The following is a 43,470-nucleotide window of genomic DNA, read 5'->3' as shown; positions in this document are numbered from 1 at the left end:
TTCTTCGCACATACAGTTGCGATAGCAGCAGTTAAAGTTGTTTTACCATGGTCAACGTGACCGATTGTGCCCACGTTAACGTGTGGCTTATTACGTTCAAACTTAGCCTTAGCCATGAGATCTTCCTCGTTTACGTCGAACACAATTCTAAGATTGTTCAGTATCGACCTGTCGCCAAAAAAAATGACACTTTAAATACTTGAAAAGCAGACTAATAAGCCTGCTTTCTTTAAAACTTTGTAGAAATTTCTACTAAACTGTATATCTGGAGCTCTTATCGAGATTTGAACTCGAGACCTCTCCCTTACCAAGGGAGTGCTCTACCACTGAGCTATAAGAGCATTTAATACTTCGATGGAGCGGGAGACGAGGGTCGAACTCGCGACATGCAGCTTGGAAGGCTGCCGCTCTACCAACTGAGCTACTCCCGCATATTGGTAAGACACTAGATCGAAGTTTTAAAATTGGTGGTGAGAGAAGGATTCGAACCTTCGAAGCTTACGCGGCAGAGTTACAGTCTGCTCCCTTTGACCGCTCGGGAATCTCACCATTTACACTTACTTCAGTGTTGTTCTTTACTCGACTACTTAAACTCTCTAAGATGGTGCCGGCACACGGATTCGAACTGTGGACCTACTGATTACAAGTCAGTTGCTCTACCAACTGAGCTATGCCGGCGTTTCTTAGTGTTTCGTACGTTTCGTATCGGAACGGTGTGCAGTTTAGCAAAACTTGAAATCCGTGCAAGTGTTTTTTTCAAAAAAAACCCTAAAAACTCATAAAATCAATCCGTTTGATGATAATTCAACCGCTTTGATCACTGCGCGAGCTTTTATTTGGGTTTCATTCCACTCAGAATCAGGATTTGAGTCTGCAACAAGACCCGCACCAGCCTGTACATAAACCTTATTTTCGCGAATAACACAGGTTCTAATTGCGATAGACATGTCCATTTCACCATGCCAGCCTAAATAACCAACAGCACCGCCAAAAATTCCACGTTTTACTGGCTCAACTTCGTCAATAATTTCCATAGCACGAATTTTTGGTGCCCCAGAAAGTGTTCCTGCAGGGAATGTTGCTTTAAAAACATCCAAAGCATCTACGCCTTCCGCAACTTCCCCTTGCACATTAGAAACAATATGCATGACATGTGAATAACGTTCGATCACCATTTGATCAGTGACTTGCACTTTACCGATTTTTGATACACGCCCAATATCATTGCGACCCAAATCAATCAACATTAAGTGCTCTGCGATTTCTTTCTCATCGGAAAGTAAATCTTTTTCCAGCGCTAAATCTTCTTCTTTGGTTTTACCGCGTGGTCGTGTGCCCGCTAATGGGCGCACAGTCGCCACCCCATTTTCTAAACGCGATAAAATTTCTGGTGATGAGCCCACAATATAAAATGGCTTTTCATCACTAAGCGTCTTTCCTTGTACTAAAAACAGATATGGTGAAGGATTAAGATGACGTAATGCACGATATACTTGTAAAGGATCACCATCAAAGTCCGATACCATGCGATGACCAGGAACCACCTGCATCACATCACCCGCACGAATGTACTCTTTAACAGTTTCAATCGATTCTAAGAATTTTTCTTTACCTGTTAATGATTCAAAATGAGGGGCCGTGTGAGGCTTTGCCTGCAAGCTCACCGGTGTGGCAAGTAATGATTCAATTTCATCCAGCTGGCTTTGTGCTTTACTAAAAGCATCCGCATCCTGTGTATCCGCATGTACGATAATAAATAGCGTGTCTTTTAAATTATCAAAAACTACAACTGTTTTAGACAACATGAGCCATAAATCTGGCAATCCAACAGGATCAGCATCAGGAACGTTATTTAAGCGCGGTTCAATATAACGTACCGCGTCATAACCTAGATAGCCCACCAAGCCCCCTGTAAAGTTAGGCAAATCTGGAAGTTCTGCTTTTGATGGCACTTTGAACTGCGATTGAAAGTCACGGATATACTGGAAAGGATCTTGACACTCAAACGATTCGACTTGGCCATCAGTTTTCTGAATTGTTAACTGTCCTTCATTGCAAGAGAATACCGTTGACTCGCCCAGACCAATAATGGAGTAACGCGCCCAGTTTTCACCACCTTCTACAGACTCAAATAAATAGGCTTGTTGATGTTGTTTTAAACGTGCAAATACTGACAATGGAGTGTCAGTATCAGCTAAGCGTTGGCGATAAACTGGAATTAAGTTAAAACCTTGAGATTGAAGCTGTTGAAATTGAGTTGATGTTGTCATGAGGAATTCTCTGTAGTTTTCGATGCATATTGAATGTTCTATAAAGTCTGCGCTGAGAGACGCCATCGAAAAACATTAAAACTATTCATTCCTCTACCCTTCTTTATTTATTACAACTTATTTAGAAATCAACACAGTTAAATCATCAACTACTTGTTGCGGCTTACATAACTGAATATCTTCACCATGATTATAACCATAGCTTACGACAATACAATCAATACCCGCACGGCGCGCTGCCTCTACATCATTCGATGAGTCACCAATCATCAAGGTATTTGCCACATCAGTTCCAAAGGCTTCAACACAATGCAACAAAGGTTTCGGATCTGGTTTTCTCACCTCAAAACGATCTCCACCCACCGTATCCACAAAATAGTGATCCATCTTTAATTCAGCCAATATTTTTCTAGCGGGTAATTCCGGCTTATTCGTGACACACACCATTTTTTTTTGATGAGCTCGACCCCACTCTAAAAATTCGATAATGCCGTGAAATGGACGCGTATCCACGCACGGTTCGGCATTATAAATTTCTAAAAAAGTATCCAATAATTGTTGATGCTCAGAAGGCTCTACACGCCCAGTCAGATGCATTAAAACACTCTGACAGAACAATGAAGTCCCTTTGCCAATCCAATTTCGAACTTGAGATTCTGTGACCAAAGGCAGTTCTAATACATTCAAACTCATATTCATGGCACGATATAGATCAAATGCCGAATCAACCAAAGTTCCATCCAGATCAAAAAGAATTAAGTCACGCTGTTCCAAATTCGCAATATTCATTATTTTAAACCTAACAAAAAAGGCATGCGAAAGCATGCCTTAAAAAATCACATGCAACTTAGTTGAAAATAAACCAGGCAACTAGTGCCACAATCACTAACACCAATAATGCCATTAAGCCAATATTGGCATTTTTTTGAGTTTCCAACTCTTTTTCCGTACAAGCTGCAGGAATATTTACCTCACACGCTTCATGCTTATTGACAGTTGTATTAACATCAACTCCTTCAGGAATTGGGGCTGGTTTAGGAATTCCTACATTTTGAGGCATACCATCTCGAGTAAGCTGAACTGAGCTATCTCGCTCTTTCAGATCAGGCATACCCTGCTCAAGCATTTCAGCTGCTGCTGTCTTCTCTACTGCAACCTTTGAAGAAATTTCAGCTGTTGCGATTGCTTCGCTAGGCTGCTGAACATCTTGTAATGTTTGTGCAGATTGCGCAGGTGCTAAAACTGAAAATTTATGGCTAGCAAATTGCAGAATATCGCCATCTTTAACAATAGTTTCGCCTTCAGCAACTTTTGTATCGTTAATAAACGTGCCATTTGACGAACCTAAGTCTTGAACAGTGAGCACCTGCTCTTTTAGAAACAAAGCAGCATGACGACGTGATACATCTGCAGACTGAATCAAAATATCTGCATCTTGATGACGACCCACCAACATGTCTCGATCGATATCAACTTCTTTACCCGCAAATTCGCCAGTAATTGTTTGTAATTTCCAAGTCATAGTTTCGATCCATTATTCAAGTTTTGACATTTTAACATGGCTGTTTTCGAGATTCACATTGAACGCATGTTATCGAGATGGTCTCAATGTCGTGGTTGTGACCGTATTTTGTGTTCTTTGCACATCTTGTTTTGGCTCAATCGCGACAGGGGTTTCCACCACGACTTGGGCATTGTTTGTATTTGTTGTGGCAACTTGATTGTAAATCACAGGCTTTGGCAGCACTCGCGTTGATTTCACCACAGGATCCTGAGTCACGATGACATTTGGACGTTCAATCACACGCCCTACTGGCTTAGACTGTGCTGTCGGAGCAGTATAACGCTGTACCTGTGGCTCTACTGCTTGAGGCGTTGATGGCACTACGATAGGCTTAACGGGTTGAGGAGTACTTGATACAGGCAACCGCTGTTGGAAGATATCATCAACATTATCCGGTAGCTTCTTAAATGTTCCATCACCATCTAGCGCTAACTGCAAACTGTATAAACGGTCATAGCGTTGCTGTGACAATCTACGAATATCAGCCGTATCTCCTACGATTGTTGGATGAATAAAAACGAGTAGGTTTCGTTTCACATTATTCTTTGCATCTGCTCTAAACAGTCTACCCAAACCAGGAATCGAGCTTAAACCTGGGACGCCTTGACGCGTTAACTTAGTATCATCTGAAATCAGACCACCCAGTACAATTGTTTGACCATTTTCAGCCAAAATCGAGGTTTTTATGGCACGCTTAGTGGTCACCAAGTCTTTCGCCTCACCACTATCTGGCTTCACTGAGGATACTTCTTGTTCTACAGCAAGACGAACTGTTCCACCTTCACCAATTTGCGGAATGACCTTTAATGTAACACCAACATCTTTACGCTCAATTGAAGTATAAGGGTTTGCTGTTCCACCTGTTGTTGTCACAGATCCTGTCTGGAATGGGACATTCTCACCCACAACGATATAAGCTTCCTCGTTATCCATGGTGACAATCGATGGTGTAGACAATAAGTTCGACTTAGTATTGGTCTTTAATGCCTGAATCAGTGCGCCATACAGTTTACGCGATCCATTCGCACCTTCTTTATATTCACCTAAGGCCAATGAAGCACCAGCTCCAATCAAACCAGCACCCGTAGCTACATTACCAAGGAATCCAGAAGCCAATTGACTCAGCCCTACACCCGCTTTATCAAAATTGATTACACCAATACCGCTACTGATGTCACCTAGTGCCCACTGAACACCCAATTGATCTACGTCATTTCCTTCAACTTCAACAATAGCAGCCTCAATGAGAATTTGTTGACGACGCACGTCAAGTTGATGAATAGCAGATTCAATTTCACGCATGAGTTGAGGATCTGCTTTTACCACTAATGCATTTTGTGCACCATCAGCAATAATACTCACGCCATTACTATTAAAACTTGTAATATCTTGTTGATTTTGATTTGAACCACTATTCAAATTAATCGCTGGGGTATTCACACTCCCATTTGAAGACGTATTACTCGAGGTATTATTAATTAATGAGTTACTAGCACTTGAATTGGAGCTTGAACTATTTGAATTACTGGTACTATTCACCGCCTGACCAGATACTAAACCTTGTAAAATTTCAGCCAAATTTTTTGCGCTTGCATACTTAAGCTTAAATACTTTTAGACCGCCTAAGCGATCAGCTGAAGGAACATCAAGCATTTCGATCATTTGACGAATGCGTTTACGAGTACTTGGATCACCCTTGATCAAAATCCTATTAGTACGTGCATCTGCGATAATACGTACTCGAGAACCTGAAATGTCTTTGGCACCACCCGTAGAAGACATTGAATCCAACAAAACTATCAGCTCTTCAGCTTGGCTAGACTGCAAGCTAATAGCCTCAATATCGTTTTGTCCCGTTCCATCTAAATTACGAATAATCGTTTCAAGCTGTGCAATATTATTCGCACGATCTGAGACTATAAGCGCATTTGTACCTTGTACCGCCGCCAAATGCGCAAATTGCGGCATGAGTGGTCTTAACGCGGGTATTAGATCATTGGGGTTAGTATTTTCCAGCCAAATGACACGAGTGACCACTTGATCACCTCGTGCGTTCCGAGAGGCATCAAAAGGCACACCTGAATTTTTTACATTATTGTCAGGGACTAAGCGGATAGTGTTACCCGCAGGTACAGCAACAACGCCATTAACGTTTAACACACCCAAGAACAAATCATAGACTTCAGCTTTGTTTAAAGCCTTATTTGAAATGACCGTCACATTACCCCGAACCCGCGGATCAACTGCGAAGTTTTTTCCCGTGATATCTGCCACTTCATTAATAAATGCAGTTAAATCTGCATCACGCAGGTTAATTTTCCAAGTTTGCGCTTGCGCAGCGGTACTTGCGACAGCCAATACTGGTGCTACTGCGACCATCGCCCAAAGTGACCGATTTCGATTTAAAAAATCCATAACTTGTTATATTTCCTAATACTTTATGCAAATTTACACATTTTAAAATTCTTGTTGGAAGGTCATCACTTGATCACCTCGTTTTACTTCAATGCGAACTTTACCTTCTCGTTTAGCCTGTTCTAGCAGTTGTGCATCGCTTTGTCCTTGACCGACTGACTGCCCATTCAAGGATAAAACGCGATCACCAGGTCTTAATCCCAGTTTGCTTCTCAAAAATGCAGGCGTTCGATCCGTGACTTCATAACCTTGACCACTGTCAGTGTTGACACCCATATTACTTAAGTATTGTTCACGATTTTCTTGAATTTGATTGATTGCCTGACCAATGGCATTTTGAGTGGTCGTTTGACCAGAATTCGGTGTTACGTTAGCAGAATTTTGCTGTGCATCAGGTATCAGTGGCTGATTAAGATTCTCTATTCCAGTAAATCTCAACTCAGTCGTCGCACCACTCGGCTGTTTCAATACCACATGATCCCAATATACTTCTGAAAGCTGATAAGAACTTCCTTCCAAAGTTTGTCCAATGGTATAACGATCAGCAACCTCTCGCACTTTAATCACGGCTGAAGATTGACTACTTGGCGTCGAAACCACAACCCCTTGCAACGTAAGCGCTAAATTAGCATCAGCACCACTCACTTGCGCACCTGTTTCTTGAAACAATGAGAAACTCGATATATTCGGAACAGGAAGTTGCTGCGAACCTAATGCGACTTGCTCAACTTGCATGACTTGCGGTGGTGCAACCACCAACCAAAATAATGAAGCGAGCTTCCACATCATGATTAAAATCAGAATAAATAAAGTAAGTGGAGCAATTCGATCTAAATCTTTTAATGAAATTTGTGAAAACTTATCTTGGAATCCTTTCATTAGAAACCTCCACTCAGCAGTGGCTGTCTCGTACTGACAACAAAGGTATCCAAACCAGCTTTACCATCGTATGAAGGCACATTCATTAATAATCTTTGGGTCACCTGTGCATCCAACATTAATGCAGGATCTAAACTAAGGTTGGCCATTTTTTGCCCGCGCTGATCTTGTACATCAATGAGCAGTTTTCCAGCTTCGTCTGAAAATTGCCCTTTTAAGGATGGCATATTCATTCGTTCTTGTTTTTGGGCAAATGTATAAGTTAGCGTACCACCACCCCATTGCATCTCTCCGTCGGTTTTTGCAAAACCATCGTTTTGTTTGAATTGAAATGCTACATCCTTCAGCTGAATACTATTCTGAGGCCATTGCCAATCCACAAATGTTTTAAGTGTTTCAGGAGCAATATTTCCACTCATATTTTTGATAATTATTTTTTTCCCAAGCCCATAACCCACTACACCATTGAGTTGAGTCTGACCACTATGTATTTCTAAGTTGGCACCAGCCCTTAATAAAATCAGATCGAAAGGACGTGTTTGCCAGATGACAGAACCTGCGAGATTTCCTTTTTGCCAATCTGCTTGACCTTGCCAGATATTGCCACTGACATTTTTTAAAATTTGATTATTTTTATAAAATTTAGCTATGAGCCACGATGCTGGAACTTGTAAAAAAACAAATAATAAAAAAGCGAAGATAGCGACGCTTAACCACACCATTTTTTTTGATTTTTTTATCATTCCATGTATACCAACATCTAAGTCTAATTAACCGCAAAATGTTTGAAAATTTTCTATCTTGGTATTATGCATAATTTTTACACTTCTCCAATTCACTTATAAAAAAACCAAGCAGATTTGCTTGGTTTTTTTAATATTAGTGTCATTACATGACAAATCAGTGAAATTAGATAAGAAAATCTTCTAATTTGGCACCTTTTTCAAGCTCTGCAACCAACCAACGTGGCTTCTTTCCACGCCCTGTCCAAGTCTCCGCAGTATTATTTTTATTACGATAACGAGGCTCTACAGATTTACGCGTGCTTTTCTTACGCTTTTGTGCACCATATTCAATGAATTGCTCTAAAGACATACCCACTGATTCAGCAATTTGAGTAATCTGATGATAAGCATCTTCAATTTCCTGATCTTTCTTAGACTCGATCAAAGCTTGGGCTTCAGCAGTTAACTTTCTTAACTCTTCAACAGATAAATTACTAATATCAGGCATAACATTTACTCCAAAAAATTCAATATCATTATTAGATTTATAAAGCGTCATCTTATTGTTATAAATTATTTTAATCAATCCATCATGTTATTTAATATACATAAATAAAACAAATAATTTAATACATTAATTAACCGAGTCTATTTCTATTATTTTTTCTCTAATATGCTCTGGAATCAAAACCTTTTGCATTGTATTTTTATCCACACAAACTATAACGGCCTCAGCAATTGCCACAATTTCATTCTGTTGCTCACTCCAAACTGTATATTCCATCCTGAAGGCAGAGTTACGCAATTCAACCACTTTAGTTCCAATGCGTAAATAATCAGGATAAAACACTGGTTTAAGATATTTACAATTATTTGAAGCCACAACAGTATTAATATCTAACGCTAAGATTTCTAATTGATTCAAATACTCTATTCGAGCAGTTTCAATATAGCGATAATAAATCACATTATTGACATGTCCAAAAGCATCCATATCACCCCAAGCGACTTTTTGATGGGTAATGACTTTGTACTCATTCATTTGTTTCATTCATCATTCTCATAACTTAAATTGAATAAATTTATTATGGGTCTCAAAGACACTGTTCAATTGCTGAGTTAATACAGCATCGCCTTTTAATACAGATTTAATTCTTAAATAGTTCATTAAAGGGTGATCAGGATATAATTGCAATAATGCCTCAGCATCCTGTTCACGATGAGTCGCAGTATAAATATGCCATTTAGAAAAACTCAAAATCGGTAATCCAGGATATTTCATTTCAAAATGATCAATCTGGTTTTCAAGCATTTCATAATCAGGATTTTGTTTTAACAATTGTTGTTGAAACCATAAATAAAAAATATCCTGATCGAACCGTTCTTCTAATAAAGACAAAGAAAGTTGAGTTTCATCAAAAGCCATCTCAGGAATGCGAGAAATAAGTTTTAACCATAACGATTTAATACCATATGAAGACGATACAATTTGATCACTCATTTGAGCATACCGAATTTGAATAAGCTCTAAATCTGTATTTGAAGCGTTGTCAAAATCATTGAGTAGCTTTAAAAGCCATTTCTTTTTATGTTCCAAATCTAAATGGCCATATTGCGTGGATTTTAAATAATGCCATGGATATTGAATCGCAAATCTACCCCATAGATGATTCAACTTATGCTGATAAGCATCTTCAAGATCTTTTAACCAAGGTGACAGCATATGACCATGTAAAAACTCTAAATGGGTTAAAGCCTGATCTGGAAGCTCTTGAGCTAAATAAATTTCAATACGCTGGAGTTCAGCCAATTCAAAAGCATCTGCAGGACTTTGTTGTAAAACACTCAACGCATCATCAATACGATCTTGCTTCAACCATATACGAGATTGAATAACCTCTCTGAGTAATCCTGAGTTCTCAAACACAGGTTGTAAATATTCTCGCTGTTTTGTGTTGGCCTCCAAAACCCACAAAACTCCTAATTTTTCATACGTATGAAGCCTTGAAAAGTCTGTCACCTGTTGAATTTTACGCTGCTCTCGTGATCTCATCTTTCCAACCCAAAACCATAAAAGATGAAGAGATAAAGCAATGAATAGAAGAAAAAATGAAACAAACCAGAGGTTCGTTTGAATCTGAATACCGTGCCAAAGCATGTAAATATAACCTGGCCCTTCTTGATAACTCAGCACACTTAACACGGCTAATATCATTAAACCAACTAATGCATAAACTATAAAAATATGTTTCATGATTAGCCCTCTAAAATTGCTTTACTGTTCAATTTAGGGACAGGTAAAAGTTGTGCTTGTTTGAGATGTTTCACTTTATTTTTTATTTTGATTGCCGCAGCATCAGGCAGTTGATCCAGTTCATCGATAATTGAGGTCAGTGCATTTTGATAATCAATGTATTGTCCTTGTTGTAGTGCTCTTTGAGCAAATAACACTCTCAATTGAACTTCTTTTAAAACTAATCTTCGATTAAGTAATACCGGCATCTGTTCATCAACGCGTTCAACTTTGAATACACGCTCAAACCATGAGGATTGCGAAGAGTTATCACTCTTGAGTTGCTGTACTTGTTGTTCATTTTTCAAATTTGCATCAATATTTTCAAGCAAGTCACCTAACTGAGCCATTTGAATATTTTTTGCCACAACATATTGTTGAATCATTTTTTGATCATGCTCAACAGCTCGATGCATTGAAACCTGCAATGTATCTGCCAAAGCCAAGCGCTCAACCAGTTGATCCAGTTGATTGAGTTGCTCAAGTGCATATACAAACTCATGTTGATCTAAGGCAAATTGAATTAGCTCTAATTTTTGACTTAAGAGTTTGATTGGATTGATTTCAGATTGAATTTCTTGTTGATTATTGTTTTGCTGAGGTGGATTGGATTGAGACGAAACCTGCTGATTTGAGCGCTGAATTGCTACCAACTGATCATTCAAACTTGCCACTAATTGCTCTGATTTATGTTGAGTTTGTTGTAGCAACTCAACTTTTTCTTGTAATGAAAAATGATCATAGCTGAGTTTAATCAACCAAATGATTAAGCCTAAAATGAATAGATATAAAATTTTCTTCATGAGTGCCTATGTTCACTTTCAAGCTGCGACAAAATCGTATCTGGCATTAAGTCCGCAATTTGAGTGATTTGAAATTTAGTATTTGAGGTCTGTTGATACATACACACGATCTGATATAACCGATTCGCTAAAACCAAGTAATGACCGTGTTGCATAAATACAGGATAATTTTTGCATAAACTCAGCCAATTTTTCCAACTGGCTTCACTACTAATCAATACAGCATAAGGTTGTGGATTTGCATTGAATGCTTCAAGTAGATGTTTAAATTTATCTTGAGCATCACTTGGGCAGTAGCGGGAGTATAAAACAAAATTAAGTACTTCAATTTTAGCAGTACGACACTGCTGCATCATGAACTGACGGCCACCTTCTCCCCGCCAAAACGCAATACGTTTGAGATCAGCATTTTGTGTTAAAACCGAAAGACTTAACATTCCTTCAGATGTTTCAACATCTGGAACTAAACTTTTAACACCATATCGACTTAGAGCTTCAGCTGTTTTCCGGCCAACTGCAATCCATTTGATATGATTTAAATCGGTCAATTTAAGTCCCGATTTTTCGAGAAACAGCATGCCAACTTCAACGGCTGTTGGACTGACGACCACAATCACTTGTGCTGAAATTAATTGCTGAAAGAGCTGATCAAGTTCATCACTCCAATGAACAGCAGCCAACTCTAGTACAGATAACTCGATAGGCTCATATCCTGCACGTACCAGTGCCTCATTGAGAGGCTTAGCACGATCTGCAGGTCGAGTATTGATAAACTTCATTTCATTGTTTTATTTATACAGTGCTTTTAATAAATCAGCAGCACCTTGGTCAATCAAAGCTTTTGCAAGTGAAACACCCAACGTTTCAGCTTGTTCAACTGGACCCTCTACTTTAGCAACCAATAATGTTTGACCATCCACACTGCCTACTCGCCCCTCTAATTGAATCTGTTGATCATTTAAAGTCGCATATCCCGCAATCGGTACCTGACATCCACCTTCTAGATAAGTATTAAATGCACGTTCTGCACGAACACACGCATCTGTTTCTGCATGTAATAAAGGTCGAATCAACTCTAATACGCGTGCATCGTCACCTCGACACTCAAGACCTAATGCACCTTGGCCAACTGCGGGTAAACTCGTCTGTGCATCCAGCGTGTGTCGAATACGCTCTGCTAAACCTAAACGTTTTAAGCCTGCACCTGCCAGAATGATGGCATCGTAAAGCCCATCATCAAGCTTAGATAGTCGTGTGCCTACATTTCCACGTAAATCTATAATCTCAAGATCTGGACGGGCTTTTAAAATTTGACATTTACGACGCAAACTTGAGGTTCCCACTTTGGCACCAAGGGGCAAATCTTCAAACTTGCTATAAGTATTCGAAACAAAAGCATCTAAAGGATCTTCTCGCTCGCAAATCACGGCAAGACTTAATCCTTCTGGGAGCGCCATCGGCACATCTTTCATGGAATGGACAGCCAGATCTGCACGACCATCAAGTAATGCTGCCTCAAGCTCTTTAACAAATAAACCTTTTCCACCAATCTTGGCTAAAGGGGTGTCTAAAATTTTATCGCCTTGGGTCACAAACGTCACCAACTCAACTTTTAGACCAGCATGTAGGGTCTCAAGTCGCTCACGAATATGCTCCGCCTGCCATAAAGCCAATGGACTTTGACGAGTTGCAATTTTTAAGGTTTTGATCATTTTAATGCTGCCAAACTTTAGACATCCTAAACTTACCCTGCTGTCCCAAAATTGCAAGTAAATTGTTCGGCAATCATTATAATTTTAGGCAACTAAATATTTTGCATTCTTTCTCTAAGCAAAGGTAAGTGACGGCGACTGACCGCCAATTTCTCTTCAAGTTCACGACAACGAACTTGATACTGGCCTGAAGCAACCAACTCCAATCCATCCAAATAATCCAATGCAATCAGCGCATTTCGATGAATTCGTATAAATTTATTTGAAAACTCACGTTCTAAATCTTTTAAGGTCTCATCAATCAAGACACTGCCGTTTTTGTGTCGTACTGTTACGTATTTCTGATCAGCCAGAAAATAGTAAACATTTTCGATAGGAATGAGTTCAAGACCACGATACGTTTTCGCAGCGATTTGCTGACGCTGATGTTTTTCTTCCATATTTTCTTTTTGTTCTATATTTGACATTTGAGCTTGAGTAAGTTTAGTTAAATTATTCAGTGTATTTTCTAATTCTGATTTGATAATCGGCTTTAATAAATAGCCTTTCGCTTGTGCCTGAATAGCAGTCAAAGCATGCTCATCATAGGCCGTGCAAAAAACAATAGCAGGCATTGGGTTTAGCTGTGAAAGATGCTGAGCGCATGTCAAACCATCCATTTCAGGCATTTGGATGTCAAGTAAAATTACATCAGGCTCATATTGTTGAACTAAGGTCAAAGCTTCTTTTCCATGGTGCGCAGTTGCAACAACTTGATGCCCCAATTGAGTAACCAAGCGAGATAAGCGCTCAACCGCGAGTGGCTCATCATCACAAATTAGGATGTCCATTGTTCCTCCTTGCTCAAGTTAACGTTGCTTATTTTAATGTATTAACTTGATTTTATTTATATTGGTACTGGACTACAGTCGTGTAAATTCCATTACCTGCATGACTCCTAAACTGTACCGTATACCCATAGTGTGCTTTCAAACGCTGTTTCACGTTTTCTATCGCAATACCATTCCCCTCCCTATTGGCCATTTTATCGGCTATATAAGGGTTAGTAATGACTATAGTGACCTGATTTTGTAATATTTCAACCAATATGACAATCTTTGCATCAATTAACTTTTTCTCCACCCCATGAAAGATACTATTCTCAATTAAAGGCTGTAAAGTTAAAAAAGGGATACTTGCTTGGCCCAACTGCTCTGGTTGCAAGATATTCCATTCCACATTTAATCTCGAACCCAACCTTAGCTTTTCAACCGCCAAATAATGTTCACACAATTGGATTTCTTCTTTTAATGTGACAATTTTAAGCTCTTGAAAGCTTGCTCTAAACAACCTTGAAAGATCGATGAGCATTTGCTCTGCTTTATCTGGATCACTCCCAATCAGACTCACCACACTATTTAAACTATTAAAAAGAAAGTGTGGATGTATTCTTGCTTGCATGGCTTGAATTCGAGCATTCAATTCACCTTGTTGCTGCTTTAACCACTCACCCCGAACATAGATATATCGTAAACAAAAAGTGATCAACAATACGCCATAGCTCATATGTAAAATCACATGATCAAATAAAAGTAACCATGAAAATTTTTGTAAAGAAAAGTTACTTCCCCAAAAAAACAGAAAATTCAAACTACAAGTAGTGAATAGGATAATGAGTTCTAATAGTACGAATGTATAAATTGCAGACTGCCAAGTTGTTAATTTTTGCCAAAACTCCCTAAACAAATCAATTACGGCGATAAAGACCAATACCACCCAATTGATGTAAAGCACATACTTGATCACCTGTGATGTCTGCAAATTTGACCAAGACTGTGACTCTGCTAGGCACAGCAACAACGCCAAAAAAATACTGGCAATAAACAGCTCTGCAAAATATTGCCACTGCCCAATACGTACAAAGAAATTCGCATCAATAAATTCTTGTTTATCTTTTGAAGAATTATCCATAGGCAAGACTTCGGCATCTTGATTTGAATTTGTTATACTGGATGCAAAATTACTGCTTTTTCTTTTACTGAGCCGACATGACCACATCTTCTAATTCCTCTAATCCGTCACAAGCCCAAACTTCAGGTATGTGGGGCGGTCGTTTTTCCGAAGCAACTGATGCCTTTGTCGCTGAATTTACAGCATCTGTTCAATTTGACCAACGCTTTTATAAACAAGATATTGCAGGTTCAATCGCACATGCAACGATGTTGGCAAAAGTCGGTGTACTCACTGAACAAGAGCGTGATGACATCATCGCAGGCTTAACCGCAATTAAAGCGGACATTGAAGCTGGCAACTTCGAATGGCGTATTGATTTAGAAGATGTTCACATGAACATTGAATCTCGATTAACACAACGCATTGGGATTACAGGTAAGAAATTACATACAGGTCGTAGCCGTAATGACCAAGTAGCAACGGATATTCGCTTGTATGTACGTGATGAAATTGATGCCATCTTAGCGTTATTACACAAACTGCAAAAAGGCATTCTAGGCTTGGCTGCTAAAAATACAAATACAATCATGCCTGGCTTTACACATCTTCAAACTGCACAACCTGTGACGTTTGGACATCATTTAATGGCATGGTTTGAAATGCTGGTACGTGACTCAGAACGTCTGATTGACTGCCGTAAACGCGTTAATCGCATGCCTTTAGGTTCTGCTGCGCTTGCAGGTACCACTTATCCAATCGATCGTGCTTATACAGCAGAACTTTTAGGGTTTGAAGCAGTTGCAGAAAACTCATTAGATGCTGTATCTGATCGTGATTTTGGTATTGAGTTTAATGCTGCGGCATCACTCATCATGATGCACTTATCTCGTATGTCTGAAGAATTAATTCTTTGGACATCTGCACAATTCAAGTTTGTGAATATTCCTGACCGCTTCTGCACAGGCTCTTCAATCATGCCTCAGAAGAAAAATCCTGATGTACCTGAACTTGTTCGTGGTAAAACAGGCCGTGTATATGGTGACTTAATGAGTCTACTTACCCTCATGAAAGGTCAACCTTTGGCATATAACAAAGACAACCAAGAAGATAAAGAACCATTATTTGATGCTATTGATACGGTTCGTGGCTCTTTAATGGCTTTCGCAGACATGATTCCTGCGCTTGTTCCAAATATTCCTGAAATGCGCGAAGCTGCGCTGCGTGGTTTCTCAACAGCAACGGACCTTGCTGATTACTTAGTGAAGAATGGTGTTGCATTCCGCGATGCACATGAAATCGTCGGTAAAGCAGTTGCGCTTGGCGTACAAGAAGGTAAGGATTTATCAGAACTTACGCTTGAACAACTTCAACAATTCTCTGATTTAATTCAAGCTGACGTCTTTGAAAAAGCATTAACTTTAGAAGCTTCTGTCAATGCACGTAACCACATCGGTGGAACAGCACCTGCTCAAGTTGAAGCAGCAATTGAGCGTGCTCATGCGCGTTTAGAAGCTCTTTACGCTTAATTTCTGATTATATTTTTGGAGTATTGATATGTCTCGCCAAGTATTTTGCCGTAAGTATCAAAAAGAAATGGAAGGTTTGGATTTTGCACCATTCCCTGGTCCTAAAGGTCAGGAACTATTTGATAGTGTTTCTAAGCAAGCATGGGGCGAATGGTTGAAGCATCAAACTACTTTAATCAATGAAAAACGTTTAAATGTCTTTGAAGCTGATGCAAAAAAATTTCTTGAAGAACAACGTGAAAAGTTCTTCAACAATGATGAAACTTTAGAAAAAGCTGAAGGCCTAAAGCCTGAGTAAAAAAGAAAGCACTGCTTTTCTTTTTTACGTAAGATAAGGACGAAGTCCGCGTAGGCTTTAATCTAAAAAGAATCCCCATCTTTGGGGATTCTTTTTTATGCGTTACTTTAAAAATTAGGCAAGAAAAACACAAAAGGTGTGCACAGGCTTTAATCCCAAAAGAATCTCCGTAATAGAGGTTCTTTTTTTATGGGGCATCAAATAAATATCAATGGAGTCAAAATTTAGCTGACGAAAGAAGTGCTTGTGGTGGATTTAAAATATGACCTAATTGGTAAACTCCATCCATATTTAACTGCATCTCCATTCGGTCAACACGAATTGGGCCAAATTTAATGTAAATCTGCCGATTTTGAAGATCAAACCGCTGCTCCAAAACCTGTCCATTGAATTGTAAAGAGTTCATAGATGTTAAGTCCATAAGCGCTTTAAAAGGTTGCTCTTCATCCTTTGTATAATGAATCCTTTTTCTATCACTCACGAAATTTTCTAAATGGTTTAAATCCTGAGATTTAAAAGATGTAATTTCACGAATTTGAGATTCCTCAATACCTAAAGCATTGACCAAACTTAACTGATCATCTGGCAGTAATTTAAAATGCCCATTGTTAGGATGTGCCGCCCAACTCAAACTCGAAAGACCCCAAGCACAGATTCCCCACAAAACTTGCTTAAATTGTCTCATTCCCCATCGCTCTCACTGAACGTAATAAAAGCCATCTTTAAAAACATTTCAGCCAAACACAACTACCATTTATCTTAAATATCATTTACTTAACAAGAATTGTTAGACTCACGTCACAGACAAATCTTTTTTATTGATATTTATCTTCCTATCTAAAAAAGACTGCATAAATGTAAAGCAGAAAATAGACACATAAGATGATTATGAGTTATCAATTTCATCAGAGTAGGCTAATCTCTGTATTAAAATTAACCACCATTTGAGCGCATCATGTTTATCATTCGTCCTTATATTGAGACTGACTTAGAAGACATCATTCAACTCTGGGAAAGATGTGATCTAACACGACCATGGAATAATCCGGAAATTGATATTTTTAGGAAGGCTGCACAAAAAGATGACTTATTCTTGGTGGCAGTGAAAGATCAGTTCATTATCGCAACATTAATGGGTGGTTACGACGGTCATCGCGGGTGGATCAATTACCTCGCGGTACATCCCAATCATCAACGGAATGGTGTTGCTACAGCGTTGATTCAACATTTGGAAAAAAGATTGATTGCACTTGGTTGTCCAGAAGTTCAGCTTTTAGTGCAAAAAGAATTTATTGATATTCAAAACTTTTATGAACAATTGGGATATGACGAAAAAGAAGTTGTATGCCTTGCTAAAAGACTCATTCACGACCATTAAGAAATTTTATAAAACAGGAGCATTTATCAATTTACCGATCCGTAAAAATATTGGGAATCGAATATTAAATTTATGACCGGTATCATTATTCAAAGTTAAGGCATATTGGCTCATCTGATTTAAGATTTGTGTCGCCTGATTATTGGCTTGCGTATTTTGTTTAAGATATTTCTTTAAAGCTGACCATGTATTTAAATAATCAATCAATTGATCAATCCGCCATTTACAATGCATGTGCTGCTCACAGGTCGGGATTTCTTCAAAAGGAAATGGAATCGTTTGATATTTCAGATCAATATAGTGACGCTCACTCTCCCAATATGGTTTCAATACTTGGTGATATAGCTTTTCAATACAGCTTTGAAGCTCCTCATTCTCCACTTCAATAAGCCCATATCCAATCACTGCAAAGACACCCTGAGGCTTCAGTGTTCGATAGACTTCTTGAAAAAATAACTCGAAGTCAAACCAATGAATGGCTTGGGCAACTGTAATCAGGTCAAAACATTGTGCTTTAAAATTGCTATGTTCAGCATTTTCAATTCGGTAAATTACATTATCTATTGCTGGGGCTTGCTGAAGTTGTGCTTCGCTCAAATCCATTGCAATGACTGGATTAAAATGCGGAGCCAATAAGCGGGTGAATTGTCCTGAACCTGCCCCGCAATCCCAAGCCATTTCATAGTTCTGAACATATTTGAAGATTTCGTCAATCACACTTTGTGGATAACTTGGACGAGCTTGTTGATAAAGCTCACTTTGATCAGAAAATAGGTCTTTGATTTTTTATTTTGGATTTGATCGAGGAATCAACCTTAGCACATCAAAGAAAATGGATGATGCATGACTTCAATCCATTTTGTATTTTTTTTATAAGCAAAAAAAATCCTCAACAATGTTGAGGATTTTTCGAATATGGTGGCGAGACCCAGGATCGAACTGGGGACACACGGATTTTCAATCCGTTGCTCTACCAACTGAGCTATCACGCCGATGGGGTGTATTAAGCCGTAACTGAGCTCAATAGTCAATAAAAATCATGCATTTTTTATTTGTTCGAGTAAATTTTACCCAAAAAAAAATCTCTAATGGGATCAGAGATTGAAAATACAAATTCTTAAAAGAATATGGTGGCGAGACCCAGGATCGAACTGGGGACACACGGATTTTCAATCCGTTGCTCTACCAACTGAGCTATCACGCCGATGTCGCGTATTAAACAGTTTCATCTCGATATAGTCAAGCAAGTTTTTGGGATATTTAAACAACTGGATGTTTTTAAAACAACATTTAGATTATTCGCTGTAAATACATACAAATCCAATAAAAAAAGCCAGTATTGACTGACTTTTAATATTTAAAATCGAACAATAGTTTTAAATTTTTTCCAAACTACTTAAACAACGATGTATTGCACCACATCCAGGCTCAAAATGATTAACGCCTTTCTCTTCTTCCATTCGACATGCTTCACTCACTAAGCGCTCTGCGACACCACGTCCACGGTTAGCCGGATGAACTACGATATTTTCAAGCATTCGACTTTCACCTTGTCCAGTTGACCAAATGGCCCCAATGATCTTTGTATTAAATTCTGCCGTGTAAAGTAAGGTATACTGAGTTAAGTTTTGCTCAAGTTGTTCAATGGCATCTTGTCCGTCACTAAATTCTGGACTGGTGTCATATAAGCGCTCAAGCTGTTCACGAACTTCAACATTATCAAGCGAAGTTATTGCATGTACGGTTATAGGCATTGATTAACCCTCCTGAGCAATCTAATATGCTGTCACTTTCGTGACATCGAAAATCTACATTCATCATTTTTAACGTTTTTGAGGAACGTGTCTATGACGCAACGTATCAGTGAAGTGGTAAGAAACACAAACGAAACCAAAATTCGTGTTCGCGTGAATCTTGATGGTACTGGTCAAGGCACCCTCAATACAGGTGTTCCATTTTTAGACCATATGATCGACCAAATCAAGCGTCATGGTTTATTTGATATCGATATTCATTGCGACGGCGATTTAGAAATTGATGATCACCATACAGTAGAAGACTGTGGTATTACCCTTGGTCAGGCATTTGCACAGGCTTTAGGTGACAAAAAAGGTTTACGTCGCTATGGTCACTTCTATGCACCACTTGATGAGTCCTTGAGTCGTGTCGTTGTTGACCTATCAGGCCGCCCTGGCTTATGGATGGACATTCCATTTACGCGCGCGCGCATTGGTACTTTTGATGTCGACCTATTCTCTGAGTTTTTCCAAGGCTTTGTGAATCACGCATTAATGACACTACACATCGACAATTTGAAAGGTAAAAATAGCCATCACCAAATTGAAAGTGTATTTAAAGCATTTGCACGCGCACTTCGTATAGCGTGTGAAGTAGATCCACGTGCAGAAAATACTGTAGCTTCAACCAAAGGTACTTTGTAATGACCCGTATTGCCCTTCTTGATTATGGCATGGGAAATCTTCACTCAGCAGCAAAAGCACTTGAGCATGTTGGTGCAACCGTTGATGTGACCAATGATCCTAAGCTGATTGCTCAAGCAGATAAAATTGTGTTCCCAGGCGTTGGTGCAATGCGTGATTGCATGCAAGGTATGCACGAGGCTGGCATTGACGAGGTTGTACGCAATGCCGTTTTCAACAAGCCTGTCCTTGCGATTTGTGTCGGCATGCAAGCTCTGCTGCAACACTCTGAAGAAAATGGTGGTGCAGATGCATTAGGCATTTTTGAAGGTGCTGTTAAACGCTTTCCAGATATTGAAGGTTTAAAAGTTCCCCATATGGGTTGGAATCAGGTACACCAAGCAGATCCAAGCCATCCAATGTGGAACAACATTGATCAAGATGCTCGTTTCTATTTCGTACATAGTTTCTATGTTGAACCGAAACAATCTGAGATCATTGCTGCGACATGTAACTACGGTTTGGAATTCTGTACCGCAATCCATAAAGATAATTTGTTTGCTACGCAGTTCCATCCAGAAAAAAGTCATACAGCTGGCTTACAGTTGTTGAAAAATTTTGTAGAGTGGAAAATTTAAAGCCGTAATAAAGCTCACTGTTTTCAGTGAGCTTTTTTTTCAGACTTTACTCTAAATATCTTTTACGACAAAGCCACCTTCAATTGGCTCAACAGTTACTTTAATTTCTGCTTTTAGATTCAGCGCAGCATAACGACTTTTAAGTTCTGAAATTAATTGTTCTGGCGTTGCATCTTTTAAAGCCAACTCATCCTTCAAAGGATATTGTTTAAAACTTTCTGATTTTTTACCATCTTTTGCATCTGAAACCCATCGTTCTGCAGCACTCAGTACTTTCGCTAATTCAACTAGATGTTGAGCATTGGCAGGAGTTGACTCTTGCACCCATTTCGACAGTGTTTCCTTAGAGACTCCCAATGCATTCACCACATCAGCCGGTTTAATGTTTTTCTCTTTGATCAATTTTCTAAGTTTTTTAGCACCTTCGCTAAATAAATCATCTTCTTGAACTGCCATCGCTTCTGTCCAAATCTTATTCACTGTCTGCAGTTTCAATTTAACATTAAGCCTATGCAGTTGAGTCTAATATTGCCAAACAAATCAGATGAAATTTAAATTATTTTCAATATTGATAATTCACAAATAAAAGTGTGATCTAATTTTTCTCATTACTCAGTTTGAATTAAAAAAGAAAAATAATTTGACCCAATGATTAATTGTTAACTTATGTAAAGACAATGAGCACCAATTTTAATCATTAAAAAAATACACAAAATTCACAAAATCAATCAACGAATCGAACAAGTTGGCATTTTAGGTATTTACACCATGCTACTCGATAATATTCATGCATTATAAGTGTACATTTATTCTATCAAGCACCAAATTAAACCACAATAAACAATTGATTTTGTTAACATTTTTAAACATTACCCTTGTGTTGTATTAAGTTGCTGTTTTTACGGCATATCTTCAAAATTATTCCACTTATATTGTCTTTTTTCGATTTGTCTGAAATTTTTTTCTTTGTTAATTATGAACTTGCTGAAACAACAAAGATCCAACACTAACCACATATATTTTGGAGCAATCTGCACATGTTTAAACTTTTTACTGGAAAAATCAGTGGCGTTCTAAGCCTTGCTTTACAGGGAATTACGAAAGCAGTTGGTTTTATTCTAGAAACCGTAACGACAGTTGTAGATACCGTTGTTGACACAGTAGGGACGCTGACCAAACCATTAACGGATAAGTTAACAGAATTGCCACTGATCGGAGATACAGTGGAATCGGTACTCAATCTTGAAAATAATTTACTAGGAAATTTAAGCGGAGGCTTACAATCTATCGCTGATGATTTTTCGAAGGGAGATCTATTAGGGGGCATTAATACTGCATTGAATGGCACTACTGCAACTGTAGGCCAAACCATCAAAGATGTTTCAAATGTTGTAGGTGAAGTCGCTGGTTTAGCCGATCCCGTGACCGACCTGCTAAGCCAAGTGCCAGGTTTAGGTGCTGTCGTAGATGTTGTCGGAGAAACTTCTTCAAATCTTTTGGGATTCGTGAGTGAAACGGGAGATTATGTCGCAAGTACCAAACCTCTTGATCTCGTGACTGGTCTCATTGATGATCCTTTAGGCAGTGTCACAGGAACATTAGGAGACGTCTCAGGAACATTGGATAATTTACTGGATGACTTAGCACCTGTAACAGATGCTCTGTCATCGATTCCTGTCGTGGGTGATCTTGTAGGATTCACGGGAGAGATCACAAATGCTTTAGGTGCAATCCCAACCAGTATCACACCAACTAGCTTTGATCTAATCTCTAACTTAGATACAACACCATACATTTAATTCAAAGTTCGTATTAAAAACCGTCAACATTGTTCTGACGGTTTTTTTTCATTGTTACTTCGCTCATTTGATGTTTCTTTGCTAAGATTGCTGCGAATAAACTCCAGAATACTGGCAAGGAGCGAAAGCATGCTGATTATCCCTGCAATTGACCTTAAAGATGGTAAATGTGTCCGTTTAAAACAAGGTCGTATGGAAGACGATACCGTTTTCTCTGATGATCCTGTGGCAACAGCACAACATTGGGTAGACGCTGGCGCTCGCCGTTTACATTTAGTTGATCTAAATGGTGCTTTCGCTGGTACACCTATTCACAAACCTGTTGTGGAAGCGATTGCAAAAGCACAACCTGAACTGCCAATTCAAATTGGTGGTGGCATCCGTTCTCTTGAAACCATCGAACACTACTTAGATGCAGGTGTATCATTCGTCATTATTGGTACAAAAGCAGTCAAAGAACCTGAGTTTGTTGAGGAAGCTTGTAGAAAATTCGCAGGTCACATCATTGTCGGTATTGATGCAATCAATGGCATGGTCGCAACTGACGGCTGGGCAAATGTAACTGACGTGAAAGCAACTGATTTAGCTAAACGCTTTGCAGATGCTGGAGTATCTAGTATCGTGTATACCGATATTGCACGTGATGGCATGATGCAAGGTGTGAATATCGAACAAACAGTTAATCTTGCGACTTATTCAGGTTTACCTGTGATCGCTTCAGGCGGTGTGACCAATCTTGACGACGTTCGCAACTTAAAAGGTCAGCCTGGTATTTTAGGTGCGATTACTGGTCGTGCAATTTATGAAGGCACTTTAAATCTTCGTGAAGCTCAATTATTACTTGATGAACAAGCGCTCTAATAGCGCATGTTTCTAAAGAGGTCTTAGGACCTCTTTTTTCTTACTTAAAAATATGTTGAATTTATCTCCTACCCTTAAAACCAAAACACCACAACTTGCCCTCATTGCAATTACGATGATTTGGGGTGCCAGTTTCATTACAGTCAAATATGGATTGAGCTTCAGCACACCAGTGCTTTTCGTTGCCTTTCGATTTGCAGCAGCTGCGCTGGCTGTTGGTCTCATCTCACTTCAATATTGTAAAAATTTTAGTGCCAAAGATATTTGGGCAGGATTTTGCATTGGAACAGTGATTGCAATTGGCTATGGAACGCAAACCATTGGCTTACAGACCATCACCAGTAGCGAGTCTGCCTTTTTGACAGCACTTTATGTGCCGTTGGTTCCCATCTTATTGTGGTTGCTCTTTAAAAAAAGGCCACATGTCATGACATGGATAGGGGCAGGACTCGCCTTTGTAGGTTTAGTTTTCTTAACAGGCAATGGGTTTGGTGCTATTCGGCTTGAATTTGGTCAGATCATTACCTTGATAGGATCAATTGCGATTGCACTTGAAATTATTCTCATTAGTTACTTTGCACCTCGAGTCAATTTACGCCGAGTGACGATATTACAACTCATTTTTGCATCGTTAATTTGTTTTCTAATGGCACCATTGGTGGGTGAAACACAACTCCCTGAGTTTAACTGGATCTTCGTTGCGATTATTGGAGGATTAGGACTTGCAAGTGCAATCATTCAGTTAGTCATGAACTGGGCTCAACGCGTGGTTGATCCTTCACAGGCTGCCATTATTTATTCTGGCGAACCTGTTTGGGCAGCTTTGATTGGGAGATTAGCAGGTGAGCGTTTAGCTATGCTCTCAATTTTAGGTGGCGTGTTGGTTGTGCTCGGTGTAATTACCAGTGAGTGGAGACCAAAATTTAAGAAGAAAGAATAAGCTTATTGGGGCTCTTTTAGCTTTAACATCATACATGGTTGAAAATACTGCAGTTCAGGCATAGGCGCATAAAAGGGATGCAAGAGTTCCTTCCATTTTAAATACGCCTCTGACTGCCTAAAACCTTCCGTATGATCTTCAAGTTTGTTCCAGTAAATCAGTAAAATATAAGCATGTTCATTATTCGTATTTTTAATCAGCTGAACCGCATTTAGCCCCTTCATTGGTGAAATAATGTCTTTAGCTAATTTAAAAGCATTTTCGAATGCCTCACTCTGGTTCATTTTGATATTTAAATGAACATGCTCAATAATCATGACACCACCTCATTCATGAGTTTTAATTATTGATACATTGGCTCGTTATCATTGACCTTAATAATTCCTTTGATCGCACGATAAACAATCCAAACCCATGACAAACCAATCACTGCGATACAGAATGTTGTTGCACCCAGTGCTACACCAGCAAAGGCATTAGGATTGTCACCCGTGAAGAATAAGAACAAAAACGGCAGGAACGCGATGATATTCCAAATTAAATACCACCAAAAAGTACGAATTTGCCAAGTAAAATGACTTTCAAAAATTGAGCCCTGTACCTTTGATCGTTTCCAATAGTTAATAATTAGCGCAATAACCGCCAAAATACCTGCTGAAAAAATAGCGATGATATACAGGATATAAAGTAAAATCGTTAAGCTGCGGTTTGGATCTTGATCAGCTGTATAATTCATAAAGTCACCTTTTTAATTTTTTTGAGGCTTTATAATTTCAAACCATTAAATGGTGAAATTATCCATAAAATAATCAGTATATTAAACGCTATAGTACAGAAATAAATTTTTCGAAATGGTTGTTTTTGTGTTTTATGACGCAAGCGTTGCTGAGCAAGCCAAGCACTCGGCCATCCTCCTAATATAGAAACCACATGTAATGTATTTTCTGGTACACGTTGACTCCCCTGTTGAGCCGCCGCTTTATCGTGTGCATATAAGCCATAGGTGATCAGGTTCATCAATAAAATGACCAACACCACCATCATACTCAATAGCCCCAATAGGACTAATGTAGCAAGCGTCAAGATATAAGCAATAATCGCTACTTGCATCGGTTGCATTTTTTGTTGAGTAACTGGTGAATGACGCGGCTTCGTTTTTACTTTTTTTGCCTGAGTCGCTTTTAAGTATGTTACTTGTTTCGCTTTAAATCGACCTTGACCATCCAATTGAACGATATACTCCAAAGCACAACCTGGAATCGGTCTTGGGCCTGGTTTGGCAAAATCTTTAATGTGAAGGAAAACGCGATCTTTGGATGAATCATTGGGTTGAATAAATCCATAGCCTTTTTCATCAAACCATTCAACTAGACGACCTTGATCACGCATATTTCCCCCAGATTTTTTAAATTTTTAAGCTGTGACAAATTTTAATCTTTCAACCAGCATATTGCGCATTTCTAAAGGATTTTTTTGCAAAATATCCTCGCTAACACGCCCCATTTCTTTGTTCTTTTGAGCCACTAGCAAACGCATCATCCAGAAACGTCCAGCTGCCATCGCTAAATAGAGCTCCAGACATGATTTTTCATCACTGGTCATTTCACGCACACTTTGATAAGCCTCCAAGAATGCTAAGGCCTTTTCCTCATTCAAATGAACATTTGGATATTCTGTACAGAAATCATTCATCGTAATGGCGATATCAAACAAAAGTTCATCTTTATTCAACTCATAAAAATCGAGTATCCCTTTTAAAGTAGCCCCTTCAAATAAAGTGTTATCTCTAAATAAGTCAGAATGGATAAAACCTCGTGGACGATTAGGGTACATTGCGGTAAGAGCGTCATATAAACCTAACAAACTATTTAATAATACTTGATCGGCTGGATTTAGCGTAGGTCGAAGCTGCTGAGCCACACTTAACCAATAATCATGATTACGATACTCTGCGCGCTCTAAGGGAAAGTTATCGAGAGCCACATGTATTTGAGCCTGTGCAATAGCAATGGACTGAACCTGTTCAAGTGATGAAGGCATAGGATGCTTGCCACGCATTCTAGGCGCAATTTGTGCAGGTTTATTTTTTAAGATCTGAATCGAATGTCCTGAATGTTTCAAAGGTACAGGCACAGGGAGACCTGCATGACCCAGATGCTCAAGTACAGGGACGAGTTCACCTGCGCCTTGCTCATCCATATCTTCAAAAATTGTTAAAACAAATTCGGTTTGATCTGCACAAACTAGAAAATAGTTCGTATTTTGAATACCTCCTTGAATCGGAATCAGGTCAATCACCTCTAATCCATAAGGCGTAGCAAAATCCTGAACTTCCTTTAAAGTCAAAGTGGTATAAACCGACATAAAAAAACCTGCGAAAAAACTTACATTATTTTGATAGAATACCTGCTCCGACTACCAAGGTGTAGCACCAAAGTCTGTAAGTTTCATAATCGGCTGTTATTTTTGGAAAAAATTATGCTTGCTAAACGTATTATTCCTTGCCTCGACGTAGATAACGGTCGAGTTGTAAAAGGTGTTCAATTCCTTGATATTCGTGATGCAGGCGACCCAGTTGAAGTAGCACGTCGTTATAACGAACAAGGTGCAGATGAGATTACTTTTCTCGATATCACTGCAACATCTAATGGGCGTGACACCACTTACCGTACGGTTGAGCGTATGGCTGAAACTGTATTTGTACCACTGACCGTAGGTGGCGGTGTTCGTAAAGTTGAAGATATTCGTTTATTGCTTAACGCTGGTGCAGACAAAGTCAGTATTAACTCAGCTGCTGTCTTTAATCCTGAATTCGTTCAAGAAGCCTCTCAACGTTTTGGTGCACAATGTATTGTAGTTGCGATTGATGCAAAAAAAACGGGTGAAAATAAGTGGGAGATTTTCACACATGGTGGTCGCAAACCAACGGGTATCGATGCGATTGAATGGTCTGTGAAAATGGCAGAATACGGCGCAGGCGAATTGCTCATTACGTCAATGGATGCAGATGGTACAAAAGCTGGTTATGACTTAGCATTGATGCGTCAGATTAATGATCGTGTAACGATTCCAACGATTGCTTCAGGTGGTGTGGGTAATCTTCAACATCTAGCAGACGGAATTTTACAAGGGGGTGCTGATGCAGTGCTTGCAGCCTCTATCTTCCACTTTGGTCAACACACTATCCCGGAAGCAAAACAATATTTAGCTGAACAAGGCATTGAAATGCGTCTTTAATCATGCCCCATAAAAAAGAGGCAAATGCCTCTTTTTTTTGCAAAAAAAAGAGCCCGAAGGCCCTAAAAACCAAGAAAAAACAGCGCTTGGTTCGTTATGCAAAGCGATAAACTGGAGAGTTCTACCATCAGATTTTCATTCTCCGATTTATTCATCTCATATCATAAATGACAGATCTGCACGAAATCTTGACAAAAGCTACATATTTTATTGACAAAACATGACAAATCAGACGTCAATTCAGCCAATTCCATATCTAATCTGACTTACTCCACTATAGCCAAAGCTTTTTTTGAAATATCGGAGCGCGCTGCTTTCTGCTCAACCCACTTTGCGGGGAAATATTGTTCAACGATATGATTGACTCGTTTTGAAATAAAAGACGGTAACTGCACCCCTAAAGGGTTATCTTCCTTCAAATCTGGCGTTGAAATGACACGTGTCCCTAAAATGTAATCAAACCAAGGCTTAGTGACACACCAATTTGCATCTTGATTGGCGTTCATATGGTGGTCATAGTGCCAAGGAATTTTCTTTTTTGCCCAATGAGGTTCGAGGTGAGCTCTGCGATGCGTGTAGTAGTAGTTACAAGCACTATAAAGCACGGATAAACTCATGCCTTTCGAGATTGGATAAAATGCTGTTCCAAATACAGCAGCAACAATCCCCAATGATACGATTTCATTTTTTGTTCGCCAATTTGAGATTCCCTCTACATAACCCTCATCATGGAAATCTTGTGTTCTAACTTCACGGTGATGTGCCCAATGAGATTCCATATTTTTAGGCACAGGACTAAACCTCGCTTTACCCGGACGGTGTACACCATGTAGAACATATTTATGCGCGACCCATTCAAATCCATTGGCAATGATTAAGCCTGCAACAAAACCTTTAATCATGTTCAAAATCCCTGTTTCTTTTCTTTCAATATATCTAACTCAAGCTCTCAACCATTGACGCAAGATAAAATTTTCATTGACAAATCACGACATATTTTTCAATGTCGTATGGTAGAAAAAGCGCTTGTATGGCACTGTAAAAACAGGCTTAATAACTCATCGTGATTTCAATTGATAAAACAAGAAAAGTATTAATCACATGCAGCAGATAAAGGATTATTCAGGCTCGGTTCATGGTGGACTTGGACATCTCTTACATAATTATTGTGAAGAGAACGGTCTCCCTATTTCTGCAAAATTGGCAAGTATTCAGCAAGCCGAACGCTTTGACTTTAGCATTTGGCGTGAAATATTAAATGAAATTTATGAAGTACACCCACAACCTGCGTTAGGGTTAGAAATTGCTCAATGGGTCAAACCACAACATTTAGGCATTATCGCGTATATCGCTTTATCATGCGATAACCTAGCAGAAGCACTCACCCGTTATCATGAATATCATCGTTTAATTTATGATGGTACACCTCTCGCCGTTGATCTGGAGCAAGGCGTATTTAGCGTACGTTGGGAAGATTTGCCGATGCATTTGTCGACACAAATCACGGATGAAATTGCGATGGCATTATTGGTTGAATTTCTAAAACGTTATGCGGGTATTGAGCATTTACATATTCAAGAAATTCACTTTCGCTTTCCAGCACCAAAAAATATTGCGATTTATGAGCGTTTTTTTCAGAGTAAAGTAAAATTCTCTCAGCCTCATGTCAAGCTTACTTTTCCAAGCCAGCTCCTACAAGCACCGATTAAACAAGCTGATCAAACTTTACAAAAACTCCTGATGCAGCAAGCTCAAGATTTGTTAAGTCGACTCCCCAATAACACACAAATCGATGAGCGGTTACAGCAAGCCATTCTGATTGGAATCCAAAGACACAATTATCAAATTCAAACTGTCGCAGAACAAGTGGGAATGTCAGTCAGACAACTTCAGCGCCATTTACAAAATCAAGGTGATACCTATCAGCAGCGCGTTCAAGAAGTCCGCAAACTTCTAGCGATTCAATATTTACAAGATCCTTATCTCAGCTTACATGAGATTTCGTTATTGCTCAGTTATTCAGAACAAAGTGCATTCCAACGCGCATTTCGTCAGTGGATGAAGATGACGCCCCAGCAGTGGCGTATTCAACATCATATTCGCAGTTCATGATTGTCAATCTAAGTCATCATTCTAAAGATGATTAATGAATCACAAGAATGGATTTTCTATTTCATTCTCAGCCGTCGTTTCTATTTTTTCTGCTAAATTTTTTTGATCTTCTAAATAGATGACCATTGCATCTAAATATTGTTTTAACGCTTTCGCAGCGGCTAAACCGGCTTGATCTTTGGTGATTTGTAAGTTGCCATAAATACTCACACGATCAAGATCATTTTCAAGCGTCAGATCATGTATCGAATGTGACTCAGTCCCATTTTCAAAAGGCTTAAACATGGCAAATCTCTTTATGTTTATAAATATCAATCCCTGAAGATAAATGAATCTTCAGGGCAAATTCGAGCTTTTTTATTTAAGGATTTGTAATAAATATTGCAACAACGCTTGAACCAACTCTTTCACGATTGCATCTTGTGCTTGTTCATCGATCTTAGCCTCTTGATTCGTTACGGTTGTATTGACAGGTACGCTTTGACTACTAAACTCTTTTTGCAGCGCTTTGAGTTGATCTGTTGAGATATCAACTGCACATTGGCTTTCGGCATCCCAGTGCGAATACTCTATCGCTTGTTGAGCTTTGACCTGATTGGCTTTTAATGGCAATTTATAAATATTACGCTTTTGCTCAGATGTAAGTTGAGGAAACAGATTCATGCCAAGCACTTCTTCTAACTGGCATACACTGACCACTTGCATCTGTAGTGAATTATTATTTGGAGCGTAATATGCGCCAATAGCACCTGTTTTAGGTATATATACGGCTTTAAACACCGCTGTTGGAACAATAACACCGCGTCCAATGGTTTTCAGTTTTTTGCCACTATATACAGGCCCGGTAATCACATACACATCATGTTTCTGCTTCGTAACGATTGCACGTGTCGCTTCCTCAATTTCTCGCCAGATTTGTTGGTTATTCTGCGGAGCTTGAGGAACCATATTTGCTAAAGAAAAACTGTCGTACTGTGCAGCTTTATTTGGCATATCAGCATTTGGAGCCATATGACCACGGTCATATCCCGACCCACGATAATCTGATAATAATGCTCGATGCTTTTCTGCTACACGAGTCTCCTCATGGAAACTGTCTTCTCTTTTTATTTTTTGGCTCAGCCGATCTGGATTCAGATATTCAGCTACCCATAATGGTGTTTTTGAGACACCAGAATACATAGTGGTGAATCCATTAAAGCATAATGGGTAGCGATCTTTATTTAAGCTCTCTTTGATTAAATAAGGTGGCTCTTGGCGATAAAATTGATTTAGACAAGCTGTATTATTAACCGAACCTGAAAATGGCAGATATGAAGACAACTTTTCTTGACCGAAAGCAATTGCAAAGCTTCCTGCTGCAACAATACCTAATACAGCTTTTACCACAATATTATTCAAACTCAGATTACCTATTCATTCCGTGTTCAACTTCTGGCCCAATGCGTGGGCTTTATTCAAAACCAGCCACAGCTTAACAAGCTATGAATTTGAAGTACATCAAGTGAATTTTCAAGTGAATAAAGGATCTTCGCATTCCGTTCAAATATCACTCAAAATAAGTAACAAATTGTTGTTTTTATAGAATAGTTTTTTAACACTCTTTAAGCTTTTACGTGTATTTGATTGAATTACATCAATTACTTGTGAGATGCTATAAAAGTTATTTAGTAAATTAAAAGAATTGAAAGTGAGGACACTATGAAATTAGCACATACTTCTTTGACAGCATTAGTAATGGGTTTATCTTTGGCAAGTGCAAGTGCATTTGCTGAGCCACCAGTTCAAGCTGGCGAAACTTTGGAAAGCCTTTCTAAAGCTAAAGTCGTAACAACAGTGAATGGTCAGCCTGGTACTTTACAAGAAGTATTAGCTAATGGTCAGATGAAAGTTATTTCTGAAGGTGCTACAACACAAGCGCCTGCTGATGCGAAAGCGCCTCTTGGAAACTTACCACCTGCTGAAGCAGAAGAAATTGCTCCTCAAGCACAAACTGCAGTTCCAGCTCAACCTGAAGTAAATGCAACTGAAGAAGCGCCTGTAGAAGCACCAGCGGCTGAGTAATGTATTAGGCTTAATAAAAAAACCGCCTTAGAGGCGGTTTTTTTATATCCAAAATTTTAGCAAACGCTTACTCAGATTTCGATCTGGCTTCCCATTTCGACCACGCGATTTGGTGGAATTAAATAGAAATCACTCACAGGACTGGTATTCCGCTGCATTGATATAAATAATTTTTCACGCCATGGCGCCATTCCCTCTCCCACGGTATGAATCAGACGATCACGTGAAATAAAGAAACTAATTTGCATCATATCAAATTCAAAATTTAACTGCTTATATGCCGCTTTCAGCGCAACTGGAATGTTGGGTTGGTCTTTAAACCCATAATATACAAAAATCCTAAAGAATCGATTATCCATCTTTTCTACACGAATTCTCTCAATATCAGGTACATATGGTACATCTTTAGTAATGACCGTAATCATCATATTACGTTCGTGTAGAACCTTATTATGCTTAATATTGTGCAACATCGCATGTGGAACGATATTAGGTGTTCCTGTGAGGAAAATTGCATCCCCAGGAACGATCAGCGTTTCATCACTCATCTTGACACTTTGAATAAAGAGATCAATAGGTAACGCATCAGACTCAAGCTTATTAAGTACGATTTGACGGCCATCTTTCCACGTCATTAAAACGGTAAATACAATTGCACCTATCAAGATCGGCACCCATCCACCACCAACAATTTTTAAAGAAGTCGAAGCAACAAAAATGAGGTCGATGATCAATAAAGGCACAGCAAAAAGGGCTACTTTCCAAACAGGCCAGCGCCAAACGCCATAAGCTAAAATCGAAATTAAAATCGTACCACACAGCATAGTCATGGTCACTGCTACACCATAGGCACTGGCAAGATTCGCACTATTTTCAAATAATAAAATGAGAATAATGACTGAAATAAATAATACCCAGTTGATGAATGGGACATAGATTTGTCCTTGTTCAATATCAGAGGTGTGTTGCACGGTTAAACGCGGTAAATAGCGTAATTGGATCGCTTGATTGACCATTGAGAATACACCCGTAATCACCGCTTGTGAGGCAATCACAGCAGCAGCGGTTGCAAGACCAATCATTGGAAATAAAGCCCAATCAGGGACCAACAGGTAAAATGGGTTCTCAATTGCATTTGGGTCTCGTAAAAGTAGAGCACCTTGACCCGCATAGTTAAAAACTAGACTTGGCAATACAATCACAAACCAAGCAAGCTTAATGGGCATGCGACCAAAATGTCCCATATCTGCATATAGTGCTTCACCACCCGTCATCGTTAAAATGACGGCACCCATCGTGAGGAATGCAACAAAAGGTTGGTTGATGATAAAGCCAAACGCCCAGTGCGGACTGATCATTGCCAACACGAACGGTGTTTGCATAACACTCCATAAGCCTAATAGTCCAATAGATGCAAACCACAATAATGTGATTGGTCCAAAGAACTTACCCATGGTCGCCGTGCCGTGGCGCTGAATTAAAAACAGTGCTGTTAAAATACCGACGGCCAATGGTAATAACCATTGATTAAACATCGGAGTCGCAATACTTAAACCTTCAATCGCAGATAAAATAGAAATTGCTGGGGTAATAATGCCATCACCAAAAAACAGTGATGCACCGATAAAGCCCAAGGCAATGAGATAAATTTTGCGCTGATCTGCAATACGAGTTGAACGTAGATTTAAGGCAAGAAGCGACATAATACCGCCTTCACCATTGTTATCTGCCTTCATAATGACTGAGACATATTTAAAGCTGATGGTGAGCATCATGCACCAGAAAATGAGCGACAAAATGCCCAAAACGGTTGCCTCAGTAATTGCAATATGAGCCGTAAGGAAGCATTGACGCAATGCATACAGAGGACTGGTTCCAATGTCACCAAACACCACCCCTAATGCTGCCAATGTTACCGCAGGAAGTGCGGCTTTTTTTGCAGTGCTTTGCATATTTTAGTCTTCATGCATTCGACAGAATTTTTCGGCAATCATATCACTGGCTAAAAACTTTTTCTTTAAATCAATTGTTTCAACTTGGCATCTGCTTTTTTTTTAGTTATCATCGCACGCCTTGGTGAAGTGTCCGAGTGGCTGAAGGAGCACGCCTGGAAAGTGTGTATACGTTAATAGCGTATCGAGGGTTCGAATCCCTCTTTCACCGCCAGAATTTAAAAAAACCGAATCATGAGATTCGGTTTTTTTTCGCCTAAAACTTCGCTTTTGGCACGTATCTCGCTTCATTTTACTGTCATCAACATCATGTTAAGTTAATAAAAACAATACTTAAGGAGCTGAACAACCTAACAACGTTATTCAAATAGATGATTTTTGCACACCTATAAAATAGAGAACCTGCTATTCCGGAGATAATATGAATAACAGCGCCAACTATGTAAAACAAATTAAAAATGCAAAACGTGGTGGCTACACACCCACTATCGCTAAAGATGTGAATAAACACAAAATTCAAAAAGCGCTAAGATTAATTGAGCAATGGAGAAAATTAGCACAAGAGTTAAAACCTCAAATGCAATTTGATATGGCTTATACTCTTGAAGAGTGTGCACAAGACCTTGATCGTATTCTAAAAAACAAATAGCTGATCCTATAAAATTTTCTCAAGATGCCTGTACACGCTATGACGGGCATCACTATAAAATGAGGAGAAAAGGCGATCAAAAATAAAGCAAAAACAATTCATCCTGCTCAATTTTAATTAATCGATTAATTTTTGACTTGCGTTTTAGTGAAAAAACGCTATTATTCTCTCCACGTTGCCGGCATAGCTCAGTTGGTAGAGCAACTGACTTGTAATCAGTAGGTCCACAGTTCGAATCCGTGTGCCGGCACCATTTTATACTTAGCCTCGCTTTTTAGTGAGGCTTTGTTGTTTTTGATGATTTATTTTTTACTTGCACTCACTTGTACATATCGTACGATTCCCTCTTGATAAAGTTTCGCACACAACTTTGCTGTCATCTTAATTTTTGCCAAATCTAAAACGTGATACGAATGAGCTTGGATGTTCTTTTTAAAAATATCACTCTGAATATACGTTGCAAATCCTGCAAATACCTCGCGACTCAAATCTTGAATATGTATATCTCTAAAGCCCGCTTGCGCTAAGATTGATTGCATTTCATCGAATGAGTGCAAATGGTTCAGTTGAACGTCAGCTGCTTTTAATAATAATTTAACTTTCAATTGCGCTAGAGGACTCAAAGTATAGAACTTTGAATTCAAAGCAAGATAATGAAATGCTAAGCGTCCTTTTGAATTCAAAACCCCATCTATAGAACGAAGAAATAAATTCAAATTACTGTGATAAGCAGCATCGATGCAAATTGCCGCATCAAATTTAAATTCAAATGATCTAGATTCTAAATTTAAAAATGTTCCCTGCGAGATCCGATTGACATGAGGTAAAAACTTACGCGTATGATTTATATAATATTCTTGTAATTCAATTCCTTCCAAGTATTCGATTTGAAATTTTTCTTTCCATAAAATTAAGCTAGCACCTTGCCCACAACCTAAATCAATTAATTTATCTTTTGAATTTAAATCGATAGATTGAGCAAGGGTTATTGCGAGTAACTCGCAGGCTTGTGGATAATTCAGCTGGTCAGTTTTCCACAGACCTAAATTACTCCAAGCACAATTACGGTAATCCCCCAATAAAGCTGCATTGATCGCATATTTATGTCGAGGTGCTTTCATCCATGCTTGGAGCTTCTTCATTCAATCCCTTAATATCCTAACTCTGGTGCAACCTGTACCTTAGGCTTTAAACCTAAAAATGGTAACGGCGCATCAAGTAATTTTGCTATATCCATTGCTGAAGTCACCGCTGACTCCAAAATTGGCAATCCATCACATGACCAAGAGCCACAATAAAATACTTTACGACCTTGTTGTTGGTGACGAGCACTCAACTCATGCGTTAGTGGTAGAGTATGACGGTCTACAACAGCTCTAGTGAGTTTCACTTTATGTATTACTTTTTTAGGATCAATCTCAATTACTGGATTCCAAGTTTGAAAAACAGGAGATTTACCCACTAATGTTGGCTCAATCGAATTCAGCCAAACAGTGAAATGCTGTTTAGTAAATTTACGATCCATCATATAACTCAATACGCACCAATCTTTACGCTTCACAGGCATTACCACTGAATCAGTATGAATGACCAATTCACCATCAACAAACTTAAATTGTTTGAGAAGTGCAATATCATCCGCAAACTGTTCAGCATCTAAAAACTCATGAACTTTTGTTGTTGGTGTCGCGACTATCACACGATCAAATAAGTCAGATTCACCTGCTTCATTTTCCACATAAACTAAATCATCCTGCTCTTGTACACGAGTAATAGGCTGCCCACTTCTTAAATCGATATCTTCCAGCAATTTATCAACGAAAGCTGGAGTCCCACCTTGAATTCGAAGAAGTGCATCTCCATCCGTCAGTTGGCGTAAGAAAATCAACAATGGTTTCGCTGGCCATTCACCAATTGTTTTGGCATCACATGTACAAATGGTAAATAGGACAGGCATGACTGCCCCATTCCAAAATACTTCTTCTATTTGGTTATATTTAACGAACTCATCTAAAGTGATATCTTGATTTTTAGATTTAAAAAACTGCTTCAATGCAGATCTAAGTTGTAACATCCCTTTCACTAAACGGATGCCATATTGCTTTAATCCTTTTCGATTGTTAATGATTGGAAAGTTGCCTATGCGTGAACGTGATGTTGTCAGCCAAGTTTCGATTTTATCTTCAAATAACCAGCTACATGACATATATGTACGTACTGGAAAAGTGTTGAGACCCAAATGTGTGGCAAGACTCAATGTATTTTTCCAGAGCATTGGATTCATGACACGTAATGGCGAATCAATAATCCCACCTTCATACTCAAGACTATAACTATCCATACCACGCCCTGGAAGCGCCTCGAAAACTGTGATCTGGTGACCAGCATCCTTGAGAATTCTCGCAGTTGCCAACCCTGCCATACCACTTCCAATCACTGCAATTTTCAAAATTATGATCCAAGCATTAAAAATTTTTTTAATTATGCGATAGAACACTTTGAAACTTGCTATTAAAAACTTCCAGATTTTATTTGTTTTTGATTAATTTTTAATCAAATAAATTTGCGTAAAATTCTTGCTACACTATTCGTCATACGCTAAATATTTAATACACTTGTATTTTTTAAGAAATCAAAAAATATGTTTAAAAACAAAATAGATATTTTCACCAATAATTTAATTTTTTAGTTTACAGCTTAAAAAAAATGCATTATCATTGTTTTGAAAATGAGAACTACATCACATTAATAAGAAACACAAATAGAATGTGATCTAGAAAATAAATATAAATTACAGCGTATAAGGACCTCTGTTGTGTGGGATAGAGGTCCTTTATTTTTTTAAAGTGATGATTACAAAAAAAGCGGAAATGATATTTCCGCTTTTCTCGTTCCAATTAACGTGCAATTTCACCAAATTTACCATTATTGAAATCATGAAAAGCTTGAATGATTTCTTCTTTGGTGTTCATGACGAATGGTCCATGCCCTTGAATTGGCTCATTTAGTGGCTCACCTGTAAGCACTAAAAATTGTGTATCTTTATATGCTTGCAATTGAATTGCTTCCTCACCATCACGAGCAAACATCACAATTGAACTGTCTAGAACTTTTTGAGTCCCATTAATTACGAGTTCACCATTCAACACTACAACCAATACGTTGTGATCTACAGGAACATGTATGAATGTTTCATACTCAGCTTTAAGCTGACCATCCCACACATTTATTGGAGTAAATGTTTCAGCAGGACCATAATGACCACCAAACTCACCCGCAATTACACGGATGTGACCAGCATCATCATCCATGGTAATTGTTGGAATATCATGAGATGTGATCGCTTGATAACGTGGTTGAGTCATTTTATCTTTGGCTGGTAGATTGACCCAAAGCTGTGCCATTTCAAGAATTCCACCTTTTTGAGCAAATTCAGGAGAATGAAACTCTTCGTGAACCAATCCGGCCCCAGCAGTCATCCATTGCACATCTCCTGCCTCGATAACACCACCACCACCACTGGAATCCTTATGTGCTAAACCACCTTGGTAGGCGATAGTCACTGTTTCAAATCCGCGATGAGGATGTGAGCCAACACCTAACTGACGTGTCGTTGGCTCAAAGTGATGTGGTGCACCATAATCTAATAACAAAAAAGGACTAAGTGCTTGACCTAACCGATCATAAGAAAATAAGTTACGCACTGGCAGACCATCACCAACCCAATGTGTATGTTGGTTACGATAAACCCCAATTACTCTTTTCATCTTTTACTCCTATATTCGATAGGATGAACATGCGCTAATTTTAGACTTTGCACAGAAAATAAAAAGAGCTTTACTGCCACACAGATTCCTATTTTTATGATTATAATAATCTAAATTAATTCATATATGTGACTATTCACTGAAATTTGAAATTAATGATTACAATATTCCTATTAATAAGACTAATTATCCTAAAAATGGTCACAAATTTATCTCATTTTCAGTCTAATATAACTGGTGACTGAATACGAGTTCATTGATACGTATTCACACTTACTAACATCATAGAGGCTAATAATAATGGGCAAACCTTACGTTCGTTTAGATAAAGATAATGCAGTAGTGCTTTTAGTCGACCACCAAACAGGTCTTCTTTCTCTTGTACGTGATATCGATCCTGATAAGTTTAAAAACAATGTTTTAGCACTCGCAGCAGCAGCAAAATACTTTAACTTGCCGACGATTTTAACAACAAGTTTTGAAGATGGTCCTAATGGTCCACTCGTTCCAGAATTAGTTGAAATGTTCCCTGATGCTCCATATATCGCGCGTCCAGGTCAAATCAATGCTTGGGATAACGAAGATTTTGTAAATGCTGTTAAAGCGACAGGTAAAAAACAACTGATCATCGCTGGTGTTGTGACTGAAGTATGTGTTGCATTCCCTACACTTTCAGCTCTTGCTGAAGACTTTGATGTATTCGTGATTACTGATGCATCTGGTACATTCAACCAAATTACGCGTGATGCTGCATGGAACCGCATGTCTCAAGCAGGTGCTCAACTTATGACATGGTTTGGTGCTGCAGGTGAGTTACATCGTGACTGGCGTAATGATATCGAAGGTTTAGGTGCTTTATTCGGTGAGCATATTCCTGACTATAAAAACTTAATGGTTAGCTATGTAAAGAATACCACTAAAAAATAATATTTAATAAAAGCGACCTTTTGGTCGCTTTTTTTTACCATATTCAAAACCCAAGATGATTTCTTGAACGGCTTAGTTTAACCTATGCTTAAACTTTATCAGATCAGGCGTCGAGGTGAAAATTGCATTCATTTGATGACTATTACTATTTTTATTTGGTCGTTAAATACGGCGGTTTCAGTGCTGCTAGTCACGCGTCAAATATAACTAAATCAAAGCTTAGTCGACGTATTTTAGAACTCGAAGCAAAATTTAATGTCACACTCATTCAACGTTCTACTCGCCATTTCAAAGTAACGCCTTTAGGTCAAGAATTTTTTCAAGAATGTGAAAAAGTAATCAACCAAGTTGATTGCGCTCATAATGTTTTACTTAAACAGAAAAGTGAACCTCAGGGTCTAGTTAAAATTAGTTGCCCACCCGTAATGATGCGTTATCAAATTCGCTCTTTACTCAATGATTTTTTGAAGCGCTATCCAAAAGTTCAAGTCGAGATGGAATTAACCAGCCGACGCGTAGATGTATTGCACGATGATATTGACTTGGCGATCAGAACTAATTTTTCTGCCAATGAAGACTCCACCATCGTGGTTCGTGATGTCATCAAAACCACTCATTGTTTAGTGGCAACCCCTGAGCTTTTACAGGGTCGCGTTTTAGAATATCCAACTGAAATCAATGATTTTCCAACAATTGTTTTAGGAACTCAAAAAACTCATTATCAATGGAATTTGCACCGAATTGAAGGGCATGATCTCATTGAAATTCCATTACAACCACGTATTAAAAGTAATGATTTGGCTGGTGTGTATTATTCAGTAATGGATGGATTAGGTATTGCAGATCTACCTTATCTTACAGTGCAAAAGGATTTGGCAGCAGGACGGCTTATACACATCTTGCCTGACTGGTGCTCAAATATAGGGACTGTGCAACTCGTTTATGCATCACGTAAAGGACAACGACTCGTGATGGAAAAACTCATCGACCACTTGGTTGAAGGTTTACGACAAGCAGCACAAAATCAAGAAGGTTATGCCTCTTAATAAAAAACCAGCACATCGTGCTGGTTCTTTACTTTTCAACTTAATTTAGATCTTACCAACAAGATCGATTGATGGTGCAAGTGTAGCATCACCTTCTTTCCATTTCGCAGGACATACTTCGCCTGGGTGAGCATGAACATATTGAGCCGCTTTCACTTTGCGAAGAAGTTCTTGAGCATCACGACCAATACCACCTGCATTAATCTCTACAATTTGAATTTTTCCTTCAGGATCAATTACAAATGTACCACGATCTGCCAAACCTTCAGATTCAATCAATACATCAAAGTTTTTAGACAATGTCCACGTTGGGTCACCAATAAGTGGATACTGAATTTTACCAATCACATCTGAAGTATCATGCCAAGCTTTATGTGTGAAATGAGTATCTGTAGATACACCATAAATTTCTACACCTAACTTTTGGAATTCAGCATAGTTATCAGCAAGATCGCCTAATTCTGTTGGACATACAAATGTAAAATCTGCAGGATAGAAAAAGACAACAGACCATTTACCTTTAAAATCTTGCTCAGAAACTTCAATGAACTCACCATTTTGATAAGCAGTTGCATTGAATGGTTTGACTTCAGTATTGATTAAACTCATGTGTTTTCCTCTATTTCTTTGTGAGAGTGTTGCTTCGTTGAAATAGAGAATACAAAAGATGATTAAATTGGTAAAACCGAAAGTATTCATAAAAACAATCGAATTTCTAGATTTAAAAGTTAATATATTTCTTTAAGAGAATAAATTAAATATAAAACACTGATTATTTTTTTTAAAACTTATTTAATTGGTTTCAATTTTTTGAAAATAATACTTGTCTTTTTTCATCTCAAAGAGAAAGATCATTCACTCTGTATGACCATAAACGATTCGAGTAATATCCATTGGGTTTAACCTCACACTATGAAAGCTCACTGTTCGAGGCTTACGATTCACCATCTTTCCCAAGATCATTAATCAAACGCTGATCTATTTCTATAATCATTATAAGAAACGATTGAAAATCTTGCTGCTCTAGCTCATTAAACTTCCTCTTTTGCACTCACCTGATGATAAGATCGATTAAAATAGACAAGACTTTCCTCTTGCGAGCTTTGTTGAATGGCTACAACTCGGCAAATAAAAATACTGTGTGTGCCCACTCGTTGAATTTGCTCAATCTCACAATCAAAACTGACTAAAGCGTCCTTTAAGACCGGGCAACCTGTTTTCAATTTACCCCATTGGGCTAATCCAAAACGTTGTTCTGCACTTAATTGACTCGATGCAAAAGCATTTGAAAGAGACTCATGTTGAGAACTGAGCACATTGACAGATAAAACTTTGTTCTCAATAAAATACTGATGAGATCGGGATGATTGATTCATACACACCAAAAGCGTAGCAGGTGAATCAGTAACGCTACATACAGCAGAAGCCGTGAAACCATGCTGTCCTGTTTCACCAGCTGTTGTAATAATATTGACTGCAGTGGTTAATAAAGACATTGCGTTTCTGTAGTCTGAAGCTTCAACCATTTTTCTCTTCTCAAATATAAATTGCTAAACTCGTGCGAACCTAGGATATAGGTGATTGCACAGATGATCCATCTTGAATGTAGAAAATAAACTCAGCTAAAGCACTAACTTCTTAGTTTAAGATCGCTGAACCCATACTTAAGGCTTCAAGTTTGTCACGTCCCACGTGACGAGACAGTGGTATCATTCCACAGTGGGTTGAAGGGTATAGCTTATCAGCATCGACAAATTGCAAAACTTTACGCAAAGTGTTCACCATTTCGTCAAGTGTTTCAATTTGATTGGTTGCCACATCGATTACACCGATCATGACTTTCTTCCACGAATCAGTTCAATAAGATCCATGGATATATGTGAGTTTTGCACTCTAGAGAAATGATGCCCCAACTTAGATTTTTGTAGTATCGGGAGTGACGTTTCAAAAGGACACCGTTCATTACTCAAAGTTTGTTTCCCATTTTTATTATCTTTCATAGAATTACTTTTACAAATATGTATGGCGGTTTCACATTTCAAATTTTCAAGCGCTAGCTCAAGAATAGCAATTCTCTAGACAAATCAAAATTAACTTTGTATCAAATTACTCAAGGTCATCAATAGAAATAAATCAAGTAGCGATCTAACGTCGCTCGAATTACGAGTCTAAAAGCTCTATGATGAACTGTGCTCAGATTATTCACGGTATATTTACTTAAGACCAATCAAAATAATTCGATCAATAAACCTATCATGACTACCTAAAAAAAGAGCCTAGATAGTGAATCTAGGCTTCTCTTATTTTTATGCTGGGATACTTGCTACTATATCCTCTCGAGACCAGAGTCTGTGATTTTGTATCGCTTTCTTAAATTTATCTTGATGATCTTTAAAGGTTTTACTACTAAAAATAGCATCATTTATGAAAAAATATTTTTAAATCATAATCTTATATAGATTATTAAATCCCAAGAAAAAAGATCGGCCATCTAAGTTTATTTCAAATACTTCACCTGATTCGACTTCAACTTGTTTAGAAACTTCTACAAGAATTTGCCCTCTCATCGTATTTTGAACTTTATGAAATGGGATAATGTTAATTCGAATGGTTTCACCATTCACTGCTTTTGCTGTAGTCCAGCCATTAGAGATATTCATTTTCACTTACTCATTAATGAGCTCATGTAAAATTAAAAATAATATTAAATATTTAAATCGAGAGTATGGATTCTGATATCGAAGAGGCTCAAGCCTATAATTCAAATTACAATTTTACATTAGCATGTATTTAATTATAAAAAGCCCACAATGAGATTGTGGACTTCTAAGATCGGCATGGTGCGAGTTCATGCTCTGCGTTAACTGTTTAGACATCATAGATATTAAAATCTATAAATTGAGAATACGCAATTCTAAGTTCTATCTAAACACTTCCGTTTCGCTTACGGATTCGATCAACAACGATTATACCATAAAAAATACTTTATGGTTTAATTTTAATATTTAAATGAGCTGATAAATTTTACCAGTATTTAAACTATGAAAATTTAAATCAAAACTAGGTCTTATATTTTCATTATTAACAGTGATAAATTTAATATTTATTTGAGATAAGTTCGAAGCATGCTGCGAAGGGCTTTGTTGCATAAAGGTTTGAAAGGCTGAGCTCCCTTAAGCTACTCAAATTTAAGAGACAACTTGGGTATGAGGACGACCTAATTCTGTGAATTTATTCAAGACTGCCATGCGTGCATGGATCTC

At 38.4% G+C, this 43,470-nt stretch carries 47 protein-coding genes, 8 tRNA genes and 1 pseudogene; 16 read left to right on the top strand and 40 right to left on the bottom strand.

Annotation, left to right across the window (positions count from 1 at the left end; genetic code table 11):
- The 19 genes from FTV32_RS12275 to FTV32_RS12185 all read right to left on the bottom strand — a co-directional run.
- On the bottom strand, window positions 1-116 hold a 116-nt coding region (locus FTV32_RS12275), incomplete at its 3' end, for a GTP-binding protein (RefSeq protein WP_244782822.1).
- A gap of 150 nt (window positions 117-266) precedes the next feature.
- A tRNA-Thr gene (locus tag FTV32_RS12270) sits at window positions 267-341 on the bottom strand.
- Between the two features lie 14 nt (window positions 342-355).
- Window positions 356-431: transfer RNA gene (locus FTV32_RS12265), tRNA-Gly, on the bottom strand.
- Between the two features lie 34 nt (window positions 432-465).
- A tRNA-Tyr gene (locus tag FTV32_RS12260) sits at window positions 466-549 on the bottom strand.
- Between the two features lie 53 nt (window positions 550-602).
- Window positions 603-678 (bottom strand) — tRNA-Thr (locus FTV32_RS12255).
- 98 nt (window positions 679-776) lie between these two features.
- Window positions 777-2,270, bottom strand: coding sequence for an anthranilate synthase component I (gene trpE, locus FTV32_RS12250; RefSeq protein WP_180028792.1), 1,494 nt, complete (start codon window positions 2,268-2,270; stop codon window positions 777-779).
- Window positions 2,271-2,387: 117 nt separating this feature from the next.
- Window positions 2,388-3,059 (bottom strand): phosphoglycolate phosphatase, encoded by a 672-nt coding sequence (locus FTV32_RS12245; protein ID WP_180028791.1) that lies wholly within the window; start codon window positions 3,057-3,059, stop codon window positions 2,388-2,390.
- A gap of 58 nt (window positions 3,060-3,117) precedes the next feature.
- A complete protein-coding gene (locus FTV32_RS12240; protein ID WP_092766454.1) occupies window positions 3,118-3,792 on the bottom strand; it encodes an FHA domain-containing protein in 675 nt (224 codons plus the stop codon).
- 69 nt (window positions 3,793-3,861) lie between these two features.
- Window positions 3,862-6,249, bottom strand: a complete 2,388-nt coding sequence (gene gspD, locus FTV32_RS12235; protein ID WP_373683353.1) for a type II secretion system secretin GspD — start codon at window positions 6,247-6,249, stop codon at window positions 3,862-3,864.
- 42 nt (window positions 6,250-6,291) lie between these two features.
- Window positions 6,292-7,128 carry a type II secretion system protein N gene (locus tag FTV32_RS12230; protein ID WP_180028790.1) on the bottom strand — a complete coding sequence of 279 codons (837 nt, stop codon included), beginning with the start codon at window positions 7,126-7,128 and terminating at the stop codon, window positions 6,292-6,294.
- The gene (gene gspN / locus FTV32_RS12225; RefSeq protein WP_180028789.1) at window positions 7,128-7,871 is read right to left on the bottom strand and encodes a type II secretion system protein N; all 744 of its coding nucleotides are present in this window, start codon (window positions 7,869-7,871) and stop codon (window positions 7,128-7,130) included. The genes FTV32_RS12230 and gspN overlap by 1 nt, the downstream gene beginning before the upstream one ends.
- 166 nt (window positions 7,872-8,037) lie before the next feature.
- Window positions 8,038-8,361 carry an H-NS family nucleoid-associated regulatory protein gene (locus FTV32_RS12220; protein ID WP_035267603.1) on the bottom strand — a complete coding sequence of 108 codons (324 nt, stop codon included), beginning with the start codon at window positions 8,359-8,361 and terminating at the stop codon, window positions 8,038-8,040.
- A 126-nt stretch (window positions 8,362-8,487) separates the two neighbouring features.
- Window positions 8,488-8,904 (bottom strand): thioesterase family protein, encoded by a 417-nt coding sequence (locus FTV32_RS12215; RefSeq protein ID WP_180028788.1) that lies wholly within the window; start codon window positions 8,902-8,904, stop codon window positions 8,488-8,490.
- 9 nt (window positions 8,905-8,913) lie between these two features.
- Complete coding sequence (locus FTV32_RS12210; RefSeq protein WP_180028787.1) at window positions 8,914-10,107, bottom strand: heme biosynthesis protein HemY; 1,194 nt, start codon at window positions 10,105-10,107, stop codon at window positions 8,914-8,916.
- A 2-nt stretch (window positions 10,108-10,109) separates the two neighbouring features.
- Window positions 10,110-10,949, bottom strand: coding sequence for a hypothetical protein (locus tag FTV32_RS12205; protein ID WP_180028786.1), 840 nt, complete (start codon window positions 10,947-10,949; stop codon window positions 10,110-10,112).
- Window positions 10,946-11,728, bottom strand: coding sequence for a uroporphyrinogen-III synthase (locus tag FTV32_RS12200; RefSeq protein ID WP_180028785.1), 783 nt, complete (start codon window positions 11,726-11,728; stop codon window positions 10,946-10,948). Before FTV32_RS12200 ends, FTV32_RS12205 begins: the two co-directional genes overlap by 4 nt.
- 9 nt (window positions 11,729-11,737) lie before the next feature.
- The gene (gene hemC, locus FTV32_RS12195; RefSeq protein ID WP_373683354.1) at window positions 11,738-12,658 is read right to left on the bottom strand and encodes a hydroxymethylbilane synthase; all 921 of its coding nucleotides are present in this window, start codon (window positions 12,656-12,658) and stop codon (window positions 11,738-11,740) included.
- A gap of 95 nt (window positions 12,659-12,753) precedes the next feature.
- Entirely contained in the window at window positions 12,754-13,491 is a 738-nt protein-coding gene (locus FTV32_RS12190) for a LytTR family DNA-binding domain-containing protein (RefSeq protein ID WP_092766460.1), read from the bottom strand.
- A gap of 52 nt (window positions 13,492-13,543) precedes the next feature.
- Window positions 13,544-14,698, bottom strand: coding sequence for a sensor histidine kinase (locus tag FTV32_RS12185; protein ID WP_180028783.1), 1,155 nt, complete (start codon window positions 14,696-14,698; stop codon window positions 13,544-13,546).
- Here FTV32_RS12185 and argH point away from each other — a divergent pair.
- Both argH and FTV32_RS12175 read left to right on the top strand, forming a co-directional pair.
- Window positions 14,689-16,119 carry an argininosuccinate lyase gene (gene argH, locus FTV32_RS12180; protein WP_180028782.1) on the top strand — a complete coding sequence of 477 codons (1,431 nt, stop codon included), beginning with the start codon at window positions 14,689-14,691 and terminating at the stop codon, window positions 16,117-16,119. The two genes, FTV32_RS12185 and argH, sit on opposite strands and share 10 nt — an antisense overlap.
- A 28-nt stretch (window positions 16,120-16,147) precedes the next feature.
- Window positions 16,148-16,417 carry an oxidative damage protection protein gene (locus FTV32_RS12175; protein ID WP_035267550.1) on the top strand — a complete coding sequence of 90 codons (270 nt, stop codon included), beginning with the start codon at window positions 16,148-16,150 and terminating at the stop codon, window positions 16,415-16,417.
- Window positions 16,418-16,634: 217 nt separating this feature from the next.
- Here the strand turns inward: FTV32_RS12175 and FTV32_RS12170 are convergent, their stop codons facing one another.
- Window positions 16,635-17,102: a hypothetical protein gene (locus FTV32_RS12170; protein WP_180028781.1), complete on the bottom strand. Its 468-nt coding sequence runs from the start codon at window positions 17,100-17,102 to the stop codon at window positions 16,635-16,637.
- A gap of 270 nt (window positions 17,103-17,372) precedes the next feature.
- Here FTV32_RS12170 and FTV32_RS12165 point away from each other — a divergent pair, with 270 nt between their 5' ends.
- Window positions 17,373-17,795, top strand: a complete 423-nt coding sequence (locus FTV32_RS12165) for a GNAT family acetyltransferase (RefSeq protein WP_179999046.1) — start codon at window positions 17,373-17,375, stop codon at window positions 17,793-17,795.
- Between the two features lie 6 nt (window positions 17,796-17,801).
- On the opposite strand, the gene FTV32_RS12160 is transcribed toward FTV32_RS12165, so the two are convergent.
- The 4 genes from FTV32_RS12160 to FTV32_RS12145 all read right to left on the bottom strand — a co-directional run bounded on the left by FTV32_RS12160 (window position 17,802) and on the right by FTV32_RS12145 (window position 19,549).
- On the bottom strand, window positions 17,802-18,578 hold the full coding sequence (locus tag FTV32_RS12160; protein ID WP_180028796.1) for a class I SAM-dependent methyltransferase: 777 nt from the start codon (window positions 18,576-18,578) through the stop codon (window positions 17,802-17,804).
- A gap of 133 nt (window positions 18,579-18,711) precedes the next feature.
- Window positions 18,712-18,787: transfer RNA gene (locus FTV32_RS12155), tRNA-Phe, on the bottom strand.
- Window positions 18,788-18,923: 136 nt separating this feature from the next.
- Window positions 18,924-18,999 (bottom strand) — tRNA-Phe (locus tag FTV32_RS12150).
- A 172-nt stretch (window positions 19,000-19,171) separates the two neighbouring features.
- Entirely contained in the window at window positions 19,172-19,549 is a 378-nt protein-coding gene (locus FTV32_RS12145) for a GNAT family N-acetyltransferase (protein WP_180028780.1), read from the bottom strand.
- Between the two features lie 93 nt (window positions 19,550-19,642).
- On the opposite strand from FTV32_RS12145, the gene hisB reads away from it, so the two are divergent.
- Both hisB and hisH read left to right on the top strand, forming a co-directional pair.
- The gene (gene hisB / locus FTV32_RS12140; RefSeq protein WP_180028779.1) at window positions 19,643-20,236 is read left to right on the top strand and encodes an imidazoleglycerol-phosphate dehydratase HisB; all 594 of its coding nucleotides are present in this window, start codon (window positions 19,643-19,645) and stop codon (window positions 20,234-20,236) included.
- The gene (gene hisH, locus FTV32_RS12135) at window positions 20,236-20,853 is read left to right on the top strand and encodes an imidazole glycerol phosphate synthase subunit HisH (protein ID WP_180028778.1); all 618 of its coding nucleotides are present in this window, start codon (window positions 20,236-20,238) and stop codon (window positions 20,851-20,853) included. The genes hisB and hisH overlap by 1 nt, the downstream gene beginning before the upstream one ends.
- Before the next feature lie 51 nt (window positions 20,854-20,904).
- On the opposite strand, the gene FTV32_RS12130 is transcribed toward hisH, so the two are convergent.
- Window positions 20,905-21,333, bottom strand: coding sequence for a helix-turn-helix domain-containing protein (locus FTV32_RS12130; protein ID WP_373683351.1), 429 nt, complete (start codon window positions 21,331-21,333; stop codon window positions 20,905-20,907).
- 557 nt (window positions 21,334-21,890) lie between these two features.
- Here FTV32_RS12130 and FTV32_RS12125 point away from each other — a divergent pair.
- From FTV32_RS12125 to FTV32_RS12115, 3 genes are all read left to right on the top strand, one after another.
- Window positions 21,891-22,652, top strand: a complete 762-nt coding sequence (locus tag FTV32_RS12125) for a hypothetical protein (RefSeq protein WP_180028777.1) — start codon at window positions 21,891-21,893, stop codon at window positions 22,650-22,652.
- 129 nt (window positions 22,653-22,781) lie between these two features.
- Entirely contained in the window at window positions 22,782-23,513 is a 732-nt protein-coding gene (gene hisA / locus FTV32_RS12120) for a 1-(5-phosphoribosyl)-5-[(5-phosphoribosylamino)methylideneamino]imidazole-4-carboxamide isomerase (RefSeq protein WP_035267561.1), read from the top strand.
- 52 nt (window positions 23,514-23,565) lie between these two features.
- Window positions 23,566-24,453: a DMT family transporter gene (locus FTV32_RS12115; protein WP_180028776.1), complete on the top strand. Its 888-nt coding sequence runs from the start codon at window positions 23,566-23,568 to the stop codon at window positions 24,451-24,453.
- Window positions 24,454-24,455: 2 nt separating this feature from the next.
- Here the strand turns inward: FTV32_RS12115 and FTV32_RS12110 are convergent, their stop codons facing one another.
- From FTV32_RS12110 to FTV32_RS12095, 4 genes are read right to left on the bottom strand one after another with little or no spacing between them, the layout of a single operon-like run.
- A complete protein-coding gene (locus tag FTV32_RS12110; RefSeq protein WP_180028775.1) occupies window positions 24,456-24,770 on the bottom strand; it encodes an antibiotic biosynthesis monooxygenase in 315 nt (104 codons plus the stop codon).
- A gap of 26 nt (window positions 24,771-24,796) precedes the next feature.
- A complete protein-coding gene (locus FTV32_RS12105; protein ID WP_035267567.1) occupies window positions 24,797-25,189 on the bottom strand; it encodes a membrane protein in 393 nt (130 codons plus the stop codon).
- A 29-nt stretch (window positions 25,190-25,218) separates the two neighbouring features.
- A complete protein-coding gene (locus FTV32_RS12100) occupies window positions 25,219-25,842 on the bottom strand; it encodes a DUF1294 domain-containing protein (protein WP_179999061.1) in 624 nt (207 codons plus the stop codon).
- A 24-nt stretch (window positions 25,843-25,866) separates the two neighbouring features.
- Window positions 25,867-26,817 carry a homoserine kinase gene (locus FTV32_RS12095; protein ID WP_180028774.1) on the bottom strand — a complete coding sequence of 317 codons (951 nt, stop codon included), beginning with the start codon at window positions 26,815-26,817 and terminating at the stop codon, window positions 25,867-25,869.
- 111 nt (window positions 26,818-26,928) lie between these two features.
- Between FTV32_RS12095 and hisF the strand changes: the two genes are divergently transcribed.
- The gene (gene hisF, locus FTV32_RS12090; RefSeq protein ID WP_322840173.1) at window positions 26,929-27,690 is read left to right on the top strand and encodes an imidazole glycerol phosphate synthase subunit HisF; all 762 of its coding nucleotides are present in this window, start codon (window positions 26,929-26,931) and stop codon (window positions 27,688-27,690) included.
- Between the two features lie 266 nt (window positions 27,691-27,956).
- Here the strand turns inward: hisF and FTV32_RS12085 are convergent, their stop codons facing one another.
- A complete protein-coding gene (locus tag FTV32_RS12085) occupies window positions 27,957-28,592 on the bottom strand; it encodes a hypothetical protein (RefSeq protein ID WP_180028773.1) in 636 nt (211 codons plus the stop codon).
- Between the two features lie 199 nt (window positions 28,593-28,791).
- On the opposite strand from FTV32_RS12085, the gene FTV32_RS12080 reads away from it, so the two are divergent.
- On the top strand, window positions 28,792-29,802 hold the full coding sequence (locus FTV32_RS12080; protein WP_180028772.1) for an AraC family transcriptional regulator: 1,011 nt from the start codon (window positions 28,792-28,794) through the stop codon (window positions 29,800-29,802).
- 39 nt (window positions 29,803-29,841) lie between these two features.
- Here FTV32_RS12080 and FTV32_RS12075 read toward each other — a convergent pair whose 3' ends face one another.
- Both FTV32_RS12075 and FTV32_RS12070 read right to left on the bottom strand, forming a co-directional pair.
- Entirely contained in the window at window positions 29,842-30,087 is a 246-nt protein-coding gene (locus tag FTV32_RS12075) for a hypothetical protein (protein ID WP_179999072.1), read from the bottom strand.
- Between the two features lie 72 nt (window positions 30,088-30,159).
- Complete coding sequence (locus FTV32_RS12070) at window positions 30,160-31,203, bottom strand: DNA/RNA non-specific endonuclease (RefSeq protein ID WP_180028771.1); 1,044 nt, start codon at window positions 31,201-31,203, stop codon at window positions 30,160-30,162.
- A 300-nt stretch (window positions 31,204-31,503) separates the two neighbouring features.
- On the opposite strand from FTV32_RS12070, the gene FTV32_RS12065 reads away from it, so the two are divergent.
- Window positions 31,504-31,866, top strand: coding sequence for a hypothetical protein (locus FTV32_RS12065; RefSeq protein WP_257227628.1), 363 nt, complete (start codon window positions 31,504-31,506; stop codon window positions 31,864-31,866).
- A 71-nt stretch (window positions 31,867-31,937) separates the two neighbouring features.
- Here FTV32_RS12065 and FTV32_RS12060 read toward each other — a convergent pair whose 3' ends face one another.
- Complete coding sequence (locus tag FTV32_RS12060) at window positions 31,938-33,818, bottom strand: potassium transporter Kup (protein ID WP_180028770.1); 1,881 nt, start codon at window positions 33,816-33,818, stop codon at window positions 31,938-31,940.
- A 123-nt stretch (window positions 33,819-33,941) separates the two neighbouring features.
- Here FTV32_RS12060 and FTV32_RS12055 point away from each other — a divergent pair.
- The 3 genes from FTV32_RS12055 (at window position 33,942) to FTV32_RS12045 (ending at window position 34,720) form a co-directional block, all read left to right on the top strand.
- Window positions 33,942-34,032 (top strand) — tRNA-Ser (locus FTV32_RS12055).
- A 207-nt stretch (window positions 34,033-34,239) separates the two neighbouring features.
- A complete protein-coding gene (locus FTV32_RS12050; RefSeq protein WP_035267585.1) occupies window positions 34,240-34,467 on the top strand; it encodes a hypothetical protein in 228 nt (75 codons plus the stop codon).
- A gap of 177 nt (window positions 34,468-34,644) precedes the next feature.
- Window positions 34,645-34,720 (top strand) — tRNA-Thr (locus tag FTV32_RS12045).
- Window positions 34,721-34,769: 49 nt separating this feature from the next.
- On the opposite strand, the gene FTV32_RS12040 is transcribed toward FTV32_RS12045, so the two are convergent.
- The 3 genes from FTV32_RS12040 to FTV32_RS12030 form a co-directional block, all read right to left on the bottom strand.
- Window positions 34,770-35,609: a bifunctional 2-polyprenyl-6-hydroxyphenol methylase/3-demethylubiquinol 3-O-methyltransferase UbiG gene (locus FTV32_RS12040; RefSeq protein ID WP_180028769.1), complete on the bottom strand. Its 840-nt coding sequence runs from the start codon at window positions 35,607-35,609 to the stop codon at window positions 34,770-34,772.
- An 8-nt stretch (window positions 35,610-35,617) separates the two neighbouring features.
- On the bottom strand, window positions 35,618-36,916 hold the full coding sequence (locus FTV32_RS12035; RefSeq protein ID WP_218947414.1) for an FAD-dependent oxidoreductase: 1,299 nt from the start codon (window positions 36,914-36,916) through the stop codon (window positions 35,618-35,620).
- Between the two features lie 448 nt (window positions 36,917-37,364).
- Window positions 37,365-38,234, bottom strand: a complete 870-nt coding sequence (locus FTV32_RS12030; protein WP_180028768.1) for a pirin family protein — start codon at window positions 38,232-38,234, stop codon at window positions 37,365-37,367.
- A 300-nt stretch (window positions 38,235-38,534) separates the two neighbouring features.
- Between FTV32_RS12030 and ycaC the strand changes: the two genes are divergently transcribed.
- Complete coding sequence (gene ycaC, locus FTV32_RS12025; RefSeq protein WP_035267592.1) at window positions 38,535-39,161, top strand: isochorismate family cysteine hydrolase YcaC; 627 nt, start codon at window positions 38,535-38,537, stop codon at window positions 39,159-39,161.
- A 122-nt stretch (window positions 39,162-39,283) separates the two neighbouring features.
- Window positions 39,284-40,207 (top strand): LysR substrate-binding domain-containing protein, encoded by a 924-nt coding sequence (locus tag FTV32_RS12020; protein WP_180028767.1) that lies wholly within the window; start codon window positions 39,284-39,286, stop codon window positions 40,205-40,207.
- A 45-nt stretch (window positions 40,208-40,252) separates the two neighbouring features.
- On the opposite strand, the gene ahpC is transcribed toward FTV32_RS12020, so the two are convergent.
- From ahpC to FTV32_RS12000, 4 genes and pseudogenes are all read right to left on the bottom strand, one after another.
- Complete coding sequence (ahpC, locus tag FTV32_RS12015) at window positions 40,253-40,816, bottom strand: alkyl hydroperoxide reductase subunit C (RefSeq protein ID WP_035267594.1); 564 nt, start codon at window positions 40,814-40,816, stop codon at window positions 40,253-40,255.
- Window positions 40,817-41,238: 422 nt separating this feature from the next.
- Window positions 41,239-41,733, bottom strand: coding sequence for a flavin reductase family protein (locus FTV32_RS12010; RefSeq protein WP_180028766.1), 495 nt, complete (start codon window positions 41,731-41,733; stop codon window positions 41,239-41,241).
- 112 nt (window positions 41,734-41,845) lie between these two features.
- Window positions 41,846-42,279, bottom strand: a pseudogene (locus FTV32_RS12005) (methionine synthase); the annotation flags it as partial.
- 366 nt (window positions 42,280-42,645) lie between these two features.
- Window positions 42,646-42,867 carry a hypothetical protein gene (locus FTV32_RS12000; protein ID WP_035267598.1) on the bottom strand — a complete coding sequence of 74 codons (222 nt, stop codon included), beginning with the start codon at window positions 42,865-42,867 and terminating at the stop codon, window positions 42,646-42,648.
- Window positions 42,868-43,470 lie beyond the last annotated feature (603 nt).

It is taken from the genome of Acinetobacter sp. YH16032 (genome assembly GCF_013417345.1).
In the GTDB taxonomy this organism is placed as follows: domain Bacteria; phylum Pseudomonadota; class Gammaproteobacteria; order Pseudomonadales; family Moraxellaceae; genus Acinetobacter.
Note: the sequence above shows the minus strand (reverse complement) of the source record. Positions and strands in the feature narration are given on the sequence as shown.

Coding starts and splice junctions, on each gene's coding strand:
- trpE (WP_180028792.1), bottom strand. CDS start 2,270: ATGACAACATCAACTCAATTTCAACAGCTTCAATCTCAAGGTTTTAAC.
- FTV32_RS12245 (WP_180028791.1), bottom strand. CDS start 3,059: ATGAATATTGCGAATTTGGAACAGCGTGACTTAATTCTTTTTGATCTG.
- FTV32_RS12240 (WP_092766454.1), bottom strand. CDS start 3,792: ATGACTTGGAAATTACAAACAATTACTGGCGAATTTGCGGGTAAAGAA.
- gspD (WP_373683353.1), bottom strand. CDS start 6,249: ATGGATTTTTTAAATCGAAATCGGTCACTTTGGGCGATGGTCGCAGTA.
- FTV32_RS12230 (WP_180028790.1), bottom strand. CDS start 7,128: ATGAAAGGATTCCAAGATAAGTTTTCACAAATTTCATTAAAAGATTTA.
- gspN (WP_180028789.1), bottom strand. CDS start 7,871: ATGATAAAAAAATCAAAAAAAATGGTGTGGTTAAGCGTCGCTATCTTC.
- FTV32_RS12220 (WP_035267603.1), bottom strand. CDS start 8,361: ATGCCTGATATTAGTAATTTATCTGTTGAAGAGTTAAGAAAGTTAACT.
- FTV32_RS12215 (WP_180028788.1), bottom strand. CDS start 8,904: ATGAAACAAATGAATGAGTACAAAGTCATTACCCATCAAAAAGTCGCT.
- FTV32_RS12210 (WP_180028787.1), bottom strand. CDS start 10,107: ATGAAACATATTTTTATAGTTTATGCATTAGTTGGTTTAATGATATTA.
- FTV32_RS12205 (WP_180028786.1), bottom strand. CDS start 10,949: ATGAAGAAAATTTTATATCTATTCATTTTAGGCTTAATCATTTGGTTG.
- FTV32_RS12200 (WP_180028785.1), bottom strand. CDS start 11,728: ATGAAGTTTATCAATACTCGACCTGCAGATCGTGCTAAGCCTCTCAAT.
- FTV32_RS12190 (WP_092766460.1), bottom strand. CDS start 13,491: ATGGACATCCTAATTTGTGATGATGAGCCACTCGCGGTTGAGCGCTTA.
- argH (WP_180028782.1), top strand. CDS start 14,689: ATGACCACATCTTCTAATTCCTCTAATCCGTCACAAGCCCAAACTTCA.
- FTV32_RS12185 (WP_180028783.1), bottom strand. CDS start 14,698: ATGTGGTCATGTCGGCTCAGTAAAAGAAAAAGCAGTAATTTTGCATCC.
- FTV32_RS12175 (WP_035267550.1), top strand. CDS start 16,148: ATGTCTCGCCAAGTATTTTGCCGTAAGTATCAAAAAGAAATGGAAGGT.
- FTV32_RS12170 (WP_180028781.1), bottom strand. CDS start 17,102: ATGAGACAATTTAAGCAAGTTTTGTGGGGAATCTGTGCTTGGGGTCTT.
- FTV32_RS12165 (WP_179999046.1), top strand. CDS start 17,373: ATGTTTATCATTCGTCCTTATATTGAGACTGACTTAGAAGACATCATT.
- FTV32_RS12145 (WP_180028780.1), bottom strand. CDS start 19,549: ATGCCTATAACCGTACATGCAATAACTTCGCTTGATAATGTTGAAGTT.
- hisB (WP_180028779.1), top strand. CDS start 19,643: ATGACGCAACGTATCAGTGAAGTGGTAAGAAACACAAACGAAACCAAA.
- hisH (WP_180028778.1), top strand. CDS start 20,236: ATGACCCGTATTGCCCTTCTTGATTATGGCATGGGAAATCTTCACTCA.
- FTV32_RS12125 (WP_180028777.1), top strand. CDS start 21,891: ATGTTTAAACTTTTTACTGGAAAAATCAGTGGCGTTCTAAGCCTTGCT.
- hisA (WP_035267561.1), top strand. CDS start 22,782: ATGCTGATTATCCCTGCAATTGACCTTAAAGATGGTAAATGTGTCCGT.
- FTV32_RS12115 (WP_180028776.1), top strand. CDS start 23,566: ATGTTGAATTTATCTCCTACCCTTAAAACCAAAACACCACAACTTGCC.
- FTV32_RS12110 (WP_180028775.1), bottom strand. CDS start 24,770: ATGATTATTGAGCATGTTCATTTAAATATCAAAATGAACCAGAGTGAG.
- FTV32_RS12105 (WP_035267567.1), bottom strand. CDS start 25,189: ATGAATTATACAGCTGATCAAGATCCAAACCGCAGCTTAACGATTTTA.
- FTV32_RS12100 (WP_179999061.1), bottom strand. CDS start 25,842: ATGCGTGATCAAGGTCGTCTAGTTGAATGGTTTGATGAAAAAGGCTAT.
- FTV32_RS12095 (WP_180028774.1), bottom strand. CDS start 26,817: ATGTCGGTTTATACCACTTTGACTTTAAAGGAAGTTCAGGATTTTGCT.
- FTV32_RS12085 (WP_180028773.1), bottom strand. CDS start 28,592: ATGATTAAAGGTTTTGTTGCAGGCTTAATCATTGCCAATGGATTTGAA.
- FTV32_RS12080 (WP_180028772.1), top strand. CDS start 28,792: ATGCAGCAGATAAAGGATTATTCAGGCTCGGTTCATGGTGGACTTGGA.
- FTV32_RS12075 (WP_179999072.1), bottom strand. CDS start 30,087: ATGTTTAAGCCTTTTGAAAATGGGACTGAGTCACATTCGATACATGAT.
- FTV32_RS12065 (WP_257227628.1), top strand. CDS start 31,504: ATGAAATTAGCACATACTTCTTTGACAGCATTAGTAATGGGTTTATCT.
- FTV32_RS12060 (WP_180028770.1), bottom strand. CDS start 33,818: ATGCAAAGCACTGCAAAAAAAGCCGCACTTCCTGCGGTAACATTGGCA.
- FTV32_RS12050 (WP_035267585.1), top strand. CDS start 34,240: ATGAATAACAGCGCCAACTATGTAAAACAAATTAAAAATGCAAAACGT.
- FTV32_RS12040 (WP_180028769.1), bottom strand. CDS start 35,609: ATGAAGAAGCTCCAAGCATGGATGAAAGCACCTCGACATAAATATGCG.
- FTV32_RS12030 (WP_180028768.1), bottom strand. CDS start 38,234: ATGAAAAGAGTAATTGGGGTTTATCGTAACCAACATACACATTGGGTT.
- ycaC (WP_035267592.1), top strand. CDS start 38,535: ATGGGCAAACCTTACGTTCGTTTAGATAAAGATAATGCAGTAGTGCTT.
- ahpC (WP_035267594.1), bottom strand. CDS start 40,816: ATGAGTTTAATCAATACTGAAGTCAAACCATTCAATGCAACTGCTTAT.
- FTV32_RS12010 (WP_180028766.1), bottom strand. CDS start 41,733: ATGGTTGAAGCTTCAGACTACAGAAACGCAATGTCTTTATTAACCACT.
- FTV32_RS12000 (WP_035267598.1), bottom strand. CDS start 42,867: ATGAATATCTCTAATGGCTGGACTACAGCAAAAGCAGTGAATGGTGAA.